The 57,671-nt window shown below is 49.8% G+C and carries 39 protein-coding genes, 1 tRNA gene and 1 pseudogene (2 of these 41 cut by a window edge); 10 read left to right on the top strand and 31 right to left on the bottom strand.

Translation table 11 applies throughout. The features are described 5' to 3' along the window. Nucleotides 1-511, top strand: partial view of an endo-1,4-beta-xylanase gene (locus tag J0A68_RS11255; RefSeq protein WP_206578311.1) — the end only. 602 nt of this gene lie to the left of the window's left edge; the window shows 511 of its 1,113 coding nt (coding positions 603-1,113); the start codon falls outside the window, past its left edge; the stop codon is at nt 509-511. Here the strand turns inward: J0A68_RS11255 and J0A68_RS11250 are convergent. From J0A68_RS11250 to J0A68_RS11240, 3 genes are all read right to left on the bottom strand, one after another. Then, nucleotides 505-789 (bottom strand): hypothetical protein, encoded by a 285-nt coding sequence (locus J0A68_RS11250; protein ID WP_206578310.1) that lies wholly within the window; start codon nt 787-789, stop codon nt 505-507. The genes J0A68_RS11255 and J0A68_RS11250 overlap by 7 nt on opposite strands. Before the next feature lie 175 nt (nt 790-964). Beyond that, nucleotides 965-1,291, bottom strand: a complete 327-nt coding sequence (locus J0A68_RS11245) for a DMT family transporter (protein ID WP_206578309.1) — start codon at nt 1,289-1,291, stop codon at nt 965-967. 816 nt (nt 1,292-2,107) lie between these two features. After that, on the bottom strand, nt 2,108-2,449 hold the full coding sequence (locus tag J0A68_RS11240; RefSeq protein WP_206578308.1) for an MmcQ/YjbR family DNA-binding protein: 342 nt from the start codon (nt 2,447-2,449) through the stop codon (nt 2,108-2,110). Between the two features lie 1,137 nt (nt 2,450-3,586). Between J0A68_RS11240 and J0A68_RS11235 the strand changes: the two genes are divergently transcribed. Then, the gene (locus J0A68_RS11235; RefSeq protein WP_206578307.1) at nt 3,587-4,312 is read left to right on the top strand and encodes a class I SAM-dependent methyltransferase; all 726 of its coding nucleotides are present in this window, start codon (nt 3,587-3,589) and stop codon (nt 4,310-4,312) included. A 141-nt stretch (nt 4,313-4,453) separates the two neighbouring features. Here J0A68_RS11235 and J0A68_RS11230 read toward each other — a convergent pair whose 3' ends face one another. The 3 genes from J0A68_RS11230 to J0A68_RS11220 all read right to left on the bottom strand — a co-directional run bounded on the left by J0A68_RS11230 (nt 4,454) and on the right by J0A68_RS11220 (nt 6,777). Beyond that, entirely contained in the window at nt 4,454-5,521 is a 1,068-nt protein-coding gene (locus J0A68_RS11230; protein WP_206578306.1) for an alkaline phosphatase, read from the bottom strand. A gap of 372 nt (nt 5,522-5,893) precedes the next feature. Continuing rightward, on the bottom strand, nt 5,894-6,382 hold the full coding sequence (locus J0A68_RS11225; protein WP_206578305.1) for a heme-binding domain-containing protein: 489 nt from the start codon (nt 6,380-6,382) through the stop codon (nt 5,894-5,896). Next, nucleotides 6,382-6,777, bottom strand: coding sequence for a heme-binding domain-containing protein (locus J0A68_RS11220; RefSeq protein WP_206578304.1), 396 nt, complete (start codon nt 6,775-6,777; stop codon nt 6,382-6,384). Before J0A68_RS11220 ends, J0A68_RS11225 begins: the two co-directional genes overlap by 1 nt. A 326-nt stretch (nt 6,778-7,103) precedes the next feature. Here J0A68_RS11220 and J0A68_RS11215 point away from each other — a divergent pair, with 326 nt between their 5' ends. Together J0A68_RS11215 and J0A68_RS11210 are read left to right on the top strand one after the other, a co-directional pair. After that, nucleotides 7,104-7,766 (top strand): hypothetical protein, encoded by a 663-nt coding sequence (locus tag J0A68_RS11215; RefSeq protein WP_206578303.1) that lies wholly within the window; start codon nt 7,104-7,106, stop codon nt 7,764-7,766. A gap of 86 nt (nt 7,767-7,852) precedes the next feature. Continuing rightward, a complete protein-coding gene (locus J0A68_RS11210) occupies nt 7,853-8,068 on the top strand; it encodes a hypothetical protein (RefSeq protein WP_206578302.1) in 216 nt (71 codons plus the stop codon). 98 nt (nt 8,069-8,166) lie between these two features. On the opposite strand, the gene J0A68_RS11205 is transcribed toward J0A68_RS11210, so the two are convergent. Both J0A68_RS11205 and J0A68_RS11200 read right to left on the bottom strand, forming a co-directional pair. Further along, nucleotides 8,167-8,463 carry a hypothetical protein gene (locus tag J0A68_RS11205; RefSeq protein WP_206578587.1) on the bottom strand — a complete coding sequence of 99 codons (297 nt, stop codon included), beginning with the start codon at nt 8,461-8,463 and terminating at the stop codon, nt 8,167-8,169. A gap of 457 nt (nt 8,464-8,920) precedes the next feature. Next, nucleotides 8,921-9,301 (bottom strand): hypothetical protein, encoded by a 381-nt coding sequence (locus J0A68_RS11200; RefSeq protein ID WP_206578301.1) that lies wholly within the window; start codon nt 9,299-9,301, stop codon nt 8,921-8,923. A 401-nt stretch (nt 9,302-9,702) separates the two neighbouring features. Between J0A68_RS11200 and mscL the strand changes: the two genes are divergently transcribed. From mscL to J0A68_RS11185, 3 genes are all read left to right on the top strand, one after another. Beyond that, nucleotides 9,703-10,167 (top strand): large conductance mechanosensitive channel protein MscL, encoded by a 465-nt coding sequence (gene mscL, locus J0A68_RS11195; RefSeq protein ID WP_206578300.1) that lies wholly within the window; start codon nt 9,703-9,705, stop codon nt 10,165-10,167. A 211-nt stretch (nt 10,168-10,378) separates the two neighbouring features. Further along, on the top strand, nt 10,379-12,781 hold the full coding sequence (locus tag J0A68_RS11190) for an ABC transporter permease (RefSeq protein ID WP_206578299.1): 2,403 nt from the start codon (nt 10,379-10,381) through the stop codon (nt 12,779-12,781). 123 nt (nt 12,782-12,904) lie between these two features. Continuing rightward, on the top strand, nt 12,905-13,345 hold the full coding sequence (locus tag J0A68_RS11185) for an SRPBCC domain-containing protein (protein WP_206578298.1): 441 nt from the start codon (nt 12,905-12,907) through the stop codon (nt 13,343-13,345). A 16-nt stretch (nt 13,346-13,361) separates the two neighbouring features. Here the strand turns inward: J0A68_RS11185 and J0A68_RS11180 are convergent, their stop codons facing one another. The 5 genes from J0A68_RS11180 to J0A68_RS11145 form a co-directional block, all read right to left on the bottom strand. Then, nucleotides 13,362-14,384 carry a PorP/SprF family type IX secretion system membrane protein gene (locus tag J0A68_RS11180; RefSeq protein WP_206578297.1) on the bottom strand — a complete coding sequence of 341 codons (1,023 nt, stop codon included), beginning with the start codon at nt 14,382-14,384 and terminating at the stop codon, nt 13,362-13,364. Continuing rightward, on the bottom strand, nt 14,381-19,309 hold the full coding sequence (locus J0A68_RS23015; protein WP_317195103.1) for a PKD domain-containing protein: 4,929 nt from the start codon (nt 19,307-19,309) through the stop codon (nt 14,381-14,383). Before J0A68_RS23015 ends, J0A68_RS11180 begins: the two co-directional genes overlap by 4 nt. Nucleotides 19,310-19,332: 23 nt before the next feature. Continuing rightward, on the bottom strand, nt 19,333-19,812 hold the full coding sequence (locus tag J0A68_RS11155; protein ID WP_206578296.1) for a thermonuclease family protein: 480 nt from the start codon (nt 19,810-19,812) through the stop codon (nt 19,333-19,335). Nucleotides 19,813-20,045: 233 nt separating this feature from the next. Then, a complete protein-coding gene (locus J0A68_RS11150; RefSeq protein WP_206578295.1) occupies nt 20,046-21,671 on the bottom strand; it encodes a RagB/SusD family nutrient uptake outer membrane protein in 1,626 nt (541 codons plus the stop codon). A gap of 12 nt (nt 21,672-21,683) precedes the next feature. After that, on the bottom strand, nt 21,684-24,806 hold the full coding sequence (locus J0A68_RS11145) for a SusC/RagA family TonB-linked outer membrane protein (RefSeq protein WP_206578294.1): 3,123 nt from the start codon (nt 24,804-24,806) through the stop codon (nt 21,684-21,686). A 733-nt stretch (nt 24,807-25,539) separates the two neighbouring features. Between J0A68_RS11145 and J0A68_RS11140 the strand changes: the two genes are divergently transcribed. Beyond that, complete coding sequence (locus tag J0A68_RS11140; RefSeq protein WP_236025542.1) at nt 25,540-25,764, top strand: RagB/SusD family nutrient uptake outer membrane protein; 225 nt, start codon at nt 25,540-25,542, stop codon at nt 25,762-25,764. A gap of 76 nt (nt 25,765-25,840) precedes the next feature. Beyond that, the gene (locus tag J0A68_RS11135) at nt 25,841-26,683 is read left to right on the top strand and encodes an endonuclease/exonuclease/phosphatase family protein (protein ID WP_206578293.1); all 843 of its coding nucleotides are present in this window, start codon (nt 25,841-25,843) and stop codon (nt 26,681-26,683) included. A 194-nt stretch (nt 26,684-26,877) separates the two neighbouring features. Here J0A68_RS11135 and J0A68_RS11130 read toward each other — a convergent pair whose 3' ends face one another. From J0A68_RS11130 to mltG, 18 genes and pseudogenes are all read right to left on the bottom strand, one after another. Continuing rightward, nucleotides 26,878-27,285 (bottom strand): response regulator, encoded by a 408-nt coding sequence (locus tag J0A68_RS11130; protein WP_206578292.1) that lies wholly within the window; start codon nt 27,283-27,285, stop codon nt 26,878-26,880. Further along, nucleotides 27,282-29,963 carry a ligand-binding sensor domain-containing protein gene (locus J0A68_RS11125; RefSeq protein WP_206578291.1) on the bottom strand — a complete coding sequence of 894 codons (2,682 nt, stop codon included), beginning with the start codon at nt 29,961-29,963 and terminating at the stop codon, nt 27,282-27,284. The genes J0A68_RS11130 and J0A68_RS11125 overlap by 4 nt, the downstream gene beginning before the upstream one ends. A gap of 508 nt (nt 29,964-30,471) precedes the next feature. After that, nucleotides 30,472-32,574: a UvrD-helicase domain-containing protein gene (locus J0A68_RS11120; protein ID WP_206578290.1), complete on the bottom strand. Its 2,103-nt coding sequence runs from the start codon at nt 32,572-32,574 to the stop codon at nt 30,472-30,474. Beyond that, nucleotides 32,571-38,759 carry a DEAD/DEAH box helicase gene (locus tag J0A68_RS11115; protein WP_236025571.1) on the bottom strand — a complete coding sequence of 2,063 codons (6,189 nt, stop codon included), beginning with the start codon at nt 38,757-38,759 and terminating at the stop codon, nt 32,571-32,573. The genes J0A68_RS11120 and J0A68_RS11115 overlap by 4 nt, the downstream gene beginning before the upstream one ends. 157 nt (nt 38,760-38,916) lie before the next feature. Beyond that, nucleotides 38,917-39,654, bottom strand: a complete 738-nt coding sequence (locus tag J0A68_RS11110) for a nucleotidyl transferase AbiEii/AbiGii toxin family protein (protein ID WP_236025541.1) — start codon at nt 39,652-39,654, stop codon at nt 38,917-38,919. 71 nt (nt 39,655-39,725) lie between these two features. Continuing rightward, nucleotides 39,726-39,797, bottom strand: a pseudogene (locus J0A68_RS23155) (hypothetical protein); the annotation flags it as partial. Between the two features lie 127 nt (nt 39,798-39,924). Further along, nucleotides 39,925-40,539: a DUF6088 family protein gene (locus J0A68_RS11105; protein WP_206578288.1), complete on the bottom strand. Its 615-nt coding sequence runs from the start codon at nt 40,537-40,539 to the stop codon at nt 39,925-39,927. A 232-nt stretch (nt 40,540-40,771) separates the two neighbouring features. Beyond that, a complete protein-coding gene (locus J0A68_RS11100) occupies nt 40,772-41,293 on the bottom strand; it encodes a type II toxin-antitoxin system VapC family toxin (RefSeq protein ID WP_206578287.1) in 522 nt (173 codons plus the stop codon). 3 nt (nt 41,294-41,296) lie between these two features. Continuing rightward, the gene (locus J0A68_RS11095; protein WP_206578286.1) at nt 41,297-41,644 is read right to left on the bottom strand and encodes an STAS-like domain-containing protein; all 348 of its coding nucleotides are present in this window, start codon (nt 41,642-41,644) and stop codon (nt 41,297-41,299) included. Between the two features lie 4 nt (nt 41,645-41,648). Beyond that, the gene (locus J0A68_RS11090; RefSeq protein ID WP_206578285.1) at nt 41,649-42,512 is read right to left on the bottom strand and encodes an ATP-binding protein; all 864 of its coding nucleotides are present in this window, start codon (nt 42,510-42,512) and stop codon (nt 41,649-41,651) included. A gap of 114 nt (nt 42,513-42,626) precedes the next feature. Beyond that, nucleotides 42,627-47,525, bottom strand: a complete 4,899-nt coding sequence (locus J0A68_RS11085; RefSeq protein WP_206578284.1) for an Eco57I restriction-modification methylase domain-containing protein — start codon at nt 47,523-47,525, stop codon at nt 42,627-42,629. A 19-nt stretch (nt 47,526-47,544) separates the two neighbouring features. Further along, nucleotides 47,545-48,558, bottom strand: coding sequence for a Fic family protein (locus J0A68_RS11080; protein WP_236025540.1), 1,014 nt, complete (start codon nt 48,556-48,558; stop codon nt 47,545-47,547). Nucleotides 48,559-48,765: 207 nt separating this feature from the next. After that, nucleotides 48,766-51,648, bottom strand: coding sequence for a helicase-related protein (locus J0A68_RS11075; protein WP_206578282.1), 2,883 nt, complete (start codon nt 51,646-51,648; stop codon nt 48,766-48,768). A 636-nt stretch (nt 51,649-52,284) separates the two neighbouring features. After that, a tRNA-Ser gene (locus J0A68_RS11070) sits at nt 52,285-52,369 on the bottom strand. A 194-nt stretch (nt 52,370-52,563) separates the two neighbouring features. Continuing rightward, entirely contained in the window at nt 52,564-54,399 is a 1,836-nt protein-coding gene (locus tag J0A68_RS11065) for a DUF885 domain-containing protein (protein WP_206578281.1), read from the bottom strand. A 77-nt stretch (nt 54,400-54,476) separates the two neighbouring features. Beyond that, entirely contained in the window at nt 54,477-55,448 is a 972-nt protein-coding gene (locus J0A68_RS11060) for a YihY/virulence factor BrkB family protein (RefSeq protein ID WP_206578280.1), read from the bottom strand. A 12-nt stretch (nt 55,449-55,460) separates the two neighbouring features. Beyond that, complete coding sequence (locus tag J0A68_RS11055) at nt 55,461-55,868, bottom strand: acyl-CoA thioesterase (RefSeq protein WP_206578279.1); 408 nt, start codon at nt 55,866-55,868, stop codon at nt 55,461-55,463. 1 nt (nt 55,869) lies between these two features. After that, nucleotides 55,870-56,913: an endolytic transglycosylase MltG gene (mltG, locus tag J0A68_RS11050; RefSeq protein ID WP_206578278.1), complete on the bottom strand. Its 1,044-nt coding sequence runs from the start codon at nt 56,911-56,913 to the stop codon at nt 55,870-55,872. Between the two features lie 168 nt (nt 56,914-57,081). Between mltG and J0A68_RS11045 the strand changes: the two genes are divergently transcribed. Next, nucleotides 57,082-57,671: the 5' portion of a peroxiredoxin family protein gene (locus J0A68_RS11045; protein WP_206578277.1), read on the top strand. Its footprint extends 514 nt past the window's final position; 590 of the gene's 1,104 nt are visible here — the first part of the coding sequence; the start codon lies at nt 57,082-57,084; its stop codon lies beyond the right edge, outside the window.

Here is a 57,671-nt window from a genome sequence, read left to right as displayed (position 1 = left end):
GATTCCCGCCAAGCGAAAGGCCATCCTGGCCATGGCAAAGGAGCTGCGGGAGGAGGGCATCCGCATCGACGGCATCGGCATGCAGGGACACTACCGCTTGGACTCGCCGGGGATCGACCAGATCGAGCAGGCCATCCTGGACATCCATGCGGCGGGTCTCGAGGTCATGGTCACCGAGCTGGATGTGGATGTGTTGCCCCGGCCGGGAAGGAGTGAGGGCGCAGATCTCAACGTCAACTATGCCGCTTCTCCCGAATGGAACCCCTATGCCGATGGACTTCCCGCTTCCGTCGAGTCCCAACTGGTCGATCGCTACAGTTCCCTCTTTCGGCTTTTTCGCAAGCATTCGGACAAGATCAGCCGGGTGACTTTTTGGGGACTACACGACGGCAGAAGCTGGCTCAACAATTGGCCCGTGCGCGGGCGAACCAATTACCCCCTGCTTTTTGATAGGGAGATGAAGCTGAAAAAGGGCTTTTTCGAAGGACTGGAAGAGACTTCTGGTTATTGACTTAGGGTCATTTCCTTTTTCGTACGGTTTTCCACAAAAGTAATGGGGACAAACTCATCGGTGGGAGCGCCAATGTAGTAGACCGTCCAGTTGGGGTCATGCTTGGCCAGCAGCTCCGCGATGCAGTCCGCGCGATGGCCTTGGGGATTTTTACACTCGTCCCAATAGAAAAGCTCGACCTTATAGTGGAGAGCTTGCTTCTCGTTGTTGATCGTGACTTCGATCTGTATGTCCTGCTTGCCGGACTCGCGGGGTATGGGTATAGCGATGTAGCTCATGGATGTGAAAGTTGATGCACTGAACTAGTCGCAGTTTTCATGCCATCGGAAAACCTTCAGTTTGCCCCAAATCAGTGGTTTTGTGTTGACTGATAAGCTTTTGGGCGAACAAATTTGTGCGCAGAGGGACAAAATCCAATTTTTTGCCTGAGTTCAAGCTGGGCCGGAACGGCGATCAGTGGGAGACGACCTTCAGTCCGATGATGGAGGCGATCAGCGTGGCAATGAAAAATACCCTCCAGAAATCAGCAGGCTCCTTGAAGATAAAAATCCCAACCAACACCGTCCCAACGGCACCGATGCCCGTCCAGACCGCATAGGCAGTACCTATGGGAAGCTCTTTGGTCGCCTTCACCAGTAGGGCCATGCTGATGGTGAGGCAAACGATAAAACCCGCATACCAATAGATGGAATTCATGCCGGTGGCTTCCTTGGCCTTGCCAAGACAGGCGGCAAAGCCCACTTCAAACAAACCTGCGATAATCAGGAGAATCCAGCTCATAGTCGAAATTTTGGGCAAGTTACCATGCTTTTCCCATTTCCACCCCTGTTTTATGCGCTACGCCCCTGGGCGAGGGATTCTCCGAAAGCCTTGAATCTCGTTCAATACAGGCTGCTTGGCTCTCCGGCTTGAGTCGGCTTTTAAGCTTCTCGCGTCCGGAAGCCCGATCTCAGAATTTCAGGAGCATTCGTCTAGGACGGATTTCTTTCGTTCGACGAGAATGGCACAACGACTCTGGGGCAGTTGCTGAGCTGTCCAGGAGCTGATCCCGGTACTTCAGGGAGGCGCCTGGTTCGGGGATTTTCAAAAGGAGCCTTTTTAGAGTTTTCTCGGCGTTTTTCTTGAATTGGGCAGTCTTCCCTTGGCGAAAGGACTAAAGATGGCTCAGGGCCGCTAAAAATGGCTGAGAACAGCTTGGTTCGAACAATGGGGCAGACTTCATCCAGCTAGGCCAAGGCCATACGCCGCTTTCCGCGTGGAAGACAGCCGAAGGGGAGACGGTCGGGGATAGATGCGACTTTGTGCTAGAACCGGCTCTCGGACTAGACTTGGCAGATCCGAAAGCTTACGAGGATGGGAACGAGGTTTCGGACGAAAACCCAAGCTAGGGAAACCGTCCTCGCCTCCCGAAACGTGACCAAAAGATCGAGGTAGTCCTTGGCCGTTATGAGGCCGTAAATGACCCTCTTTCCGAGCCCTGTTCGGAGCGTGGTTTTTTCGGGATTTTTAGCGGCGGTATGCGCAAGTCCGGCTGCCGTTTTTGGAATGAAATTGGGTCGGTTTTGGGTGGTTTGAAACAGCAGCGATTTTCGATTTTTAGGTCCCCGGAGGGGTAGGGGAGGGAGGCAGTTTTTTGGGTGCGACTTGGTGGTAGGCAGAGCGGACTAGGTCGCAAATCAGCGCTTGTTCGAGCTGATCGATTTTGGCCAAAGTCCAGCCATGCTTTCCCCATTTGTTGGGTACCGGAAAGACCGCCGATGGGTCAAAAAGCGAGAAGAGATCTTGGTCTTTTTCGGAGAGCTTCAGGCAGGCCAGTCCGGTGGCGAAATCGTAGGTGGCAAAGATCTTTTTCCGCACCCGAAAAGAGGTCTTCTCGAAGTGCGGTTCCTCGGTCGTCTCGGGGAGGGAAAGGCAAAAACTGCGAAGGAATTCCAGCATCGATGTAGGGAAAAAGTCTCACGAAAACTACGCAAAAAAAGCGACTTCCCCCAGGGCTATTGGCGGTCGGGAAAAGAACTGTCTTACGTAGCCGAGGGCTCTTGGCTTCTACGTAGTCTGGTGACAGGGCGAAATCCCCTTTAGAAGGGCTGATTTCCGGTTTCCTTATTTTTAGCCTTGTCTAAAAAACGGGTTTTCCTTTGCCCTACTGGCCGACGGGACAGGCACCGGGATATTGGCTATGCGGGAGGAGGGTTGGCCGGACGTAATGGGTGAAAGGTTGATTTCAGAATAATATTTTGAGTCTGGGAAAATCAGATTTGAATATAAGTATGAGTTTATTTCATAGATTATATATATCATAAAATCAGATAAATATAAGTATAAATAATAGTCAGTTTAGTCCTAGGTTCGTGGAGCGATGAATGGGCGAGATTTGCGTTTTTTTGGAATTTCCGATGGACTGGTCTGTGGATAAAAGGGGGTGCGTCAGGGCTGGGAATCTGATTGATTTCCTTTATGGAGATAGCTGAAGGGGAGAGATTGCTTCTCTTCCCGAATGCGCGTTCATCGGCTACAGGAGATTGGCGAGGCTTTGATTTTGTCTGTTCGGGCAGTCAGTACGTAGCTTACTTGCCCATTCCAATCTGCGTAGTTTTCTGGCCTGCTGAGGCGCTCGATATGATCGGTTGAAACCCGTTTTCGGCCCCTTCGGCAGGCGGCTGTTTTCCTGTTTTTCGATTGCTCTGGAGTCAGCGGTTTCTCCGGGTTTTCGGAATAACAGGCAGCGGGATTTTTCCAAAAATCCAGTCTCGGAATCGGAGAAAATCAGCCTTGAAAACCTCTTGGTTTTTGGGGTGGATTGGCGTGTTTTTTTGGGCCTGGCCGCGCGGAAAATCTGGCTTTGATTGGATGTTTGTTGGACGAGTTTACCCTTTGGTTTTTGCTTGGAAGAGCTGGGTCAAAGGCGGAGTTTTACCGGTGTTTGTTGCCGGATCAATGGCTTAGTGCAGCCGGTATTTTTTGTGAAGAAAGCGGGAGGTTTTGGATTTCTTTGCCGAACTTGGATAGGCAGTCGGGGTGCCTTTTTTGAAGCCGGTATTTCCCCGGATTTTCCCACCAAAAAAGCCAAGTCCAATGAGCCCTTTCAAGTTGCTTTTTTCGTCCCTGATCGCAGTCCTATTGACCGCCTCCTGCGCGGCGCAAACCTCCGAAAAAGAAGGTCAAAATTACGCCACCAAAACGCCGGCTTCGGGCGGCATCGGCAAGGTGTATATGGGTAGGGAAATCGCCGGGATCATGGACTTTCAGGGCAAGGCCTGGCTGGAGCGAAGCAGTCGCGAGAACGAGGAAAACACCGGCTTGGCCATCACCAATCTTCCCGTGCAGGCCAACAGCGTCGTGGCGGATATCGGGGCTGGCTCCGGTTTTTATACCTTCCGCATCGCGCCAAAGGTGCCGCAGGGAAAGGTCTATGCGGTGGAAATACAGGACGAGGCCATTGCTTTTTTGAAGGATCGTAGCCGGGAGCTGAGCTTCTCCAATGTAGAAACCCTCAGAGGAGGCGTAAAGAGCCCCAATTTGCCCTCCAATGCCATCGACCTGGTGATCATGGTCGATGTCTACCACGAGCTGGAATACCCCGTAGAAATGCTCGCCAGCATCCGCGAGTCGCTCAAGCCAGATGGGAAGCTGCTTTTGATCGAATATCGCGGGGAAGATCCGGCCGTAGCCATACGCCCGCTGCACAAGATGACCGTGGAGCAACTCAAAAAAGAGCTGTCCGCAAATGGATTTAGGCTCGCCCAAAACGGGCAGTTTATGAACATCCAGCATTTCCTGGTCTTCGAGAAAGCTGACTGACCAAAGGTCAAATTCTGTTTTTGCCATTTCAACCTGCCCGCTGGACAAAAAAGAAGGGCGAGATTTTCGTCTCGCCCTGCGGGATTGTATTGTTAAACCTTGGTCAAAACCGCGTTTGCGTTGACCGAGCTATTTTTGTCCTTAGAATTTGTAGGCCTTAAGCATCTTGTGGAAGATCTCATTGTTCTCGTAGATGCCAGCAAAAGCCTCTGATCCGGGGCCGAAAGCAAAAACCGGAATCATCACGCCGGTGTGGCTGCCAGTAGTAAACTTGCCCTCCACCATGCCGGTTTCGGTACTGCCCTTGTTGATGGTGAAGCCACCGGTCTCGTGGTCTGCGGTGATGATGACCAGCGTATTTCCGTCATTCTTGGCAAATTCCAGCACTTTTCCGATCGCGTTGTCAAAGTCTATCATCTCCTCGACGATGTATTGGGTGTTGTTGGCGTGGCCTCCCCAGTCGATCTGGGAGCCCTCGATCATCAGGAACATGCCCTTTTTGTTGGTTTTCAGGAGATCCAAGGCCACTTCCGTGGACTTCACCAGCTCGTCGCCTCTACCTTCAGAGTACCTGGCCTGCTGCTCGTCGGCCAGGAAGGCGGCGAGTTTGCCGCTTTTCACCGCCTGCACTTCCTCGATGCTGTTGGCGATCTGATAGCTTCTGTTTTTGAGGGAATCAAGCAGGTTGGCTTCATCGGTGCGATTTTCAAAGAACTTTCTCCCGCCACCGATAAAAACGTCGATGTCGGTCTTCAGAAAGTCCATGGCGATGTTTTCATCCAAAGAGCGGGAGGACTGGTGGGAAATGAAGCTGGCCGGGGTAGCATGGGTGATGGAGCAGGTGGCTACCAGCCCGGTGGCCAGGCCGTTTTCTTCGGCGATTTCGAGGATGGTCGGAACGGGATTGCCGTCGGCATCCACCCCGATGGCACCGTTGTAGGTCTTGACCCCGCAGGAGAAGGCGGTGGCTCCGGCGGCGGAGTCGGTGACAAAGGCGTTGCTCGCCTGGTTTTTGTGAAAGCCTACTACAGGAAACTGCTCCAGATTCAGATGGCCGTGGTTGCCGGTGAGGCCTGCGTAGATCTGGGCCACGCCCATGCCGTCGCCGACCATGAGGATGATGTTTTTGGGATGTTTGGCTTTTTTCTGGGCAAAAGCTCCGCCCATACTGAGGGCTAGGGAAAGCGCTAAAAGAACTCGGGTTTTCATAAAATTGGAAAATGGTTTTAGTGAATCATGAATATCCGCAATCTTGCCAGTAAGCGAATTCGCTTCTTCAATCGGGCAGGCGATGACCCCGACACGTCGGGCAGGCGAAGACCGAAGTAAGGCAAAGCCTCAATTTTAGCGTTCTTTCGGATTGTAACGGCTGCTTACCGGCATAAAAGCGGATAATCATATGTTGAATACTGGTCATATTGCGGTTTTGGACTAGCGCCCAGCTGGGCAAATCCGCTGCCGATGATGACGAAGAAAGGCTCCTTATCTCAAAAGCCAATCAAAGTGGCCGAAGATAGACCAAAAAAGGGAAGCGACCGAGGCCGCTTCCCTTACGATATTGTTACCAATTTTGCCCAGAGACTAGTCCATTCCCTCGGATTCGTCCTCCTCTTCCTCGGCGATCAGATCCATGGTCGCTTCGGCCCAATCGGTGATCGTCTTGCGCTGTGCTTCGTCGAGCTTGGCTGAGGGGTGCATGAGGGTGTAGATCCCCAGTGGCATTTTTCCCTCCTCCACCTCCATGTAGGTGTCGTCCAGCTTGCCGAGCTGGTCCATCATATCATAGTCCTGCCAAAGCGAAAAGTTGAGCTCTTCCCTTGCCTCCCGGACGTCTTTTGCCACCAGCCAGGAAGCGGGCGCCACGTAGGAATACCAGGGATAGTCAGTCTCGTTGCTATGGCAGGCGTAGCAGGAATTTTTCAGGAGCATGGCCACGTCCTCACCGACCACGCCGCTTTGGATCAGGTCTCCGGGATTGTCGGCGACCACCTCCGGCAGCTCGTTAGGCACCAGCTGTATGGCAAGCAGCAGCAAGGCCGTGCCTCCCAGTATTCCTTGCCATCTCTTCATCAATTCTCGCCTTTCTTTTTGCCCCTGCTCCACTCTAGGAGGGTGGCCAGCTCGGCTTCGGTCAGCTTGCCTTCAGGCTTCATCTCAAGAAACTTTTTTGGAGGCATGTCGCCCTCTTCCAGTGCTTCGGTGATTTTGCCTTTGGTCGCCATCTGCTTGGACTTTTTGGAAGCCTCAAAGGCATCCCAGTCCAGCTTTTCCTTTCCTTTCTCGTTTTTGGACTCAGCATTGTGGCAGCCGTAGCACTTTTGGTCTACGATGGCCTTGATGTTGGCAGGCATGTCCGGAGTCAGTTCGGGATGTATGGGGTAGTTTTCCACTTCAGGTTTGGTAGTCCCCTGAAAGAACAAGAGGCCAACCACAGCGGCCACTGGGAGTAGGGATAATTTTTTCATAGTGTGTTAGTAGGGTTAGGATAGGAATTTCAAAAAGATTTTGCGTAAGAGCAACCCGTTGGTATAAAAATCTGCAATTGAATATCTTCCCGTCCTATTGTATGGTTTTTGGTGTTGTTTGTCACAGGGTCTATGGAAGTGAGAGCGATAGCTGCCCGTGGGTGGTAAGTCTACAGTGTGAGTAGATTTTTTCGCCGGATAGGCATTCGAATGGCTGTTTTTGTGCTGTTTGGGCTATTTTTCTGTTTGGAGAAATTTTTGGTTCAGGAGCCTATGCAAAGCGGAAAGGCTTTGTCAGTCCTTTTTTGGTTCAAACTTTTAATCCGATGAAAGATCAACAAATCAAAGCTGGTCCAGCCTCTGGCAGTATAGCCAAGCGGGAAACCGACATCCGGCGATTCGCCTTTGGAAACAAGGAAGAAGCACTACGCGAGCTCCAAACACTCAAGAAAAGTGGGGCTGTCTCCCTAAGCTTGGGAGTGGACTGCGGCGAGTTTAGTGGGGCTGGTGGAATGGATTGGTATGATTGGCTCGTTCCGATGCTGGGAGATAGTCTTTCGCTTCGGCTCAGTTTCGGGGATTTCGGCAAGGGCAAAAGCAAACCTATGGGCGAGAGGAAGACTTTGTGGGAGATTGTCGAACATTTTGTCCTCAAGCACGGTAACTATTTTAACACCGTAGAGCTCTGCAAAAGGACCGCTGGCGGGGGTAAAGGGGAAGACGCCGACAACATATTCTCGGACGAGGTGGTTTTCGCCGCCACTTGGGCAAAACATTGGGGAAAGCAAGTAAGGCTCCGGGTCTGCCAAACCAAGGACGCTGACTGGCTGGCCAAGCTATCCGCTTCGCAGTTGCTTGCGCAGCTAGAATTGGAAGGTGAAAGCTTGGCACAGCCCGTTCAAGAATCGGGGCTGCCCACGTCTTTGCCAATGAACAGCCTGCTCGCCATTACGCAAATGACCAGTGGTCAAAACAGGTTTGCAAAGTGAAACCTATCTTGGAACTACTAAAAGCAATAGCCATGGAGACGCTCATCCAACGTGTGGAAACCAGAAAACCTAAAATCCGAAACACAATGGCACACGATCGAATCAAAGTAGTACAGGGAGCTGAAAAAGTTGCCAACCTGATGGAGGGCTTTACCTCCCTCGTGGCAGGCTCCTATGTGTTGTCCCTTGCCCTGACTAAGCGCAATCTGGCGCTTCGTGCGGCCTTGGGCATAGCCGGAGGCTATCTGATCCTGAGAAGCGGAGGCAAACTGTGCTCTGGAAGCTTCTCGGAAGAACTCTGATCAGCTAGCTGATTGCGCTGTCAAAACGAAAAAGCTTTCGTCCTGCCGTCGCGCTGACGGCGGGATGAAAGCTTTTTGCGTTGGAGGCCCGTGACGGCTTAGTCTCTTTCGTCATCGGCATTGCTATAGGAATTGTTTTCCTCGTCTTCGGAACCGATCTCTTCTTGCCGATCATCGAGCTCGCTCCCCGGTATGTCCAAGTCTTCGGCGGCAAAGTCCACCTTTCTTTTCCGATCCAGTAGCTGCTCATCATCACCCCCATCGAGGTGCAGGTTGTCGTCTTTCGGGCCTAGGGCCAAAAGATCCTCTTTGGTCAGCTTTGATTCACGGTTTTCGCGGCGGATTTCCTTTTTGATTCCTTCGTTTTGTGGGTTTGGCTTCTTGTTATGTTCCATGATAGATTTGGTTTTGTTTCACCATGCTGTTTGCAAGTGCGATGCCGCCAGGCACAGCTTTTTTGTTTTTCGCCGAAGCTGCCCGCGTAAGTTGCCTGAGGGCGGTTTTAAGGGAAGAACCCAAATTCCTATCGAGTCTGTCTCAGTATAGACTGGGTAGAAAGTTGCCCAGGCTGGGAAGCTGTCGGGATGGGAGAGCGATTTGAGATCTGCCGGGATTTAGCTTCCTTTTCCACCTATGGCACGGAGATTTGTATTAAAAAGTTCCTCTGGTCAATCCAGCTTTGTCCTAAAAAACAAATCCGGCGATGGCGCCTCCTCACGGCTGAGTCCACTTTTTTCCCTTGTTGGGACGTTCGTTTTGGGTCTACTGTCTTATTGTGGCGCTTGCCATATCAGTAGGGTAAAACAATGGATTCAATCCGGTCATCGGAGGCATCATCGTCGGGAAGGCTGCTTAGAGTTTCGGCTTTTGCTTTCCCTTTTCGTCAAAAACTACGGACGTACTGCGTTCCTCATCGAGTTGGAATTTGACCTCGTAGAAGGTTTTGTTGTCCTCTTCGTATGCTCGGGTGCTGAGAATTTCCGTAGATGCCAAGTTAGGATCTTGCGCTATAGTTTCCAAAACCGCTGGTGGCAAGGCTACCGAATCGATGGTGTCCAAGGCTCCGTCCAGCAAGGTGCCGTCCCGCTTGACCAAGGTCGTGTCGCCCTGGTGGAATTCACCCTGCATTTCGTTTTGGGCCTCGATGCTTTCCTCCAACGACTTTTCCCGCTTTTCGCAGGAGGAAAAAAGCATCACCGCAGAGGCCAGACAGATGACAAGTTGCGTTTTCATGGCTTTTTCGTTTGCCGGGGAAAGTCCCCGAATACTACTAGTCCTACTTTCAAAATCCTGCCAAAACTTTAGAAGAGAAGCCTTTGGGGCATTTGGGCGCCAAGAGGGACGTTTTGTGAAGCTGGAGGATGGAACCGTCAGTTTCAAGCTCTATTGCTTTGATCCCCAATCTGGTCATCTTTTTCCACAGTCAAGGCCCGGGAAAAGGTCTGTCGTTTTTTCTGCCTAGACCAGCCTTCGTCAGATTCGCCAGCCCAAAAAGGCGGGATAGTAGTGAGTGTTCCCATTTGATGGTTTGGCAAAAAGTTAAAAGAGCGGAAATCGAAACAAAACGCTTTGGCTTTGGTGCTTGGGTATGTGCTTTGAAAGACTGTGCTTCCACTCAAGAACACATCAGAAGCATGGCTTTCAAATTAATTCAGGAGTTTAAGGAGTTTGCCGTCAAAGGTAACATGATCGACATTGCCATTGGGGTGATCATCGGCGCTGCCTTCAACAAGGTCGTGGACGTGCTGGTCAAGGAGATCTTTTTGCCTCCGCTGTCCTTCCTCACCGACGGGATCAATCTCGAAAACAAGCGGATCATCCTCCGCCACGCTGCCACGGAAAACGGCATCACCAAGCCCGAAGAGATCGCCATAGGCTACGGAAAGCTCATCGAGGCGGGGGTGGACTTCCTGATCATCGGCTTCACGGTTTTTTTGATCGTCAAGCTCATGAACACGATCAGGAAGCGGGCCGAGGACCCCAACGACAAGCGGGAGACGACGCCAAAGGACATCGAGCTGCTCAGCCGGATGACCGCGCTCATGGAGAAGCAGGTGCAGCTTTTGGAAGGAAGAAAGGGGCCAGGGGACGCGCGATAGGGCTGGCAGTGGGCTGTTCGCATTTTCCGGTGAGAGCTTAGACCGAGTTGGTGATCGTTGACCGAGATCGGACAAATCTGTCCGATTATAAATGGCTTGTTTTCAGCGTAAACTGAGTCTGGGGAGGTCTGGGGGAGTTTTTTCTTCGGTACGAAATTGGAGCCCGGCTGGGCAGTTTTTCGTACCGATCCGTCCACAAAAGCCCAATCCCATGCTCAAAAACTATTTCACCTCGCTCTGGAGGCACATTTCCAAAAACAAAGTCTTCACGTTTATCAATGTTGCCGGGCTTGCGATCGGGATGCTGGCGTGTATTCTGATCGCCCAGTTTGTGCTGCATGAGTTGAGCTATGACAGCTTTCTGGAGAAAAGCGACCGCATCTTTCGCCTACAGCTGGACCGGTTTGACAAGGGCGAGCTTTCCACGCAGTGGGCCTCCGGCGCCGCAGGGATAGGGCCGGACTTGAAGTCGAATTTTTCCGAGGTAAAGACCTTCACCCGACTGACCAAGCGGGGGGCGACGCTGTCTACCGGCGATACGTTTTTTCGTGAGGAGGATCTCTATTTTGCCTCCGAGGACTTTTTCGAGGTTTTTTCCATCCAGCTCATCGAGGGTGTGGATTCCCTGGTTTTGAAGGAGCCGTTTAAGGTCGTGCTGTCCGAGTCCATGGCGAAGAAGTACTTTGGCGCGGAAAACCCCATCGGGAAAACACTCAAGGCCAACGGACAAACGGAGTACGAAGTCTCAGGCGTGTTTGAAGACCTGCCGGTCAATACCCACATGAAAATCGATGCCCTCGGCTCTTTCGTCAGTCTGGAGCGGCTTTGGAACGATCCCATCATGGGCTGGAACTGGGACGGCTTCATGACCTACATCGTGCTGGAGGATGGAGTGGATGCCGAGGCTTTCGAAGCCAAGCTGCCTGATTTTGTCGAGACGAAAATGGGTGAGGAGATGAGAAAGTACAACGCCGGGATGACCTTCCACCTGCAGCCGGTGAAGGACATCCACCTCGACTCGGACTTTATCATGGAGTTCAAAGCCAACGGCAACCGGCAGTCGGTGTATTTCCTGTCGGTCGTGGCCATCCTGATCATGATCATCGCCTGGATCAACTACATCAATCTCTCCACCGCCAAGTCAGTCGAGCGGGCCAGGGAGGTCGGAGTCAGAAAGGTAATGGGGGGCTACCAGTCCCAGCTGATCCAGCAGTTTCTGACCGAATCCCTCTTTCTCAATCTCATCGCCGTCCTGCAGGCGGCCGGGCTGGCGACACTGTTGACTCCTTGGTTTAGCGGATTGACGGGACGGGAGCTTGGATATCAGCTTTTCCTGCAGCCTTTGTTTTGGCTGGTGCTGCTGGGCTTGATCATCGCCGGAGCGGTGATGTCGGGGATTTATCCCGCTTTTGTGTTGTCGTCCTTCCGACCGGTGGAGGTGCTGAAGGGGAAGTTCAAAAACACCGACCAGGGGATTTTGCTGAGAAAAGGCATGGTCATCGCCCAGTTTATCGCCTCGATTACCCTGATGGTGGGCACCTTCACGGTCTTTCTCCAGCTCCGCTACATGCAAAACGAGGAGTTGGGAGTCGATATCGAGCAGACGGTGGTGCTGCAATCCCCCAGCGTGACGGACTCTACCTACAAGCAGAAGTATCAGGTCTTCAAGCAGCGCATCTCCGACTATACGGAGGTGCAGTCGGTGACGGCCTCGACGTCGGTCCCAGGGGGGCAGCCGGACTGGAATGCCGGCGGGATTCGCCGGCTCAGCCAGGGAGAGGACGAGCAAAACCAATATCGGGTCATCATGACGGATGGATCTTTTGACGAAAGCTTTGGCCTAGAGATGGTCACGGGTCGGGACTTTTCCGACGACGTCAGCAATGAGCACCAGAATGTCCTGCTCAATGAATCCGCCACCCGTCTGATGGGCTTTGCCTCTCCCGAGGAGGCTATCAACGACCGCATTTTCTTTTGGGGAGATACCTTTAACATCGTCGGAGTGATGAAGGACTACCATCAGGAGTCGCTCAAAAAATCCTATGACGCACTGATCTTCCGCTACAACGACGCCCCCAACGGCTTTTACTCCATCAAAGTGCAGTCCGCCCAGATCCCGGATCTGATGGCGACGCTGGAGGCGGACTGGAAAGACATATTTCCCGGCAACCCCTTCGAGTATTTCTTCCTGGACGAGCACTACAACCAGCAGTACAAGGCAGACCAGCAGTTTGGGTCCATCTTCGGGATTTTCTCCGGCCTGGCGATTTTCATCGCGGCGCTGGGTTTGTTTGGGCTTTCCTCGCTCACCGCCATCCAGCGGACCAAGGAGATCGGGATCAGAAAGGTGCTCGGTGCATCGATGTTTGGACTTTTGCGCCTGATCAGCAAGGATTTCATCCTGCTGGTGGTCATCGCGATCGTTTTGTCTATCCCGCTCTCGGTGTGGATCATGGACTCCTGGCTGCAGGATTTTGCTTCCAGGATTTCGCTGAGCTGGTGGATTTTTGCCGTGCCGAGTGTCTTGGTGGTCGTGATCACCATCCTCACCGTGAGCATCCACACGATCAAAGTGGCCATGATCAATCCGGTCAGTTCGCTGAGCTACGAGTAAGCGGCCTAGGTGTCAGAAGTCGGCCTCAGCGTGCGGAAGCGCGATGGAGCGTTGGAGGAGGAAAGGGCTTCTTTGCGTAGGCTGTTTTCCGTAATTTGTTGGTTACAAAAACTGCAAAATCCGATGAAATTTACCGCCAAAGCCACCCTGCAGATCCAAAAGCCGGCTTCTGAAGTATTTGAGGCCATAGTCGATCCCGTGCACATGACCCAATATTTTATCTCCGCAAGCACCGGAAGGATGGAGGCTGGAAAGGAGTTGGGCTGGAAGTTTCCGGAGTTTTCCGATGAATATCCCGTGTGGGACGTCGCGACGGAGACCGACCGGATGGTGTCTTTTGTTTGGGACAAGGAGACCCAGGTCAGGATCCTGCTGGAACCGCAGGCTGACGGCAGCACGGTGGTCAAGGTCACCGAAGGCGACAAGGAGCTGACTGAAGCCAACCTCCAGTGGCTGATCAGCAATACCGAGGGCTGGGCCAACTTCCTGGCTTGCATGAAGGCTTACCTGGAGTATGGAGTCCAGCTGCGCAGAGGAGCTTATGAGTTTATGGGGAAGGGCTAGGCCCGTATCCGAAAATTCACATCATGAAGTCGAAGCACTTGAGAACTCTGCTCCTTTGGTTTCTGTATCGGGGATCCCCGATCAGGAACTGATACCTGACGGACAGTTCGTGGGCTCCTTTGGTCTGGGTACCGATGTTCGACACCATAAAGTCGTAGCTGTACCCGATCACAAGCCCGGATTCCAGCTTTAGCCCAAGCAAAAAGATGATCGAGTCCTGGTTAGGCATGTTTCGCAAGCCGGGTATGCCTCGGTAGCTGATCCCCGAGATCACGGAGCGATAGAGCAGCTGGGTACCGATGTCAAATTGCTGAAATGCGCCTTGTTTTTTGAAATTGGCCATGACCGAGGCCATGTTGTCGTATTTGGAGCCAAAGTATTGGTTGGCCCCCAAAGGAAAATTCCAACCGCCGTGCACGCTCCACTTGATCGGAAGGTAGCCCAGCTCGTCATCGGGGTAGAAGCTCAGTTGGGGCTCGTTGATATGGTGAAAAGCCGAACCCAGCCAGAAGCTCTCCGAGGTCAGCAGCCCTCCAAAAGCGATGTCTATGTAAGAGTAGGGTTCAAAATCCGGGATGTTGTCCATCGTGTTGGCACTGATGGTCCTGTTGAAGAGGTCGACCTGATCCCCAAAAACCAAATTGTCCAAGGCGGCGCTTCTCCTCACGGCGGAGACCTGGGTGCCGAGTCTGAAGTTCCAGCTCTCCGCAATCTGCAGATTGTAGGCATAGGACAGGGAGATGTCGGAGGTGTTGATATGAAAGTTCGTCTCCTGAAAGCTGTTGACAGCCAGACCAAAGCCGCTCTTGAGGTCATAGCTGTAGTGGTCAAAATAGGCCGAGTAGGCATTGAAGTCTTGGTCTAAGCCTGGCCATTGTTTTCTGTAGTTGACTCCGACTCGGGAGAGTTCGGTACTTCCCGTCAGCGCCGGATTGAGGTAAAGCGGGGCGGCGTAGAATTGGGAATAGTGGAAGTCTTGGGCGCTGACGGAGTAGGCCAGCCCAAACAGAATCCAAAACAAAAGTATCGGCTTTCTCATTTCAGTAGCAAAAATAGGTCGGTCTCGGTCTGCATTCTCCCGTCGGGGGTTTTGAAACGAATCTTATAGACGTAGTTTCCGGGCATAGACACTTCTTTGTTGAGTTTGCCATCCCAGCCTACCGAGTTCATGTCCTTGGTGTAGAATATTGTTTCTCCCCACTTGTTGAGCACCCAAAACTCCAGGGATTCGATGCCTACAAATTTCGGGAAGAAGTAGTCGTTGATGCCGTCGCCATTTGGCGTGAAGGCATTGGGCACGACCAAGTAGTAGTCAAAAACTTCGATTTTCTTTTTCGTCTGGACGGGACAGCCAAAGATGTCGGTGACAGTCAGGGCGATTTCGTATTCCCCTTCGGCGGTATAGGTATGTTTGGGGTTTTCTTCGAAACTCTCCGATCCGTCCCCGAAGTCCCAGTGGTAGGAGAGGATTTTGCCGAAGGACCGGTTCCAAAACTGGACTTCAAAATTGACCAAGAAAGAATTGTATTGGTCAAAGGCCGCCGACTCGATCTCCGATTCCGCAATCGTTTCGGAATTGTCGATGTTGAATGACTGGGTGCTGAGGCAGCCCTTGCCATCCACTACCGTCACTTGGTAGTAGCCGGGGTCTTGGGTCGTCATGGTGCGGCGGTCGGGGGAAATCGTCCCTCCTGACCAGGAGATGCTATAGGGTGCGACCCCGCCGGATATGGCTATGCGGACTTCCTCGGTGACGGATCTCGGATCACATACGGCCGTGCTGCTTTGGAAGGCGGTGATGCTGAGCTGGGCTGGCCTTTTCACCTCAAACACCTGGTCAATAGTGCATCCAGACGCATCGGTGATGGTGGCGGCATATTGCCCAGAAGTAATCGCGAGTAGGTTTTCAGTGGTTTGCCCATTGCTCCATCTGACGGAGTACGGTGGGGTGCCGCCCGAGATTCCGAGACGGATCTCACCGCTCTGCGGGTTGTCGCAGTCTAGGGCATCGGTCACTTTAGGCTCGGATTTGAGGAGGGCAGGTTCGACGATGTTGAATTCACTTCGGATTTCGCAGTCGGTCTGGTCTTTGATCGTCACGGCGTAGTGGCCAGCTTCCAGGTTGTAGAGGTTTTCGAGCTGCTGTCCATGATCCCATCGAATGCTCGTGGCACCGACTCCACCTTGGAACTTGAGCTCGATGAAGCCGTCCCGAGCTCCGTAGCAGGAAATGTTGCCCACTTTGGGCTCGACTTTGAAGAGGGGCGCGTCTTTGATCGTGATGGTCTGAGAGCGGATACAGCCGCTTTGGTCGGAGACAGTCAGGGTGTAGTCGCCTGGGCCCAGATTGTCAAAACCACTCTGGTCGGATCCAAAGGCCCAGCTGATCTGATAGGGAGGCAGGCCGCCACTCACGTCCAAGTCGAGGGAGCCATCGTTGGCGCCGTAGCAGCTGATGTCGGTTTTGGTATAGTTGATCACGATGGCGGCCGCCGGTTCGGTGATCTCGATTCCCTGGATAGTTGCCACGCAGCCGTTGGCATCCTTCACCGTCACCTCATACGATCCGGCTGGAATGTCCACCAGGTTTTGGGAAGTTTTTGGGAAAAGAGTGCCGTTTCTTTTCCATTCGAAAAGATAGGGGCTGGAGTCCACTCCGCCGGCTACGGTCAGTTCGATGGCTCCGGATTCGTCGCCAGCGCAGAGCACCTGGGTGGTGGATAGCAACGAGGCTCGGAGCGCTTGCGGCTCCCGAATCTCGAAAGACTTGGAAACCTCGCAGCCGAACTCGTCTTTCACCAGGACCTGGTAGCTTCCCGGATCTAGTTGACTGAGGGCATTGCTCGAAGATGCGAAGCCGTTTGGCCCCGTCCATGAATAGGAGAAGGTACCGCTGCCCCCGGTGGGGTTTAAGGTGATCTTTCCGTCATTTGCCCCAAAGCAGCTGATCTGGAAACCGTTTTGGTCGGACACCTCATCGGACAGGATGATGGATGGATTTACGGTGATCCGATACGTTTTCGGAACTCCCGAGCAAGTCCCTCCCGAGTTGGTCTGCACGTTGACTTGGTATTCAAGTGTGATGGGCTGGCTGGTCGGGTTGACCAGGTTTTGGCTTGGTATGCTCGGGCCGTTTCCGGAAGTCACCACGCCCAGCAGGCCTTTGGGGTTTGCAGTCCAGGAAAAAGTGGCTCCGGGGACGTCGGAGCTAATGGTGATGGCTTTGGAATCCGAACCCGTACAAAGACTTTGGTCTGGGGAAGAAAACTCAAGGGACGGAGCTGGCTGCACCGTGACCTTCAGGGCAAAGTCCGATCCCGTGCAGGCACCGAGGCTTGGGGTGAGGGTGTAGATCACCTCGAGAGCGGCATTGGTGTCGTTTTTCAGTTGCTGTTTCAGTGATTTGATGGACGGGGCGGAGGAGCTTGAAGCTCCGCTGATACCGCTCGGGGCGCTTACTGTCCAGGTAAAAGAGGTCCCGGCGAGGTTGGCCGGTGGTGTGAAGTCCAGTTCCTCCCCGCTGCATATCGAAAGGACTTGGTCGGTATAGGCGGGCTCGGGATGGACGAGTACTTTGAGGACGGCGGGCACGACCGCACAATTGCCTTGGCTGGGGCTGGCGATGATGGCCGTATAGACCACTTCTATCGGTTTCCCGGTTTTGTTTTCGAGGATTTGCTGAGGGATTTCCGTGTTGCCGGAAGTGGCCACGCCCGTCACGCCATTTGGCTCTGCCGTCCAGGATATGGGCTCTCCCGCAGGAGAGGAAGTGATGGTAATCGGCGGGATGGATTCCCCGGAGCAAATCTCCAAGTCGGAAAGGCTAAACTGGATGGTAGGTGCTGGTAACACGGAGACTTGTATCTGCTCGACAGAGACGCATTTTGTCTCTGTATCGGTGACGGTGAGCAAGTAGGTGGTATTGGCACCTGGCTTGACCCTGATGGCATCCGAGGTGGAGGCGGGGATGGAGGTAGCCGGATTGCTGGTCCATTTGTAGCTGTATTTTCCGCTTCCCTCCGTGACGGCGGATTTGAGCTCTAGCTCTTCTCCTTTGCAGATTTCCTGATCCGGGCCGAGGTCGATTTTGGGAGGATTGGCGACGGCAAATGTTTTTTCGACCTTGGTCACCCCGCAGGCCGAGGTGACTTCCAGCGTGATCTTTTTAGGCCCAGGACTGTCAAAAGCAACCGGCCCGGGATCCAAAGCAGTGGAGCTGGCCGGCGTACCGCCTTCAAAGGTCCATAGATAGGTGGGGGCACCACTTCCACAGGATGTCACGGTCGCCTTTGGTGTGAAAGTGGTAGGACCGCAGGTAAGTGGGATAGCTGCCAGGGAAACGGTAGGTGGAGCCGTGACCGTTACTTTTTCCTCTTTTTTGAAGGTGCCACAGCTGGCCACTATCGAAAGGGAAATCGTGTAGATTCCCGGGTTTTTGAAAAGGAAAGTGGGGCTTTCCGAGTTCTTGTCCGAGCCCGCGGCATAGTCCCAACTGGAAACTGTGCCGCAAGTGCCTTTGGAATAGGTGACCGACCAGGAGTAGGTGCCGGCTCCTGCCAGCCCAACGATATTGGATGTGTTGGTGGCCTGTACCGTCGCAGGTCCGCATACCTCTGACGATGCCAAGGTGAAGGAAGGCTCGGGTCTGGGAATTACCACGATCGTCTTTGTTTCCTCTTTGATCCCGCAGCGGTTGCCGGTGATGAGTTTCACGGTGTAGGTTCCTGGTGTGGTAAATTTCGGGCTGAGTGTTTCTTTGCCGGAGCTCCAGGAGTTGGGTGAAGTGGGATTGGGACGAGTACCCAGATCCGCTGCCGGGACGGTCCAGCCGGCGGCGGGGGAGATTTCCCAGACGAACCGTTTGTTTTCATTGCAGGATCCGGTGGTGCTCACCTCGGACTTGAAGTCCGTGACATTTTGGATTTGCACCGTCTCGTCTACGCATACCGTTTCCGACTTGACTTGGATTTTCGGTATGGGAGGTTCGGACACATAGATGGGAACCACCGAGGCCTGGGATGCAGAGCATGGGTTGAGGGCGACGATTTTGACCGAAAAGGAATTGGGAAATCCGTCGGCGGTTTTTCCGCAGGACCCCAAGCTGAACGTGTGGGACACGGTAGGGGGTGGGGGATGGGTGAAGACTTGGGGCGTGGAGCCGTCCGAAAACGTCACCGTATAGATTGTGCCAGCAGGATTGTTTGCGGTGCCGGTGATGGGGAAGGTAAGTTGCTCACCGATACAGACGTTGGTATTGCCTGGGTTGCCGAGTCCTACGGCGGGATTTGAGCCGATGAAGACTCCGAATTTTCTGCTTACCGTACACCCGTTTGCCGGAGTCACGGTGTAGGTGAGGTTGTAGATCCCGATGGCATAGGTGTGCTTCAGCTCGGTCCAGTTGGCTCCGCTAAAGGCTGGACTGCCGTCTCCCCAATCGATTTGGTAGTTGAGGTTGTTTTCGTTTGGATCTTTGGCATTGTAGAAGGTGAACTCAGAGCCCTGGTTTTCGCAGACGATGAAGTATTGGAGGTTTTCGAAGGTAGTGGTCTCCTGGTCGCTGTTGACTTTGAGGGAGGGGATTTCCTTTACGGTGACTGTCTGGGAGGTAGTGACCGGGGGATTGGTTCCTTCGGTTACCGAAAGCTTCACCGTGAAATTCCTCGTTCCGTTGCCAGTGGCTGAGGTAAAGGTGTGGGTAGGGTTCTTTTCGGTGGAGGTTTGGCCGTCACCAAAGTTCCATAGGTAGGTCAGATCGGTGCCGGTAGAGGTATTGGTGAAGACGATGGGGGTATTGGCACATTGCCCGTTTGGAGTGAAGGTGAAGCTGGCTTCGGCAACGCGAAACATCTTTCCCCAAAGCGCCCCGGGACTGGGATAGGATGCCCCCAACATGGAAAGTGAAACCACCATCAGGCCCAAGAGGACCAAAACCGCAAAAAACAAACGCGTGTGTCTATACTCCATAAAAAAGTGTTCTCGTACTGTTACTAATGACTAGCCCATAGTCCTTTTTTGTTTCTTCTTGCTTCTCTTTCCAGTTGCAGAAAAAGATCCGCATACTTTACGTTGGGAGGGAATGTCGCGACGGTCGCATAGCCTTCCGAGACTAGGTGGGCGTTCAAAAAAGTCCCATCCTCCAAGTAGACGTATGCCAATGTCCTTTTGTAGCGGTCGTAGAGCTGGACATCAGCTACAAGCCGGACTTTTTTGCCACTGAGGAAGCACTTGACGTAGTCTGCTGCTTCCTTTCCAAAATGCTCGATCTTCGTTCTGCCCGTATTTCTCGATTCCGGAGTATCGATCCCTATCAGCCGGATTTTTTCCTCCCGTCCGTCGGAATGCCTGACCCAAAAGGTGTCTCCGTCTACAAATTTTGAAATCTCAAGCAACTCGCCTTTTTCGGAGAAAAGGCCAGAAGCCACAAGGAAAAAGCAGGTGAAAAATAAACAGATTGATTTGATATACATCACTTTATTAGGTGTAAAACGGAAAATTCCTGTCACAAAGTAAAAATTTATTCGATTACGAGAGCGAAGTTTGGAGAGGGGGGATGAAATCCGACAGGAATTGCCAGACAAGAAAGGCCGTCGGCCAATGTCCCGAGTGCGAGGATGGGCCTGAGGAAGTAAAAAAAATCCGCACCCAAGCGAGTGCGGATTTTCCAATTAATAACCCAATTTACTGTTTAAAAACTTACTCATTAGTCGTATGCTGGATTTTGCGGGAAGTTCTTGTTTTGGTTCAAGTCCAAAGCTTCCTGCGGGATTGGTCTGAGTATTTTCAGGTTTCCGCCCGCGCCCACAAAGTTTTCCGGGCTGATCCAGCTGTTGTGCGCCGAGGCGCGCTCCACCAGCTTTCCGGTACGCTTCAGGTCAAACCAGCGATGGTACTCGCCCAAGAGTTCCCTTGCGCGCTCATCCAGGATGTAGTCTATGTCAAATTCCGCCAGGGTCGCATTGGCAACCTTGGCACGTGCCCTGACCGCGTTGAGCCTTTCCAGTCCTTGGGCGGCATTGCCCAGCTGGAGGTACGCCTCGGCAGCGACGAGGTAGGTGTCTGCCAGTCGATGCACGATGAAGTCCCGGGTGCTAGTCCCGCTCGTTCCCCCTGCAAAGAGCGATTTAGGATCGTCAAACTTCTTCACGATCATAGTCGCACGGTCGGCAGTGGTGATCGCGCTCACCGGATCGGTGGTGCCGTAGGAGTGGTACACCACGCCTGGGTGCGCCGCCACATAGGCGATGCTGTCTTGGGCGGTAAACCATCTTGGCTCGTAAAAGTCCCGTACTGTCAGGCTTTTGTGGTCTGCTACGTCATAGTAGTCGTAGTAGCGGGTAAACATCTCCGTCATAAAGGTGGAGTACCACCTCTCGTCGCCTTTTTCGAAGAGATCCAGCGCAAAGCGGGTTGGCAATAGGTTGTAGGTCTTGTAGGGAGCATTGCCGGCGACTTCAGAGCCGCCTAGATAGGGGCCAAAGAAGTTTTGTTGCTGGTTGCCGATGCGGGAGGGGTCGGCGCTGATGGAGCCTGCGCTGTATTGTACGGAGAAAATCACCTCCGCATTCATGTCGTTGCCGGGCTTCCAGAGCTGTTCGGAGCTGATGGTCAGGCCCTGTCCCCCTATGACTTTGTCAGCGTAGGAGGCAGCTTTGGCAAAATCATCGCTGGCGGCGAAGTCTTCGTAGGCTCTGGTCAGGTGGACTTTTGCCAAGAGATTTTCCACCGCACGCTTGTTGACCCGGCCGCTGTAGCTGCCGCTGGATACCTGTGTGAGTGCTCCCTCGAGCTCGGAAATGATAAAGGCGTACACTTCCTCCGCCGTGGCTCTGTCAAAAGCCAAGATGGGCTCCTGGATAAATTCTGTGATCAAGGGAACCCCACCGTAGCTCTGCACCAGCAGGAAGTAGGCATTGGCTCGGAGGAACCTCACCTCGCCCAGGTACTGCGTGTTGACGGCTGCCTGCTCGGTCTTGTCTGCGTAGAAAATAGCCGAGTTGGCCAGCTGGATGGATTTGTAGCCATTGACGTACAGGAAGTTCACGTTGCTGGACGCAGAGTTCAGCTCGGTGTATTTGCTCAATCCCTGGGGCTCAAGGCCCCTTCCCTCCTGGTAGAGGTCTGTCCCCGCCTCAAACATCCAAGGCTGGTTGCCATAGATGTTTCGGAGGGCGGCGTAGTTGGAGTTGACCAGGGCGCTGTAGCCTTCCTTGGTGGCGTAAAACTCCTCTGCGGTGACGTTGGATTTGTTTTCTTCTTCCAGAAAGTCGGCACAGCTGGAGCCGAATAGGAGAAGGGCTATCGCTAGTATTGATGCTATCTTTTTCATGTCTCTCTCTAATTAAAACTTCAGGTTCAAACCAAACTGGGTCGTGATCGTGCTGACTCGGCCGATGCCTAGGCTGGCCTCAGCCCACTCCGGATCCCATCCGTCGTAATCGGTGAAGGTGAAGGGATTGAGGACGTTCACATACAGTCTCAGGCTCTGGATATTGGCCCGCTGCAGGAGACGCTGGGGTAGTTGGTAACCCAGGGAGATGTTGTTGACTTTGACAAAAGAGGCGTCCCGGTAGTAGGCCATGCCGGTACCCCAATACTGGCCTTCGTTTCTCGGCTGGGGGTATTCGTTGGAGACCTGTGCCGGTACGCCCACGCTGTTTTCGGGGACATAGTAGCCGCTGATGGCTGCCTTTTGGCGTCCCCGGTCGTTGACGTTGGTGAAGTTGGCGTGGAAGTCGCTGCTCACCAAGACTCCTTGCTGGGTGGCCAGGGCGAAGTTCATGTCAAAGTCGCCGACTTTCAGGGTGGAGATCAGGCCGCCAGACCAGGTGGGATTGGACGATCCAAGGATCACCCGGTCGTTGTTGGGGTCGATTTTGCCGTCACCGTTGATGTCTTTGGCCTTGGCCTGGCCTTCTTTTTGGTTGTAGGCAGCGGCATCCTCGCCTTTTTGCCACACACCGTCATACACGTAGTTGTAGTGGGAGTTGATCGACTCGCCGATAAACCAGTTGTTGCCCACGTCATCCACCTCGGACTGGCCATAGAGGGACTCAATGGCGTTGTTGTTTTTGGTGAAAGTAAGGGTGGTGTTCCAGGTAATGAGGCTGGTCTCCACGTTTACGGTGTTGACGGAGAGCTCGACGCCCTTGTTTCTCACGGAGGCGGCATTGGAGGTGATGCTGGAGAATCCTATCTCCAGGGGCAGCTTCTGGGTCACGAGCAGCTGATCAGACAGTCGGTCGTAGATGTCTATGCTACCGGTGATGCGGTTGGTGAAAAAGCCGAAGTCCAGTCCGAAGTTGAGCTCGGTGGTTTTTTCCCAAGTCAGGGCTTTGTTGGCGATGGAGCTTTGTACCCAGCCGTTTGCCGTAGCGCCGTTGAAGTCGTAGTAGGTCTGGGTAGTCAGCGCGCTGAGGGTCGTATAGGGGGAGACGTTGTTGTTGCCCACGGTGCCATAGCCAAAGCGGAGTTTCAGGTCAGAGAGGACGTTGGAATTGGCCAAAAAAGCCTCTTTGTTCAGTCTCCAGCCCAGTGCCACGGAGGGGAAGGATTGCCATTTGTTGCCTTCGGAAAGGAGGGAAGAGCCATCCCAACGGTTGGAGACGGTCACCAGGTAGCGATCCAGGTAGGAATAGTTCAGACGCAGGGCGAAAGACGCCAGCTGGCTTTTTCTGAACGCATTGCCCAGGCTGTAGGTGCTTTGCGGTCCGGAACCGACATTGTAAAACTCGGTCTCAAACGGCTGCTTGGTGGAGGAGAGGTTGGCTGATTCCACCCGATCGACGAAGATACTTTGCAGGGCCAGGAAGTTGAAGGCGTGCTCGTTGACCGATTTGGTGATGTTGAGCTGGTTGTCCCAAGTGGTGTTCATGTTGTCGTAGTAGGCCACGCTGGAGGAAGGAAGGTTGCCATTGCTGATGCCGGTATTCGTTTTGGCACCGTAAAACTGCCCCCTGCGGTTGTTGTTGACACCCACAGAGAAGGTGGATTTCAGGCTCAGCCATTCCAGGGGATCGTATTGCAAAAAGGCATTTCCCACGCCTCTGAGGGACCGGGTCTCATCGCTGGAGTTGGCGATTTCGAGGAAGGGGTTGTAGGTACTGGTCTTGTCCGCGGCGGACTTCCCGTTGGGATAGGTGAGCTTTCCGGGCTGGGGCCAGAGTTCGCCGACCAGTTCATCCCCGTTTTCGTCTATTGCCCAAGGGGTCAAGAAGGGATTCAGTCGGAAGGCTTCCTGCATCGCGATGCTACTTCCCCTTTGGTTGTTGCCAAAGGACAGGGACATGTTGGCCCCCGTTCTGAATTTGCCATTGATCTGCTGGTTGATGTTCATACTGAAGGTGTACTTGTCCAGCGACTCATTTGCGATGTTGCCGGTTTCCTTTTGGTAGCCCAGGCCGATGTTGTAGGAGGAGGGGCCGTTTCTGTGCGAGATCGTGAGGTGGTTGTTGGTCTGCATGCCGTTTTGGAGGATGCCATCATACCAGTCGTAGCCTTGGAGGTTTTCGAAGCGCTCTTTCAAGACAGGGTTGTTGTTGCCCAGCACCACATTTTCATAGGCCTGGGGAGTCATGCCTGCCCCATTGTTGGTGGTGCCCAGATAGGCCGCCATGTGGTAGTCTCTCCACTGCTCTAGGCTCATCATCTCAGGAAGCCTGGCCGGGTTTTTTACCCCATAGAAGGTCTCAAAGGAGAAGGTGGTGGACTCTGGCATGCGCGTGCCGCTCTTGGTCTGTACGATCACCACGCCACCCGCAGCCCGCGAACCGTAGATCGCTGCCGAGGAAGCGTCTTTCAGCACTTCGATTTTTTCGATGTCGTTGGGGTTGAGGAAGTCGATGTTGCTCGTGACCACTCCGTCCACCACATACAGCGGGTTGGAGTTGGACAGGGAGTTGTTGCCTCGGATCGTCATGCTAAACCCGTCGCCGAGTCGCCCGGTGCTGTTTCGGACCTGCACCCCGGCTACGGTTCCCTGGAGGGACTGGATGGCCGAGGTAGTGCCTCGCTCGGTGATGATGTTGCTGTCAACCCCGGCAATGGCACCCGTCACGTCGGATTTCTTCAGCGTACCGTATCCTACCACGACCACGGACTCGAGGTCGGTGATGTTGACACCGAGTTGGACGTCGATGATGGACCGAGCGCCGACGGTCTCCTCTACTGTGTTGAACCCGATGAAAGAAAAAACCAAGACTGCGCGATCGTCCGCCACGGAGAGGGAATACTTCCCGTCCACGTCCGTGGTGGTGCCGTTGGTGGTACCCTTGACGACGATGGTCACCCCGGGCATGCCGAGGCCATCATCCGAAGAGGTGACAGTTCCAGTGATTGTCTGCTGGGCAAAGCCAGCGACCGAAAAGCAAAGCCCCAGCAAAAAAGCGAGACTCCAAGCCTTCTTGTTGGGTCTCCTGGACGGAGCCGCTGCAGAAGGTGGGATTTTGGGTAGATTTTTGGGCATAACGTTATTTTGGTTTGTTCAAAAACAGATTGTGCAATCGATTGGACGCGCAATCGATTGCATTTTAGTGACTAAATTCTTTTGTTCCAAAATTTTCCAGGAATTTGTTGTAGGATGCATTTGAAAAATCGCTTCATAGAGAAGTTTGTCGATATGATATTCTTACAAATAGCCAATCCAAAGTATAACTAGGAAATAGGATTGGTGTGGCTGAGGGAAGGTTGAAGAAGTTTGCGCCTTGCTGAGACCAAAATCAGGTAATAGAGGTTTCACTCCTCTATTTTTTCGATTGAATTGAAATGCAAACGATAGCGCACATTGTGATGTGAAATGAGCTGGAGGTGAATTTTGGTGTTTTTAGGCATCCAGGGCTTTTGCCCGAAGTATGTTCTTGTGCCTTGCTGGCTGCTGATGGAGCTTGTTTAGTTGGAAATCCGAAAATGCCGCGGAACACACCAGGAAAAATACCGTATGCGCGTACCAGTAACCGGCAAAAATCCATCGTCACGCATTCTTGAATTTATTGTTAAAAGTACTGCTGATACTTAACGGATCGTTGAACTGCTTTTCGGTGATTTTGCCCGCGGAGCGCAGCACCTTTGCGGCAAGAAGGCGACCCTGGACTTCCAAGCGGGCTGGGTTTCTTTGTTGTTTTGTGGTCAAGCAGTTGATTGTCATTTGTTTGAAGACAAGGCGATAGGGGACAAAGAGCTTTTTCGCGGGGCTTTGGGGAATGGGTAACGAGAGCAGCAAGCCCAGCTCCTCCAATCCCGCAATCGCCTTTGTGGACGTGAGTCCCTCCGCCGCCGCAGGGAGAATCCAGCTTTCCAACGGGACGTCTGGAGAGGTGATCTTCAATCCCGGTGTTCGCGAGTGGCTGGATAAAAAGTACCTTTACCCCATCCCAGAGACCGACCGGATCATCAATCCCAACTTGGGACAAAACCCGGGCTGGTAAGTTCAGTTTGACATTTTCAACTAATTGCAGAAGTTTCCCGCCGGGAAACTTCTGTTTCGTTAAACAACCAAAATTCATGAAAACATACCTGATCGCCATTTTGGCCACTTTGCTGTCCCTGTCGGCCTTTGCGCAGCAAAATCCCGAGATCAAAGTCTCCAGCTACAACCTCCGCATGGACACGCCCAAAGACAGCCTCAATGCCTGGCCACTTCGCAAAGACAAGGTCAAGGCGCTGATCCAGTACCATGATTTCGACATTGTGGGCACACAGGAAGGATTCATCCATCAGATCAAGGATCTACTGGAAATGCCCGGATTTGCCTACGTGGGCGCGGGTCGTGACGACGGCAAGACTGCCGGGGAACACTCCGCCATCCTGTACAAGACCGGCCTGTTCAAACTCTTGGACTCCGGCAACTTCTGGCTGAGGGAAAATCCGGACGAACCGGGACTGGGCTGGGACGCTACCTGCTGCAACCGGATCGCCTCTTGGGCGCTGTTTGAGGACAAGCGAAACAAGCGGCAGTTCTATGTCTTCAATGCGCACTTTGACCACCAAGGCGTGGTGGCGAGAAGGGAGTCCGGCAAGCTGATGGTGGAAAAGATCCAGGAGATCGCCAAGGGCAAGCCGGTGATCTGCACCGGAGACTTCAATTCCACGCCGGAGACGGAGCAGATCGTGAGCCTTTCGGCCTTATTGGGCGATGCTTACGCGGTGAGCAAGATGCCGCCTTACGGGCCGGTGGGAACGAGCAACGGATTCAGGTTTGACGCGGCGTTGAAAAACCGCATCGACTATATCTTCGTCAGCGGGGATTTCGAAGTGTCCAAATACGCTGTGCTGACCGACGCGCAGGACCAGCGCTATCCGTCCGACCACCTGCCGGTGGTGGCGACGCTTCATTTTGCCAAGTGATCCTCACGGAAAGAAACGAAAAACCGTCCATTTGGGCGGTTTTTCGTTTTTATGAGATTCAAATATGTCGCGTTGCGATCGGCGGAAAGGGGTCTCGGTATTGGCAGTCCAATGGACTTTGCGCTAGAGTGGGGGAGGCCAGCGGATTTTCCAAAGTGTGCGAGACCAAAGAAAGCCCAGGGCGTTTTTTGTGGTTAGTCCCTCAGCCAGTCGCCCAACTCCTCTTTGAGCCCGGCTACCTGCTCCTCGTCGAGCGGTTTTTCCCAAAAATCAATCACGGCCTCAAACTCCCTGGATTTTTCCCTGTCGGCGAGGCTCAGGGAGGACGTGACCATCACCACCTTGATGTCGGCGTGCTTGACGTTTTCTTCCAACATTCTCAAAAAGTCCCATCCGTCGATTCTGGGCATGTTGATGTCCAGGAAAACCAGTATGCGGGTATTGTGCTCGTCAAGGGGAAGAATGGACTCAAAGGCGTCTCCGGCATCAGAGTAGGCACTCGGGCTGTCGCTCAGCTTGCCCTCTCTGACCATGATTTTGTGCAGGAACAACACCCCCGGATCGTCGTCGATGATATAGATCTTGGCTGCGTTGTCTATCATTGTTTTTTTAGGTTTTCGGACTTCGAGTGGGTTTCCTTCACGATTCTGTCCAATTGCTTCAGTGTTTCCAGCAACTCGATCTCCAGTTGCTCCTTGCTTTTTCCCACGTCCGTGTAGCGAGGATACTTGATCAGGAGTTGGTTGATTCCCATTGCCTTGGTCAGGGGAGCCCTGACCAGATGCGACTGGCTCCAGGTGATGTCCATCAGGATGCTGTTTTTGCTTTCGATTTCGCTGAGGGCGTCTTTCAGCTGCCCGTTGGCTTGGCTGAGCTCCGAGGTCCGCAGGCTTACCATCCTTTCCAGTTTCCTTTTCAACTTGATGTTAAAGTAGTATTTGACCATAAAGATGGCCAAAAGAAACAAAGCGGCAGCAACAAATACTTTGAAGCCCGTAGTTTCCACCAGGGAGGCGGAGACTACGATGGGCAGGGTCCTGGTCTCTTCCAGCTTGCCATGGCGGAGGATTTTCACCTCCAGGTCGTAGCAGCCGGGCTTTAGCCCGCTGAAGGTTAGTTGCCGCTGCTCCTTGATGGGGTGCCAAAGTTCTGTCTTGGGGTCTATCCGGTAAAAGAGCGAGTATTGCGCTTGGTTGTCAAAATCCACTAGGCTGAACGAGATCTGGAAGGTGCCTATCCCCTGGGGGATTTCCACGGCGTCGCCGATGGCTGTTTTCCGGTCCGCAACCTGAAGCTCATCCCAGATGAAGTGGGAATTGTTTGGTTTCACGTCCACGGAGGGGTCGGCTTCTACGATGCCGATGCCTTCCACGGTAGGTATCCATATTTTCCCGCTAAAATCCCTGAGGGCGGATGGGAAAATCAAGCCGTTGGCCTCAGAGTTGGGCATGCCTTGGCTTTCGTTGTAGAGCGTGTTGGCGATGAAAAAATCCCCCTCCGGATGGTTCTTGAACCGGTCAAGCTCGGAATTGGCGAAGTATTGGATGCCAAAATTGTTGCTGATCCAGACGCCGTCCCTCCCGTCGGATATGATGCTGTACACGCTGCGGGATTTCAGTCCGTGCCGTTTCCTCAAGACCTGGAATTCCCCGTCTTCCAAAACTACGATCCCGCCGTGGGTGCCGAGCCACAGGGCTTCGTCCTTGTCCTCGTAGATGCAGTAGATCACATCTTCTCCAGGGGTGAGCGGCAGGATTTGGTTTTGTACAAACCTCCCGTTCTCAAACCTGAACAACCCTTGGTTCATCGAGCCAATGACCACCTGTCCGTTTTTCAGCTCAAGGATACTCACGAAACTGGTCCCGGAGTAGGCTTCCGGGATGGGGACTTTGTGCAATACTCCGTCTTGGTCAAAATAGTGTATCCCCCCATATCGGGTCAGCACCCATAGCCAACCCTTGGAATCCCGGTAGACGGCATAGACGTAGTTGCTGGTGAGGCCTTCGTCTTGGGTGATTTTGTCCACTACCTTGCCGCTGTCCATGTCTATGACCGAGATCCCCGAGGTGCTGCCTGCATAGATCAGCCCTTCGGACGCGCCAATGGTGTTTACGGCATTTTGCAGGAGTCCGTCCGCGGTGGTCAGGGTGCTCAGCTGGCCCCCTTCGATGCGGTGCAGGCCCTCGGACTTGGTGCCTATCCAGATGCTGCTGTCGGAGGACTGAAAGACGGCCTTGATGTTTTTTTGCCTCAGGTCCCGGTAGTTGAGCTGGTGGACTTTGGCGGGTTTCACGAGGGCGAGTCCCCGGCCCAGGGTGCCGAGATAGAGGTTGTCGTCCTCCTTGATGATCTTTCTGACGGTATAGTTTTTCAGTTCGGGATAGGAAAACCCGTGGACCTTTCCGTCTTCGATCAAGATCAGTCCTTTTTCCAGCGAGCCTGCCAAAATCCTGTCTTCCGAGTCGACGATGAGGCTGCTGGGGTTGATGTCCTTGCATTCCTCAGCCTTGAGCATCCGCTCCATTTTGTAATCGGGCCCGAGGCGAAACATTCCCTGCTCGGGCGAAAACACGTAGAGGCTCTTTCCGTTTCCAAAGACTTTTTGCACCCAGAGATCATCTGGGCTCACGAGCACTGCCTCTCTGGACTTCAGGTCAAACTCGTAGAGTCCTCGGCTGGTGCCGACCAGAAGTTTGGAGTTTTCCAGAGGAAGAAAGCCCAAGATCTCCAGCCGCTGCTGGGGTTTCCAAAATTCCAATGGCCGGAAGGTGCCGTTGTCCCAGGAAAAGATTTCGCCCCTTTGGTTGCCGATCAAAAGGCCCCCGTTGCCGTTTTCGGCGATTGCCCGTATCCAGGTGTTTTTTGCGATTTCGGAGCAGTCGATGACCTTCTTGATGTTCTTTTCCAAAAGGGCAATGCTGCGGTCTCCGGTCGCCCAAATGCCGCCCTCGGTCTTGAAGAAGGTGTAGTAGGTCACCTCCAGCATTTCGGGGTAGGCATCCTGGTCGAAGATCTTGGTAGAGCCTCCGTCAAATCTGACCAGCCCCTCCTCGGTGGCTATCCAGAGGTATCCCAGGTTGTCCTTTTCGAGCGCAAAAACCGCGTTTTGAGGCAGTCCGTTGGAATTGTCCCAGATCTCAAGCACATAGTCCTTGACCATCCCGGATGAATCCGGGACGAAGACTCCAGACTGGGCTAGTCCCTCCTGTCCTGTGGAAAATAGGAGAAGGGCCGGCAGCAGCATGGCAAGGAAAAAAATCACTGGAGACTTGGTACTCAAAGTATCTAAAATTGGGCAACTTTCGGTTAAACACGCCAAGCCCGGATGGGTTTTCGGTCGGCGACGAAGTGTTGGTTCTTCCATCGTCGTAGGGAAGGGGCAGCTGGATGCATGGGCCGCCGTATTCCGGGATGACTGCTAAAACTAAAAACAATATGCCAATATTATACCCTTTTGGCTTTTCGTTTTCCTTCCGATTTCGCGATTGGCTTCGCGATAATTTTACAGGTGGCAATAAGTGTGGATGAATATCGGGTAAAAAGGCTGGGCGGCGGGTGATTTGAAAATGTGGTAAGGGATAGTGGTTTTTCTGGCATGGCAGCGGGTGAATTTCCCCTACTCAAGAATGTTTTGTTTGTCTTTTAGAGAGGAAAAGATTTTACGTCATGCAAGCTTACCTCAGATTTGTACCAAAAAAAACTTTGGCCAACTGGGATGCCAGGCACTGATTGCAGCCCCAGGGTTGTCCAGAGCATTTTTCACGGAATTGCTGATTTGACTGGTAGTGTTAAATGTTGACAAAATTGGATTTTGTCCCTATTCCAGTAACTTCCAATCTCTGTATAGCTCTTGAAACGGCAACATATAGCAACGATTTTTCACTTTTTATGTAAGCCTGTTTTTGTGTATCTGGCAAACTGCCAAGAGTCTCAAAATGTCGGGGGGAGGTTCTGTCGTTTACGTCTACCAAAAACACCTGTTTGAATTCAAGGCCTTTAATATTGTGGAAAGTCAATAAGTTAACCCCGTTTTGATGGCCTACTTTGCTCCCTTGCTCATATTCAGTATAGGGAATTCCCTTTAAATGAAGAGCAGATTTAAAATCTTTTAAGCCATTTTTTATCCTTGAGCTAATGGCGATTTCCTCTGGTTTGTAACCACCTTCAAGTAAAGATGCTATTTCTCCTATGACATAGTCAGTTTCTTGGTTCTTCGAGTGAAATATGGTGTACTGAGGTTTTTTTCCATGAAACAATGAAACATAACCACCGGTTTCTTCTTTTTCCCCTTCAAAGTCATCATAGTGCTCATTGCTGATGATGGAAAATGCAAGCTTTTTAATCTCTTCAGTAGTTCGGTAGTTAATTCGTAATCTCTTGCTCCTTTTACCCCTGACGTTTATTCCCGCTTGAGAAAAATTAATTCGTTTGTCATAGATCTTTTGGAGAGGATCGCCGACCAAGAAGAGATCATTTGCTTTTTCAGGAACCAAGGATCTAATTACTCGAAGCTCAACATTCGAGAAGTCCTGCAACTCGTCTACCAGAACATAATCGAAGGCTTTGGTCTCGTGTGCTTCCAAAAAGTTGACAAGAAGGTTATAGAGTTCTTCTTTGTGGTAGAAACGGTAAGTGGCTTTGGTGTTATTGTACTTCTGAACCAAATTCCAAACATCCTTCCGCTGAGTTCTACTTATAGCTCTACCTCTGCCAATTCTGGGAGCCTTTAAGTACTCCTCGATATTTTTAACGTCATGATAAAGAATGACTTGTTCGTATTCCTGAAATAAAAAATCCTGATCAAAAGGTGATAGTTCAGTGCTCAGGACTTCTTCCCAGATTTCTTTGGAGTCTTTGATGCTGTGGAGTCCAAAGACTTTATAGTCGTGTTTGATTAGAGCGAAATTTTTGACCAAATCAAAGGCTAAAGCATCGATATTCGAAATTGTCAACCCTTTTGAGTCAATCTCCAAGTCAGCAGCCAATTTCCGTAGATTTTCGGTCAAAGCTTTGGTGTAAGTAGTGAAGAGGATTTTTTCACCTGAAGACTTGTTTTCCGAAAGAAATTTCATTCGATGTAATGCTGCTACGGTTTTACCAGTTCCGGCTCCTCCTGACACTTTTACAGCTCCCGCAAACGACCCATCAACCAATTTTCTTTGGGAAGGATGAAGGTAATATTTCCACTTTCTAAGGTTCCCTTCCAATATTTCATTGAAGAGGTCGTCGTCAGTGAGTTCAATAAAGCTTCTTTGATTGTTGATACTTGCCAGTTGTTCATCTGCTGAGACCGCTTCCGTTTTGCCTTCCTCTATTTCAAAAACCAATTGTTCGATTGATGCTCCGTCAGCCAGGTAAAACAGATTTTCGAATGTGTCTTGTGGAAGAAATTTTTCAATCTTTTCCAGCCCATCCAGATTATCAATGATTCTGATTGATGGCAGGAGAACATCGGGAACTCCTATTCTCAGGAGTTCGTCATTTGAATATTCGCTGAAAAGCTTCTGTACTTCTTTTAGTCCGTCCTCTTGGGTGGATTCAAACTCCTTTTCAAGTACCTCAGGAGCTGCGAATACCTGCATGCTTTGGGTATTTTCATTCCATTGAAAGACCTTATTAGTGGCCCACTCATAAGCCTTGTCATGATGATCAACCCAAAGGAGAAAGTAGGTCTCACCTGATTCTGGTACTTTAATAATAGCACGATAGGTTTGGTCTACCCGAGCAGATCGCAGTGAGCTGTCCTTGAAACTTTGAATCGGTTCCAAATGAATTCCAGACGACTTTGAGTTTTCCCGAAATTTGCGCTGGAAATCCACCACCTTCTTTTGTATCCCTTTTGGCAAATTAATTAATGACTCAAAAAACTTGTCATAAAACAACAACTTCATAGTTCTAAATTTTTTAACTGCTCTAAACTGCTAACCTGGTACCCGTGATTTTCGAAATATATCAGACTTTGTGAATCAATGGGCTCAAACACTATCTTCAAATGCTCGATGATCAATCCTGCTTCCGCGAGAATGTTTTCCTCGTCATCGATTGCTGTGTAGAGTTTTATTTCGTCTTTCTGGTTTTTTATAACCCCTTTTTCAAAGAGTTTGGTCAATAGGACGTGATAGGCATCGTCAGGGAAATTGCCCAAGAGTTCTCCGAGGCTGTATTCGTTTTCGATAGCTTCGATGCCCTCGTTTGGCTTTTTAACTTCCTCAAAAAACTGGATGGCATTAAATAAAGTCCAAAAACAATTCCACTCGCCTTTGTCGATTTTTTCAGCCGACCTTATTCTGAACCTGTAGTATGGTTGCCATTTCTTTAGATGGACCAGCACTCCCATTTCAAAGAGGTCGTTTTTTGGCACTCCGCCAAATGGAATCAATGCGTTTTGGGTCTTTTGATCGAGCGCATATTGATCAAGATATTCTTTTTCAAAAAAAGCTTCTTGGATTTTCTCCGGACGATAGCTGGGGTTTAACCATTTTTGCTGAAAGGAAATAAAGAAAAGGCCCCAAGAAAAGTTGAAAACATTGGTATTGGGAATTGGGAACCGAAGAAGAGCAAGGAGTCTCTCAAAATTGTTTTTGGTCTCATAAACTTTGATCGGATCTTGTGTTCCAAATTTTTGAGTGACTATCCTCTTACTGCCTTTGAAGCCGTCGGCCTTGGAGAGCTCAAAAAGAAAGTCTTCAGAAAGTTGCTTCTCTCTGTCTGGAATAAACCCTGAGTCGAATTTTTCTACATCGTCCCAAGTCAACGTCCAGGAAACATACTGATTGCTGGCTAATATGGCCTGCCGCTTCTCCAAGTCGTTTAGAAATCTGTTGTTCTCTTCCGAAGCGTGGAATTGATAACCATCCAAATAGACAGCTATTCTTGGAATCGATTCCAGGTCTTCAAATTCTTTTCCGTTGAACGAGGCTGCCGTGCAAACAAGAAGAAAGTCAGTTCTGGTGATGAACTGGATCCCATGAGAAGGCCCCAACACTACTTGAGGTCTGATATGATAAGTTAGGTCTGAGGAACTGTTTTTGAATTTCAGAATGTAATTCACTCGCCCATCCTCTTTTATTTCTTGGAGCTCCCATTCTGGCGTTTGCTCAGCCAATATTTTTAGGCTCCTCACAAATCTTTCTTCCAGTTCGGACTCTTCTATCTGGCCACTTGCTGCAATTTTCCCAAGCCCGTGTGGTACAGACTCCCAACTTTCTGATTTGTTGACAATCTCGGCAAATCGTTTTTCCGCTCTTTCCCGACTTAGATCTTGCTGGTAATACTGGTTTTGGTAGGAATAGATGCAGCGGTAGCATCCGTCTTTTCCATGATGCTGGCAAGAGCAGTCCTTGATTTCATTGTAGGCTAACTTCAGCAGTTCACTGAAGTTTAGACGGTCAAAAAGTTTCTCCAGGTATCCGGTTCCGCCAGGGACGGTGTCAAAAAGAATTAAGTATCGATCTATTTTTCCGGTATGATGGTTGTACTCCCGGTAATCTGAAACGGAAATGTGTTGGGGGTTGCCATTAAAGTACTTTTTCAGCCCAAGTTCCATTCCTGCCTGGAACATTTTTATTTCGGCTTCAGTGTTAAAATCCTGAACAGGCAGTAGGATTTTTAATGCCTCGGTTTGGATTTCCCGAAACAAAAAAGCTTCGGCAAATACATCGTCGGATCCTCCCCTATAGTCCCGATCTTTGTGCTTGCAGTATCCATAATGGAATTTGTAATCCCCTTCCCGAATGTTTGAAGAGGATTTGCCGCAGTACATACAGGTCACAAAGCCATGGGCGGGAACTTCTGAACTGTTGATGGTAATCCTTCGGGCATCTACCTGTCCTTGTTTGCCCAAGTTTACATCAGTAATCGTAGTATTTTTCACAAACTCAATTCCAAAGGGAATTTCTTTCATCGCCCAAGCTCCTTGGGACAGATTTGCCTTAAACTCGAAGTGCCGGCTAATTTCATAGACATTACTTTCCCGGTCTTCCTGATCATCTTTCAAATAGACATCCGACTCATTGTTAAAGGATTTGACGTTGGTGAGCTTTACGAAATGGTGGTTGTTGGAAGCTGCTCCCCAAGAAGAGTCACCACATTTAGGGCAAGTAGCCTGGCTGGGCTGGAAAGTTCCGATTTCCAAATGGTCGCAGTTTGAACAAAAACGTTTGGTGTGGGAATTGTTCGAATCAGTCCAGTCAAATGTATTTAACCCCGTGACTTTGAATTTATAAGTTTGGGAATAGAAAAAATTGTCGGGAGCAAGCTCCTTAATAGCCTGACTGGCACCCCTAACGATTTCAAAGTCTTTGCTTAGAGGGGCTTTGGTGCTTGCCTCTGCCTGGTTTCCCAACACTTTAGCCAAAAGGGTTACTCCTGTTTCGGGAAATGCGTAATTGGGCAAGGCACCGATGTTAGTCAAATACTCAAGTGTGTTTCTCTTTTTTATACTGTAGACAATCCCACTCAGATTTTTTGCTTCCGTCTCCAGTTCCTTTCGGTCAGGATCTTCGGTTCCCAAGTTCAAAGTCTTGATTCGCTTGAGGACTTCTTCTCGCTTTTTTTGGATATCGGCAATTTCTTTTCGGAGTTGATCAAAGATGTTTTTATGGGAGAAGTAAAAATGGTCGCTGTCCAAACTTTGTCTGAGCTCATCAAAGATTGACTGTGACACATGAAATTCATACTGTTCTTTGAAGCGATCAAAGAGTATTGTCTCATTGCTTTTGACAAAGTTCAAAATTCGATTCATGAAAAAATCAGCGCTTTCAAGGCTTTCCAGACTTAGCTTCAGGAATTTGATGTTTGGAGGGATATTGTTTGCCTTACTGTCCTTCGAAGTCCAAGAATCGATGCAATAGGCAAAAAAGTGTCTTTTGAGGATTTCTTTTGCTTCCAGATAGCAGCCGGGAGTATGGACCTCACCAGCCATCATATCCAAAGGCGCCTGATAGTAGAAAAGGTCATGCGACTTGCTCTGCGCAAAATTGACCAATAGCGCCGAACCTGATTTACGTCCAGCCCGACCTACTCGCTGCAGGAAGTTGGAGGGAAGCGGAGGGATGGAGTTGTTGATGGCGGTGTTTAGCGTGCCGATGTCGATCCCCATTTCCAAGGTACTGGTGGCGACCATGACATTTTTTGAGTTGAACCTCGGTCTCTCCTTGAAATCTTTCTCAAGCAGTTCCCTGTTTTTTCGCTCCAAAAGCCCGGTATGTTCTGCGGCATAGATCCTTGGTGATCTGTTCCTGTTATAGACCAGTTGATAGTAGTTGCTTTCTTGAAAAATACCCGCCTCACTCAGAAAGCTGTAAGAGCCCGGACACTTATACATGAGGCATTTTCCTCCCTCGATCCCCAGGTAATTATCCGCAGTTTGTATTTCATGCTCGCACTTGTCACAGCTTAGACGCTTGACATTTTTGCTGATTCGCAGGCTGGCTGGATTGATTGCAAAGTTTACTTGCTGGCCGGCCACTTTCCTGTCCAATATTTCAGCCGCTTCCAAGGCCAAAATCACTTCGCTGAACAACTCATTTACAAAGTCGGGATGATTTCCCGCCAGTTGGAAAGACTTCTTGAAATAGCTATGAAACCAATTGGCATGTAGCGAAAATGTGCTGTCAAGCAGACCTCTGGTTTCCTTTTCATAGGTGATGAGCTTGGGGAGTCGCTGGGAGGGATGGAAACGCTTGTTCAGGAAGTGCCGCTTATCTTTCATCCAGTTTAAGTCCCATAGACTTAAGTCCTTCTCTCTAAACTTATCCAGAAAAACATGACTGATTGCCCCTCTGCTTCTAATCCTGTGCAATAGGAGAGTGACAAAACGATTAAAATCATCCCGCTGAATAGTCTGGGATGCGTCGTTCGTGGATATCCAAGACTCCAGCCGGGGCCATAGGGCGGCAATCTTGGACTTGTCAAAAAACACCCCTGATGATCCGGTCTTTTCCAGAGTCCGACCGATGAGGGAGTTGTATCCAAATTCCGCAAAAATCTCCCATCGGACTCGATGGTCAAATTCCTTTTGGAAGGCCTGCGTATATTTTCCGTTTTCGTGATAGTCGCTGGGAGAGGCTTTTCCCAGGTAATCGGTGGGGAAAAAGCGATAGAAGTAGGCATCCAGCGGCTTTTCACCGCTTTCATCAGCATTGGCTTTCCAGTAGTCTATGAAGTTATCGGCAAGCTCAGCCAAGGAGAGGGCTTGGTCTGCTTGGTTGATTACCTTTTGCAAGGAAGACCTGAAGGTGAATCGATAGTTTCGGGCTTCTACAAAACTTGCTTGGTGGGCGGCATCCTGAACGGCATTGGTGAAGGCCAATACCTTTCTTTGCTTTTCAGTTTGTCCGTCCAGATCAGTGGAGAGGGTCTGTCCTACCGCTATAGAACTTAGGGTTGCTACCCGTGTACCGATGATTGCGACGGTATTTTTTGTGTTGCATTCAGGGCAGTAATGTTCTGCATATCCTTTCGCATTTACTTTTTTGAATGCGGTGATTCCCACCCTCCCTTCTTGATATTCGGTATTGAACTCCAGGTTAGAGGGGCTTAGGTAAGTCTTAAACTGATCCGTTGGCTCATAGCCCACCATCGCGGCATCTGTTTGGGAAAACCGCGACGTTTCATTGACAAAGTAAATGTGCTTGTGGTTGTCAAAAAACTTGGAGTAAACATCATTGATGTCCCTTTCAAACCGTTCCTTATTGTCGTGCTTGACACCGAGCCATCCGGAGGCGCCGCACTCTCTGCAAAACCAAGGTGGTAAAGCCAAGGCATTGTCTTCAGGATTGATGTGGTCTTTCCAGGTAAACCGCGGTTTGTTTTCAATTGCGCGGAGCACTCCGCTCAATTCTCTGATCCATAGATGAGTTTGTGCAAAGAGAAAAGGAGAAGCAGCTGGGCTCGCGAGATCCATCTCCTTGGCAATGGTAATGATGGAAATCAGAGAATGAATGGCCGCCTCCTTGGGGTTAAATCGGTAGGTTTCGTTCCACTGGGGATAATTGTCCCGGAATGCCGGGTTTTTAGAGGAAAGAAGGTTGGATACTTGCTCCACCGTGTAGATTCCCTGTCTTTCATTCAGCACCTCTACCAAATCTCTTACAATCCGAAGCTCCCTCAACTGGGTAGATAATTTGTCCAGCCGCAGTCCCCAGATATCCAGTTGTTTCCGTACATAGGAGTCGAAACCCTCGTTGGCGACAGGCAGGCTCTCACGCAAGGACTTGATGCTCGGAGATGAGTCTCTCAATAGATCTCTGTCTTCGAAGAAGTCATCTATTTTTTGCCGGTTCTCTGTAATTACGGCATCTTCAGTCAGCTCTTCCCCAAATATTTTTGAGGCATACTCCGAGAGGAGTCTGGGAGCGTCCACTCCCGAACCAATGGTAGCTGAAGTTCCTACCGGGCAAAGGTGATTTTTGGGAATGTTGATTTTCAGTTTTAATCTTCGAATCAGGTTAGCCACATCCGTCCCCTGTGCACCGTCATAGGTGTGCAGTTCGTCCAATACCAAAAACTGAAGGAGGGTAGGATCTTGGAGGTTTCCCGCCCAGAGATCATGATAGTTGGACTTCATCAGGGCATAGTCCAGCATCTTGAAGTTGGTCAGGAGAATATCCGGAGGGGAGCCGAGAATGGTCTCCCGGTTTTCGATGATGTTCTTTGGCCCCATGCTCGTAGGAAAGTTTTTATTGTCCTTTCCCTCTCCGATAAAAAGTCCTGCAGTCAAAATCCCCTTTAGCCGATCATCTTGATGGATGATATCCGCCATCCGCTCGGCCTGGTCCGTGGCCAAGGCATTCATGGGGTATAGGATGATCACCTTGATGCCAAAGCGCCTCCGCTGCTCGTAGCAATAGTCCAAAATCGGATATAAAAAGGACTCGGTTTTTCCTGAGCCGGTTCCGGTCGTAATCAGGGTTGATTGCGGATTTTTATCTCTGGTACTTAATCGGTGCCATGCTTTTACCTGATGATCATAGGGAGGCCAAGTCGGTTTAATGGTCAGAGGAATGTTTGCCGCCTCCTCTGCATTGGCTTTGACGAAAGGCAGTCTTAGCGAGACAAAGGGGCCTTTGAACATGCCGTCCTGGGGATCGGTGATGAAGTCATAGAAAGCCTGATGAACCTTCTTGTCCTGGAAGGTGAAAGTGGCCTTGAGGTAGGCCAAAATGGATTCTTTGATTTCTACGGCTTGCTGTAGGCTGAGCATGTTGAAAATGACTTGTTTGAAACTTGGATTACCCTAAATCTATCTCCCAATCCAATCGGTTGATTTTACTTTGAAGTTGGGTTAGTTTTTCGATCAGTTCATTGTAAGAAAGCGATTTTCCGTAGATCATCTGTTCCTGCATGATTTTATAATCTTCTCCCCAGACTTTCAAGATGGAGGTGGGCGGGATGATGTTCATGTGTTTGGGAGCGTGCAGGCTGTAATCCAATCCATTGATTCGGGTGAGTTTACTTCTGTGCTTCACAATCTCTTTGTAGAGTTCTGCAGAACCGAGGGCTTTCTCGGAGTACTCGCTTCCCATGATTTTTTCGATGTCATAGAGGTGCCTGCTCAGTCTATGTGTCCGGATGGAGGGATGGGGCTTTTGAAACTCCTCATGCAGTAAAAAGAGCTTCTCCAAAAAGGTGCGCTCTACATTGACGCAGGGAATCGATGAAGCGCTATCCGCAAAAGGCCTCCCCTCAAAATATTCTCCCACAAAGCTTCTGATCGACCTGCGTGTGAATGGCTCATGAAGGGATCGACTGCCGATTTCGATCAATATTCTGGGGTGGATATAATCCGAAGCCTGGGACAAGACGGATGGGTAGCTGATCTCAATAGTCTGAGGATCTTTGTCCGATGAAGTGCTGACTGGTAGGTGGAAAGACACTTCTTGCAAACCTGCCTCTTCAAACTTCGCTCGGAGCGCTGGAAAAAACTGCTCTCTGATAAACTGGTGAGAGGCCCTTCTAAGTTTATCCACCTGGTTTTGCCCATATCGCCCGTAAAACCAAGAAATCTTCTGTCCAAAGCCAGATCAATGTCTTCCGAAAAGCGCTCAATAATATCCCATCCCTTGCTTAGCGAGGTACCTCCTTTGAATACCAAAGCGCTCGCGACATCCATTTCGAAGATCAATCGAAGGGTCTGTACTACCCACCAGTCTTTCTCGATGGCAAGGGGGCTGATGTTTTTTTGACGAAAGATCTCATTGAAAATCTCCTGCCGATCTTCTTTGGCTAATTGGAAAAAATCAACGGACATATTGCTTCTTTTTCAAGGCTTGATCAAAGATTTTTGAAATCCACGCAGGAGCCAAACTTTTGTCATGCTCCAGATTAGAACTGTCTTCTTTTTGCAAAATGAAAAGAATCTTTTCGATTTCGGTGTCGATGACCTGATCTTTACCGATTGACTTCAAGGCCTGAATTGCAAGACCGCTCAGGCTTCCTTTTACAGAAAGGTTCTTGGGGCTTGTCCTTTTGAACAGGATAGTGCGGTTACCCACTTTTACCAGCCTTGCGGCTCCATCTGTCAGATAGACCGCTTTGGTAGGTACTTGGGTAGAAAGCCCCAGCGCATTCAGGGCATAGACACCGGTGGGTATGATCCGGGCCCGGTCACGTTTGGCAATGGCCTGCGCTACCTCCTCTATGGAAGGATATACTTTGCCGATCAGGTCGGAATGTTTGGGCAGGGTATAAATCCCCTGCGCGATGCGGTCAAGCGCTCCATTTTTCACCATTCGATGTAGGGCTACCCGTACAGCCTCGTCACTTCCGCAGGACTTAAAGTCCTCCGGGAAAAACAAGCTGCCCCTTGGCTTAGCCTTGATTTGATGCGAAATCTTCTCTTCTGTAGCTTCCATTTCAATCGGTCTGTAACAAATTTATCAAATATTTGTTACAGACCTAATTTGATGGGTAACTTTAAAGGCTATTTTGAAAAAGTGATAGAGCGGATTTACTCAATCCTGTCGAAATTCTGATTGCGGATATCCTTTCGCAACTAGAGCATCCGCAAATTGCTATTTAGCAGTTGATTAAAATACTTTTTAAGGGGTCAAAAATTAATTCAATATCAGCTCAATAAAAGTCTTTTCAATTCAAGATGCTTGGGTTACCGGTCAAAATATCTATTTCTGAATTTTTAAAGTCCTTGTCGTTTGTCACTAGGATGAGATTATGCTCTTGGCATAGATGAACTATGGCCTTGTCCGCGAAATCAAGGTCATTGACTATCAAATAATCCAGTATTTCTGATTTTGAGAAAGATTTGCCTATTATTTCAAATCGATTTAATATGTCAGTTTTGAGAAGGAGATGGATGTCTTCCAGCGCTTCCTTGCCCGTCGGGCTATCCCGAAACTCTTTGAACTTTTGTTCTGGCTTTAGTTTTTGGTGTTCCACCCGCAGCACTCGATTAATGACTTCGGATACAGTCAGGAAATCGACAAAAAGTGGATTAGACTTGCGTAGTAGGGTGGCGAAAGCCCGCGAATATTTCTCTTCCCAATAATGTGAGCCCGTAGGCCAGAAAAGGTATATCAGGACGTTGGCGTCAAAAAAAACTCCTTGTCCTTCCAAACGGTCGGTCTCATTCAGTTTGAATCTTTTGGCCATTTGTCAGTCTCCCAAGATGTTATCGATGCTTCTCTGCATGGCTTCCGGGTCTTTATAGTAAAGTTTCGCGGTATCAACTACCCTTTTTAGGGCAACTTTCCCCGAATCAGACATGTCCGAAGCTTTCAAATGCCTTTTTATGTCCGATTCGTTGAAATCCTTGTAAAGTTGGCCAATAGCGGTGTTCAAAAATGCCGTGGTCAGCATCTCTACGTTTTGGAAAGATACGACGACGTTTTTATGGTCCCTTAAGGCCTTGGAAATCAGTTCAAACACTTTTTGTCCATCTTCTGCTTCTACGGCAAAGACATCTCCAATTGAGTTTACTATGTTTATCGTTATGTTTTCCATGGTCTTAAAATATATCATCTAAGTTCACCTCGCCCTTCAAGGTGTAATTGCTTTTGTCGTCCGTGCTGAACTGCAAATTTACAATTGTCCCAGGAAACTCCCCTCTAAAGGCTTTCGTTACTTCACTCGACGCATCAAATTGATAGTAGCCTTCATTACTCACAATCTGCATCTTACCCCGGTTTCTCTGAATAAATTCCTTTAGTATCGCCAAACCTAGGCCACCCGTGATCCCTTCTTTGGTGGTGTTTTTGTCTCTCACGGCCCACAGAATGGCTTTTTCGGCACTTACTTTCGTGTTAAACCTCTTGTTTATCCGATTCTTAAATCCTATCCCCGTATCTACAATAGTGAATTCGATTTTGTTTTTATTGGGAAAGAATTGGCCGCAGGTGTAGATGAATTCCGTTTCACTATGGATCTGGGCATTTACAAAAATTTCGTAGATGGCCTCAATGATTTTTTCTTTAACGCCGCTTGACATTTTGGGGAGATCAGAACGATGACCCTCTATTAGCTCATCCATCACATAGTTTTTGAAAAACTTGCCGTCGGTCTTCTTCAGTTTCTGAAATTTGATAGTAGTGTTGTGTGTGTCTAGGGCCCTATTTCGGCCGTAGTAGGTCAAGAAGTCATTTTTGAGCAAGATTCGCTCAATCTCAGGATTGATTTGGACAAAATGGATATCATTCAGATTGGATTTGAATCTGTCCAATATCGCTCCAAGTGCGGCGCACATATTGGCGGAAAAAAAGTAGCTTAGCTCAATGGAGATGTCATCAAACATTTTTTCTTTATGTTCTTGATAAAGAGCTATTAACTTTTGATAGCTGTCGAAGGTGTTGTTGATCGAACTTAGTCTTGTCATGTTTTCTGTCTATCCAGATCTTTGCCCAAATCGATATACTTTTGCCGCCTTAGTTATAGTTGTTTCTTAGCAGTAGCGCTTGTTTGGTTTCTACGCCTTACTGAGGGCTGAGAGTTACCCAAACCTCCCCTCAAACATCCCCCACGCTCTTTTATAATCTTCCACACGATCACATTTATCAAAAGGTGCATAATACACCACCTTTTTACCCTGATATAATTCTGACTTGGTGATGGTATGCTCGTAAGTTTCCCCGGCTTTCATATCCTTGATTTCATCCCATTCCTTGCGATCGAGGCCAACGCCGGTGAGACCTTTGCTGCAGGTGAAGACGATATTTCCTCGCTGATCATACCAGGTGTCGTCCTCGTTCTGCTGGAGGACGGGGAACTGTACATTGTAGATCAGGATCAATTCTTCCAAGGTAAGCCCGAGGGCCATGGCGGTAATCACATCGATCTCTACCAGTGCCTGTCGGCGCTCGAACCAGTTTCGTAGCGGCGTATGCCAGTTCCAGTCCGGAGTCAGGGAAGCAAAGGGCTTCAAGCGCGCATCTTCCTTGGTCCAGGTATCTTGGGTAAACTCCTCCTTGAAATGCCGCTCCCAAAGTGGAGCGTAATATTTGTTCAAACAGTTTAGTAAGAGCGTCCGATCATAGAGAGTGGTTTTGAATTTTTCGGATATTCCGGTTTTTAATGAACTTAATGTGTCGTCGTATATATTGGTTTTTCCTTGTACTTTAATTTGGAAATCATAAACAATTGACGATAAAAGCCCAGTAAACTGAATCAATTCCTCATTTTCCTTAAATACCACAGAAATTACACCGTCTATATGTGATGTTTTTGGTAGTAAAATTGATGGTTGAAGTGTTCTTTCAGTTGCAGGATTTACCATCTTGCTTAAGCCTAATTTGAATTGATCAATCCATGGACTTCCTTCAAATAATCCTGTTTTCTTTATCAATTCATCTTTGTCAATTAAACTTTGATAGTTAAATCTTGGTGTAAATTCTTCAGAAATAAGGTCCAAAAATATAGAATCGTAATGTGATTGATTGGAATAGTGTTCGTGAGGAGATTTGGAAATTGGATTACTTACATAAAAATGTGGTCCACTATATATTGCTTTATAAGAATCGATCTCAACATAATCAGTTTGTTTTTTAATGAAATTATCTTGAACTGAATTGGTTTCATTCCAGCACATAGTTACATAACAATTGACTTTCCTGATTTCATGGCCGAATACAGTGATTTTTTCAATTGCATTTATTAACTCAATAGAGAATGGTGTGGTTAATTTTGTTCTTTCCCAGTCATTTTCATCATCAGAAAATTTATTTATGATTTTTAAAACGCTTTCGTTAATTGGGATAAGTCTATTTTTATGTGGACTAATATTCCAATCAAATGAATTGGTTGAATTATCTTTAATTTTAAGTCCAGAACTTACTCCTTCTCCATTATGAACTTCGCTTGCTTGTATCGTTATAGGGTGGAACAGGTTTCCTATTGAAATAAAATTTATTTTGTTTTTTATGTGCCCATAAATATTCAGATCAAAGGAGATCCAATGTAAAATTTCTGAAAATAGCTTTAAAGTATTTAAAAATTGAAAATTATAATTTAACCTATAATAACATTCCCTTCTCAATTCCCCGGCTTTAGGATCTTCAAAATGTCCGGATGGATGGATTAGTCCTGTAAGTCCTGATTTAGAGTTAATTATGAATGAGTTACACAGTATGCATTTATAGAGGTTGTTTCTTTGTCCAGCCAATAATGGATAATTTTGATAAGAACCAATAAATTCTTTTAAAGAGTTTATGGATATTATTTCATCAAAATATAAAGTCTTAAATTCTTCATCTTTATATAATATTTGTTTTGCTTCCTCTTTTGTTTGAGGAGCGGAATAATTCCTTAATAATACTTCTGGTTTTTTTTCAGATGTGATACCGGTTTCATCTACTTCAACGCTGATCCAAGGTGGATTTCCAACAATTACATCAAATCCTTCTCTTTCCTTAAACACTTCGATAAACTCCAGTTGGTAATGGAAAAAGCGGAACTGATCTGCCACTTGCTGCACGATCTGGGAACGGGAATTGGTAAAGAGGCTGACGCGCTCTTTGTCCAGTTGCTTGGAGAGCTTCGTCAGGGATTCAGTTTTGGTCTTACCGTAGTTTTGCAAGGTAAGCTGCTGGGGTACGGCGGTACCGAAGATGTTGGTTTGGACAGGTTCGGTTGGGAAAAGTGCCGTAGGTTCGGATTTGGTCTGCTCCAAGGCATCCAGATCCATATTGAGAATCGCTTCGATATCGTCGAGCCATTCCCTGCGGGTAGGGAGTTGTCGGGCTTGCCTCATATCCCAAAACCACAGACTACACCAGTAGTCCATGATCATCTTAAGTTTGTAGTAGGGTGCATTGCTTTCTCCCCGCTGCTTGGCCAGCTTTTCTTTTTCGCTATAGCTTTTGTCTTTGATAGCGACTTGGTCTCCTTCATCATAGGCACCAAAGAAGATATCACGAACCTTGGTCTCGGCATTGATGGAGGCTTGGAATTGGTAATGCTCTTCCAGCAGTCGGTCGATGGCTACGGAGAAATACTGCAGCCGTCGAAATTCCGACTCGGAGATCGGTTCACAGAAACGCTTTTTCCATTCGGAGACGAATTTGGCTTCCTCAGGATGGGCTTCCTTGAGCAGTTTGATCCCTGCGGAGGGAACCATGTTTTTGTCCGGAAGCAGAAAGTGATAGATATGTTCTTTGTTTCGCTTGCCTATTTTGATGTGTTCGGGTGCCTTATCCCACCACTCCTTCTTGAGTGGTTTGGACATTTTGGAGGGATACTGTGCGATGATTTCCTTTTTCGGAAATACCTTCAGCCAGGCACCGACCACGGCATTGCCCACCCCAAGCCGATAGCCGAAAAAGGGCGTCTGCATGTCCTGATGGATCACGTTGAGCCAGAGGGAGAGCTTGCCGAGCTCTACGGCGGTGGGGTTTAGGTCCACCCCATAGACATTGTTGAGCGCGATGTAGGCCTTGATCTTTTGGAGTTCCTCCCGGTATTTGTCCGGAGCGACTTTTTTCTTGAGTTCCTCCTGCCGATAGCTGAGGTAGGCCTCGGCAAGCTGGTTGATCACCTCGTTGTGGAAGGCCGCCGCACCCATGGCCGGTTCGAGGATTTTCAGGTCGAGCAGGTCGAGGGCTTTCATTTCCCCCTGATCCAGTCGCTCCAGGATGGGCTTTAGCGTGTACTTGACGGTACACTCGGTTAGCACCTCGGGGGTATAGTAGGATGCGGACTTTTGTCGATCCCGACCAGAGAGCCGGTAGATGAAGGTGCCCTGGGGGATAATCTTTACCCGATCGTCCTTGCCCCGGTAGACTTCATCCCGATCAAAGTCATCGATGCGATGCCGGGGTACGAGGTAGGAGCCATCCATGCGGGCGACCTTTTCGGAGGTTTCTTTGTCTTTGCGCTTGCGGTGCACCTCGATAGTATCGGTCTCGGCAAAGAAGCCCCGGAAGGCGAGTAGGCTTTCATAGACCGAGCCGAGTTGGTTGATGCCCAGATTGGCATAGGAGATCCGTCCGCGGGCTTTGCCTTTTTGCTTGCGCGAAAGGGAAAGCTGACAGATCACGTCCTGCCAGATGAGGTTTCGGATTTTGACATGGGGGAGGATTTCCAGCTTGCTGTCATCGAAGAGCGGGGAATCCAAGTGTCGAACCCGGAAACTGCGGTTTCGCTCCGGATCGGCTTTTTCCCGGTACCCCGTGCTCATCAGCTCGAAAAGGCGGGTGAGTGACTCATGGAAGAAGAAGCCGTTTTGCGAGCTGGCTGTGTTGAGCGGCACCTGCTCCAGGTCGCGCAGCATCTCCAGGGAGTAGCCATGCTGGTACACGGCATCATCCGCCGGTAGGATATCGAGGTCGTTTCTCGACTCGGCATAAAACAGAAAAAGGAGTCGATAGACGTAATTCAGACACTCGTTTTTGAGTATGTCTGCATTGATGGGGATGGCGTTATCGGTTATTGAGTTAGTAGTGGATTCGTCCTCAGTCCCCAGTTCACCTTCTTGATACTTGATACCAGATACTTGATACTCTTTCTGCGTCTTCAAAAAATATACAGCTTCGTTGGCCAAAGCTTCCACCGCATGAATCACCCCTTCCTTCAGGTCTTGGGTAACTTCGTAGGCAGACTTGTGCGAATCCTCGTCCAGCTGATCCATCAGGACGATTTCGGACTGCGGAGCTAAAGCTTCCTTAGCCAGGAGGAAATAGAAGAGGGCATAGTACTCCCTGGTGACCGAGCCTTCGGAGAAGAGCTCTTCCAGATCGAAGCTTAGGTAGGAGCCGCGGAACCATTTTTCCTGCTCCAGCAGGTAATAGACATTGCCGGCGCAAAGCAGGATATAGCTGGGTCTGCGGTGCTGATCCAAAAGGAAGAGTTCCGAGACAGCCTTGTTGATGATCATCGGGGAGATGGCCAAGCCCTCGGGTACCTTAAAGACATTTTCCCACTGGGAGCGGTGGTATTTTTGGGCAGGATTGCTGTTGGCTTGTTCCTCACTATGATACTGCTGCTCGAAGAGTCCATCCGGTTCTTCTTCCCCTTCTTTGATGAGGGCACGCATTTCCATAATCATCAGGAAGGGTTTATCTCCCCGATAGAGCGTATGTCGGACAGGAAGCACCGTCTTTTCATCCACGGGGAAAAGTTCCTGATACTCGGGTTGGCTACCCGAATATCCGAGTGCATTGAGTACATCCGTATGAAAGCGGTGGGTTTCCGTGATCTTATCCTTGGTTCTCCAGTTTTCCTCCAGATAAGCCTGCTTGAATTTGAAATAGCGGTCTTTCAGGGCAGTGATTCGCTTGATAAACTCCTTGATGTCCTCTGGGGCATAGCCGGTCTTTTCGAGCACCTTTTTGGTAAAGTCCTCGTCAAAGTAGTTGGCGGCAAAAAAGTCTCCGGTATTTTGGATGAATTTGATCATTGGATAGGCGTTCGTTTGGTTATTCGAGCGTGCTGTTTTCGAGAATGGCCATCAAGGCTATATTGAGGTAGAGCTTCTCCTTACCGACTTTCTTGGAGGTCAGAAACCCCGCCTCTTCCAACCCATTCAGGTAATTGCCAACCGTCTTTGGTGTACCGAGTCCTGCGTCCATCAGGGATTGTCTTTTGGTATAGGGGAGGCGGAAAATGAGTTCCACCAGGTCTTTTGAGTATATTTTAGGGAGGGACTCTCGAATGCTTTCCGCGGTGCTTTCGAGTAGACGAGTGACCTGTTCCAATCTTTTGAGCCCATGTTTGGCGGTTTTCTCGACCATTTCCAGCATGTAGAGGACAAAGGCCTCCCAGTCGTCCTGCTCGGTGACGTTTCGGATGAGGCGGTAATAGTCATTTTTGTGCTGGATTATGTACTCACTGAGGTAGATAGCGGGAATTTCAAGCAGCCCGGATTGTCTAAGAAAGAGCAAAAGCAATATTCGTCCCGTACGGCCATTACCATCCGCAAAAGGGTGAATTGCCTCAAACTGATAGTGCATCAAAGCCATCTTGATCAATGGGTCGAGTGACTCGTCTTCGTTGACGAATTTTTCCCAGTTGGCCAGTTTCCCCCTGATCACGGCCTCTCCTGTGGGCGGAGTGTAGATGACTTGCCCAGAAGGACTGGACAAAGTCGTCCCAGTGACATTGCGGATTCCTGCCGTATTTCCTTTGATCGTCTGAACCAATTCTATGCAGAGATTGGTCGTGATGAAAGGTTTGGACTTCATGCGATCCAAGCCAAGCCAAAGTGCTTCCTTGTATCTGAGGACTTCTTTGGTTTCGGGATTTCCGAAGCTTTTCTCCGCGATTATTGCTTGGTATAGGTCATCATTGGTCGTGATAATGTTCTCTATTGCCGAGCTCGCTTTGGCTTCCTGTAGATGGATGGTGTCAATGAAAAGTGTCGGATTGGGTAAATTTCGGATAGCACCGTTCAATTGGGCCAAAGCCCTGCTCGCCGATATGGTTTTCAGCAAAATCGGCTTGGTTTCCAAATTCGCTTTTGGGGGAAGAAGAGGGAGATCGTCGTAAGGGATGGTTCGATCAAACATGGTCAGTTATAGGGGTAAATTTTACACTCGTAATACGAACGAGGGTAAATTTATCGATTTTTTACCCTCGTTAAGGTTACGAAGGTAAAGTTTACTCTTGTTGTCAAAAACTATCAGTCTTAAACTTGTGGCTCAGTTATAAAACACAGCAATCACTTTCAAGTGCGCTTCATTGTTCAGGGAATTGAGATCCTTGTAGTATTGGCTGGATTTACTCATGATGGTTTCCACGTAGCGCTCTTCGTCCTCCATTCGACGTTTGATAAAACCTGTTATTGGCCTGTCAGCGAAAGCAATTTGGAATTGTTCCTTGGCTGATTTCTCCCAGTTTTTGAGTTTTTCTTGGTACACAGCCAATTCCTTTTCCATCTCGATTTGCTTAATCTGCTGTTTTTGATCCATGTGCATCGATGTCGCGAAATCGACGACGTCTATCAGCATTTCGGAAAGCGTTTCCAGATCTTCACTTTCGATTTGTTGGGTAAGTAAGGTTTTGTTGATGTCAAATTGACGGATGAAATCCTGGAGCGGAACCGGTTGCTTGTGCAGGCCGCCGCTGAGCTTCATCGGTACGACGAAGAAGTCAGAGATGACTGACTGTCCCAGGTTGTTACTCGCCTGTCCGTGGATGACAAACCAGGCGGTTCCAGTTGGGATTTTCCCATGTCGAGCTACCAGTGCTACCTCCTTGTCTACGGAGGCCTCCAGTTTGGTCATCAGAAATCGTATGACCGGATGCAGATCGTAGAGCATTTGGAATTTGGCCCAGTCTCCTTTTTTCTTCCTCGCCTCAGCGATGGAGTTTTGCACCGTGGTCTTGTCCAGTGAAAGCCGATAGATCCCTTCTTTGACCTCAGGTTTTGACTCCTTGGGAAGATCAAAAAGAACCCGATCAAGTTCCTTGGTATTTTTGATTTCGAGATAGGTAGGATCTACAAATTCCGCATCGTCATAGCCCATCAGTTTCTCTGCTTTCAGCTGCTCGATCAGTTCCCGGTAGTAGTCTCCGTCGTTGGCGTAGAGGGAGAGCTCCGCTGCAATGGGCTCTGGTTCTACAAAGCTCTCCGTGATGTCGTCTTCTCCACCGAAGAGGTCTTCATCCGAAATATCGGGGATCGAGAACCCGAAAAAATCCTCGTTCTGCTGTATGATCGCTTCTTCTACCTTGGTTTCTTCGGCCTTACTGTCGTAGAGCTTGAAAACAGAGGCCACATCTCCCAGGCTTTTATAGACTTCCTCCTCTTTTTTGGTCAGGTTCTCCAAAATATGGAAATCCGTCTTGAGTCCTTCTGTGTCAGACTTGGCGACCAAGTAGTGGATTTTTGGAGTTTGAGTTTGCCCATATCGATCTATTCGACCATTCCTTTGCTCCAGAGTGATCAGAGACCAGGGAATGTCATAGTTGAACATGAGGTGGCAGAAGAAATGCAAGTTGACCCCTTGCGAGCCTGCGTCGGAGGTCAATAGGATACGAATCTGCGAGTCTTTTTTGCCGAAGTCTTCGACCAAGGCCTGCTGCTCGATATCAGTAAGACCACCATGGAACGTTTTTAGCGTATCGTCGCCGAGGTCAAAATCTTCCATCAGGTTTTCCCGCAGATAGGCCAGCGTGTCTATTCGCTCCGCGAAAACCACAATCCGCTCATCCTTGGGCCTGCCTGACCAACCTAAGTCGATCAGCTTTTCCTTGAAAGTTTGATACTTTGAGTCTCGTTTGTTTTTGATGATCAACTCAAGGTCGGTTTTCAGCTCTTTAAGTAGAGAGATATTGTCCTCCGCATTGTTGGAGGTTTTTCCACTTTCTCTGATTCGTTCTATCCTCCTTGAAATACTTTGGTCAGCCGCCAGTGGGGAGGACATGTAGGCCTTGAAAAGTCCGATCGAAAAGAGGAGATCCCGCTTTTCTTTTCGGGTGCTGTCATCAAAAAGGTTTTTCTCTGTTTCCAGATCCAGAGTCTGAAGTGCCTCAAATTTGATCTTCTGCTGCTTGGAGAGAAATACTTCCTCTTCCAGGGTGATGGGACAATGAATAGGGATGATTTGTCTCTCCTGGAAGTTGGACCTCACCTGATCGTCCAAAATGTGTTGCTTAAATCTTCGTACGTAATAGGGGGCCACATCCGATTTGTCATAGTCGCCGGTTCTGGGTATCGCCGTCGGCTCGATCATCTGGATCAGGTTGGCAAAAGTTTCCTTCTTACCGTTGTGGGGTGTGGCCGAGGTGAGAACCAAAGATTCACATCGGGTCGCAAGAAATTGAGCCAAATCCCCTCGTTGACTATTGCTGTTGGCTACGGTATGGCATTCGTCTATGACGATAATATCCCATCGCGACTTCTCTATGTAGTGCCTGAATTTGGCGTTGTTTTTCAGGGTGTCAATGGAGATGATGGTTTTGTCGTAATATTCGAAAGGGTTCTTGTTGGCCGGAAGCTCAGTCCTAATCTGGGCGATGCCGTGGGAGTCCAGTCGAACCAGAGGAATGGCAAAGCGATTCCAGATTTCCTGTTGGAACTGCCCCAAGATCGACTTTAGGGCAAGAACCATGATGCGTTTTCCTTTGCCTCTTTTGATCATCTCCGCAAGAAAAATTCCCACTTCGATGGTCTTTCCCAATCCTACGCCATCGGCAATCAACAGCCTCGGTCTCGGGAGCTTGAATGCTTTCAGCGTTGGGTCAAGTTGATAGTCGGAAAGATTGAACGCGGCTTTGTGGGCCACATGTATTTTGCTTCCGTAGTGGGTATTGTTTCTTAATTGTGTCTCAAGAAAAAGCTTGGTTCTCCGATATCCGAAATCAGTATCGGCTACAAGCTTGGTGTTTGCTGGGTCGAGTATCTGAATGTCCTTCTCCAGTTTGGTGTCAAACTTAAACCGTTTGCCTTTGACCAACTCACTGATTCCCTCTGCGTCTAAAAGAATTGATCCGTCAAAATTTTCGGTAATTCCGGTAATCAAAAAGTCTTCCCCTCGCGAAGAGATTCTCGCACCCGGTGCAAATACAGTGTTGTTCATTTCGGATATTCTATGGTTTGGTAGTTTTGCTGGCGAGAAAGTGACGACTGATGTCTTTATCCTGTTGAAAATCAGTGGCGAGATTGGGTGGGTTACACCTCACTTCTTTTTACTAATAGTCGAGTGCATGATCTTACTGAATTCAAAAGGTGTTTATAGTTGGGAATATAGCGAAAACCTCCCTTTAAAAAATTAGCTGACCCATCAAATTGTCTTATTTGACAGATTCAATTCTACGAGCTGAAGGTGTAGTCTACTTGAACCCTTGGACTTTAAGTGTGTCGGGTGCTTTTCATATGTTGATGTCAACACGTTTTTTTATCAAGCTCTCCATTCAATGCGAGCGTAGGTTTTTGGCGTCTACTGGAAGCCCTTTGGATAAGATGCTATCGATGGCTTGGAACACACGGTCATTTCATTCAGAGCGTTGTTGTGGTTGATTGTAAGCGGTTCTTTTCCTTTGATCCGAGCATTCCCCGATCTTTAGAACTGATCCATAAAAGTAACCATCGGAATAGGTCTCGATTTTTCCTTAGGAAATCCGAATATTCTGAAGGAATTCGAAGCGGGCTAAAAACAAAAAAGCCCCAAATCGCTAAAATTTGGGGCTTTTCGAAAGATTTGATTGACTAAAAGCAGAGGAGGAGGGATTCGAACCCCCGGAACCTCACGGTTCAACGGTTTTCAAGACCGCCGCGATCGACCACTCTGCCACTCCTCTAGTAAGTTGAGTCGTTTCAAGAATGCCCTCCCGATCGCTATCGGGAAGCACGCTGACACGCCTCTGTGCTGTGATCTCTCTTTTCGAGTGTGCAAAAGTAATCGGAAACTGGTCTTTTACAAAGTGTCTGAAGCCTTTTTGTGTTAACTATCTGATTTATCAGTGTTTATTTTTCTTGCTCAGGTTGTCGGCGTTTATGCAGACTTTTGGCTTTCTTTTGTTTCGGCGATCCAGCGCTTCACTTCCTTTTCCAGGATGTCCAGCGGCAGTGCACCACTGCCCAATACCGTGTCATGGAATCCTTTGAGATCAAACTGGTCGCCCAGCTCGGTCTCCGCCAGTTTTCGGAGTTCCTGGATTTTGAGCATGCCTATTTTATAGCCTGTAGCCTGGCCTGGAATCACCATATAGCGGCGCACTTCGGCCTGGATCGCTCCGGGGGCAATGGAAGAGTTTTCCGAAAAATAAGCGATCGCATCGGCCTCAGTCCAGCCCTTGGAGTGGAGGCCGGTGTCAGTTACCAGACGGATCGCTCTCCAGATTTCATTGACCAAGCGACCGAAATCGTAATAGGGGTTTTTGTACTGTCCCATCTCTTTGGCCAATGCCTCGGAATACAGGGCCCAGCCTTCTACATAGGCATTGAAGCCCATTTGGGTTCTGAACTTGGGGACGGTTTTCAGCTCCTGAGCGATCGAAATCTGCATATGGTGGCCTGGATTGCCTTCATGGTAGGCGACCCCTTCCATGGTGGACTTGGGCATCGCGGTCATGTCGGAGAGGTGTACGTAGTAAGTGCCAGGTCGGGATCCGTCCGGAGTGCCTTGGCTGTAGTGCTGTGGCGCGCCCGGCTGCTCGCGAAAGGCCTCCACACGCTTCACGACAAGGTCCGCCTTCGGCAGTATGCCAAAGTAGTCGGGGAGTTTTTCCTTGATCGAATCCAAGAAGGCCGTGGACTCGTCCAAGTAGGCCTGTCTGCCCTCGTCGGTGTTTGGAAAAAAGAACTGGGGATCGGAGTTGACAAATTGGAAGAAAGCCTTTAGGTCGCCTTCGAAGCCGACTTTGTCCTTGATGGCCAGCATCTCTTGCTGGATTCTGGCCACTTCGCTAAGTCCGATTTCGTGGATTTCTTCGGCACTCAGGCTTGTGGTAGTGGAGGACTTCAGCCTATGGGCATAGAGTTCTGCTCCTCTCTCATGGCGGCTGACACCCGTTGGTTTTTCTTCCAGATTGGGCAATTCTGCTTCCAGCCAAGCGATGAGCTCCACGTAGGCGGGTTTGAATCCGTTGACCAAAGCCTCTTTTGCTTTTGTCCTGAACTCTTCGGCTTCGTCAGCTGTGATTTTGCCGTCCTTTTCCAGTTTTCCGATCTTGGCCTGCGCATCTGTCCAGAGCGGGGCGTCGAGGGGGCCGTCAGTAAAGGGCCTTCCGGAGATCAGTGCGTTGGACTGCTGGATCACGTATTCGTAGGCAAATTTCGGTGGGCGGACACCGGTCTCGGTTTGCAGTTTTGCGCGCTCAAGTAATTGGTTGATTGCCCTTCCGACCTCCATGTATCTCGATACCAGTGCGGTCATGTCGGCGGCACTGTCGACTTTATGGTAGTTGATCAGCATGTTGGGAAGCTGGGTATGTACGCCCCCCATTTGGTTGAATACGTAGTTCATCCTGCGAAACTCCACGTCTCCTTTTTCCATCTCATATTGATACTCCCACAGGTCATAGGACACTTTTGACTCAGGGCTGAGCTGGTCATAGGCAAACTTTTCCTTCAGTTCTTTGACACTGGCCTCCATCCAAGCGAGTCGCTGGTCTTCCGCTGCTTCGCTCATGTCGTCAATCTCTCCATAGCGATCCTTTCGGCCCTGGGTAGTCATCTGTAGGGGGCTCATTTGGAGAAATTCTTCGTATTTGGCGTCAAACCAGGCGTTGACTTCAGAGTCTGATATCAGGGTTGGTTCCGGCTCGCTGCAGGCAAAAAAGCCTAAGAGGCCCAATAGAAATAGGGATCTGCGTAAGGGGTAAAACATGATCTGGGGTTTAATGATGGGATGGACTAAAATAGCGAATTAGCCAGTCCGAAAAAACAGGGGCTCGGACCGTAACATTACACCTCGGCGGGTCTGCCCAGTACTTTTCTCCTCCTCTCACGCTCCTTCTGCTTGTCTTCGGCCAAGTCCAGGCTCACGTTGACTTCAAAGCAGACCAGGATGATCAGGGAGGTGATCCAGAGCCACAGCATCAGTGCAAGCAGGGTGCCGATGGAGCCGTAGAGCTTGTTATAGCTGGCGAAGTTTTCCAGATAGAAAATAAACCCATAAAAGGCCAACGTGATCAGCAATCCCGACAGATGGGCTCCGGTAGAAAAAAAATGCCACTTGTCGTGTACTGCCGGCGCAAAGCGGAAGATGAATGCAGAGGTGATGTAGAATACAAAGAGCAGGATCAAAAACTTCAGCGTATTGAAGAGGAAGATCATGAAATTGCTGTTGAACAGGTGCATCTCGTCCAGCGCGTTGATCAGGATGCTGCCGACGATCATGACCGAGCTGGCCGTGATGACGGTCAGAACCAAGGCGAAAACAATGGAAAAGGCGATCAGGCGAGACATGAGGTAGCCCCGGTTTTCCTTTGTTTTGTACACCGAGTTGAACGACGTCATCATGGACATCACCCCCTGTGTGGAGGCAAAGAGCGCAAAAAAGAAACCGAAGGAAAGCAGGCTTTGCCTAGGCTTGGACACAATGTCCATGAGGGTGGTTTCGATGTTTTGGTAGAGATCGGCCGGGATGATGTTTTGGACGAAGTCCAGGATGTTTTCAGTCGTCACCACCGGGAAAAAATCCTGTAGGTAGGGGACGAGGTTGAGCAGAAAGAGGAGCAGGGGGAAAAGGGCGATCGTGTAGCTGAAGGCCATGGAGCCCGCCCGCTCGCCGATGTCGTCCTTTTTGAGCTGCTGGATGAAAATCCGGATGACGTCGTATAGATTTTTGTCCGGATGACCGAAATAGATCTTTTTCAAATGCCGAGCCTTCAGCTGCAAGCGTAAGCGCCACTTGAAAATTTCCTTTTTGATCACAGTATCATGGGTTTACCCGAAAAAGGGTTTCAATAAATCTAACAAATTCTTCGGCGGGCGGGTAGGACTATGGCTTTCTTTTTTCAGAAAGGCCAGCGTAGTCCAGCCCTCGGTGATCAGCTCCCCAGCCTCGTTGGAGACTTGATATTCGAAGCGGATCCTGACGCCCGGAAGCTCGGGAATGGTGGTCTTGATGGTGAGCAGCTCGTCGTATTTCCCCGGCTTGAGGTAGCGAAAGTGGCTCTCGAGCACGGGCATCATCACTCCCTCTTCTTCCATTTGCCTGTAGGAAAAGCCCGCCGAGCGCATCGCCTCTACCCGCGCCACCTCAAAGTACATGGCGTAGTTGCCATAGTACACGTAGCCCATCTGGTCGGTTTCTGCATAGCGAACGCGGATTTGGGTTTCGGCTTGGAACATGTCAATAGATTTTGGCGGCGTTCAGCGCGTTTTGATACCTCCGGGCATTGGCCATGTGCTCGCTGTAGGTGCTGGCAAAGGCATGGTAGCCGGAAAAATCCTCCTTGGCGCAAAAATAGAGGTAGTCGTGCGTTTCGGTATTCAGCACCGCATTGAGGGAGTTGATGTCGGGGAGGTTGATCGGGCCGGGAGGGAGGCCGGCGTACTTATAGGTGTTGTAGGGACTTTCGATTTCCTTGTGGACATTGAGGATGCGCTTCAGGGTAAAGTCGCCCGTGGCATAGACCAGTGTCGGATCGGCCTGTAGGGGCATGCCGATTTTCATGCGGTTGAGATAGACTCCGGCGATCTTGGGACGCTCGTCGGATTTTTGGCTTTCGGCCTGCACGATGGAGGCGAGGGTGCTGACTTCCTTTTGCGTCAGCCCGATTGCCTGGGCTTTTTGCTTTCTCTCGGCTGTCCAAAAGGCCTCGTATTCCTTGTACATGCGGTCAAAAAGCGCCTCGGGGCTGGTGTTCCACCAAAACTCGTAGGTATTCGGAATAAACATCCCCATGACGGTCTCTTCCTCAAAGTCAAACTTGCGGATATACACCGAGTCCTGGATCAGGTCAAGAAACTGCTCCTGGCTGAGCTCCAGGTTGGCGGTGATCTTTTCAGCCAGGTCTTCCTTGGTTCGGACGTTGTTGAAGGTCACCTTGACCGGTACCTGCCTTCCAGCGCGGAGCATGCGCACGAGTTCGAGGTTGCTCATTTTGGGTTCGACACGGTAGAGGCCGGGTTTGACGGCTTCCTGATAGCCGAGGGCTTTGGCCACAAAGCCAAAACTCAACGCGTCGTTGATCACCTTGTCTTTGTAGAGCTGGTCGGAGACCTGCTTGTAGACCGCATTGCTGGGGATCTTGAGTATATAGGGCTGCTCGGATTCCACCAGGGTATTGGGGCTGAAAAAGACCTGGTAGAAGTAGAAGGTCAGCGAGATCAGCAGCACGGAGGAGGCGATCAGTGTGACCAGCAGAAATTTTTTACGCTTTTCGCTTTGCATGGGGCAAAAATAGGAAAGCTTGGGCAAATGGTGTCGGTAAATGTTCAGGCAGGGACGTGTATTGCCTGAATAGATACGCGATATAACGATTTGAAGATTCTCATAACGGCATTTATGGGTTTGTGCTGGTTTTTCCGTAACCTTAGCTTTTATACCAAACAGACTGCTATGAAAACGCGCTATTCTCAGATCGCCTTGCTTGCCCTGCTATCCTGCGCCAAGCCCCAGAGCCCGGAGGAGATTTTTGCGGAAGCCAAAAAGAAAATGAAGGAGGCGGAAAGGGTGCAGCTGCGTATGGATATGGTCTGGGAAAATCCCGAAATGGGCGAATTTGAGACGATTGGCTATTCCGCGGATTTTCGCAAGAATCCAGAGGCTTTCTTCGGATATGATTTCCACGGGAAAAGAGTCGGTGCTGGGTCAGAATCGGCGTATGTCCAGGGTGTGGAATATCAAATCAACCATCGCGACAGTACGGTGAGGACGGAAGACGTGCTTGACTCTTCGATGGTTCAGCACAGCATGCTCCGAACGTTCAATCCCCTTGTTTTACTCGAAAAAGAGCCATGGAGCTACCTTGGCGACACCAGCATCCAAGAAAAGCAGTTGTTGGAATATAGCTGGGTGGAGATGGACACGGTGATTGATGGGAGAGAAGTCTATCTGGAAAACCACCTCTGGATCAATCCGGCAAACCTGCTTCCCGCGTTTTACTCCAGACGGCTTTTTCACGACGGGAAAAGAAACCAATTCATCGA

The organism is Algoriphagus oliviformis (assembly GCF_017254915.1).
GTDB lineage: Bacteria > Bacteroidota > Bacteroidia > Cytophagales > Cyclobacteriaceae > Algoriphagus > Algoriphagus oliviformis.
Note: the sequence above shows the minus strand (reverse complement) of the source record. Positions and strands in the feature narration are given on the sequence as shown.

What these genes read in the sequence shown, in the direction of transcription:
- J0A68_RS11250 (WP_206578310.1), bottom strand. Translation starts at nt 789, where the DNA reads ATGAGCTACATCGCTATACCCATACCCCGCGAGTCCGGCAAGCAGGAC.
- J0A68_RS11245 (WP_206578309.1), bottom strand. Translation starts at nt 1,291, where the DNA reads ATGAGCTGGATTCTCCTGATTATCGCAGGTTTGTTTGAAGTGGGCTTT.
- J0A68_RS11240 (WP_206578308.1), bottom strand. Translation starts at nt 2,449, where the DNA reads ATGCTGGAATTCCTTCGCAGTTTTTGCCTTTCCCTCCCCGAGACGACC.
- J0A68_RS11235 (WP_206578307.1), top strand. Translation starts at nt 3,587, where the DNA reads ATGAGCCCTTTCAAGTTGCTTTTTTCGTCCCTGATCGCAGTCCTATTG.
- J0A68_RS11230 (WP_206578306.1), bottom strand. Translation starts at nt 5,521, where the DNA reads ATGAAAACCCGAGTTCTTTTAGCGCTTTCCCTAGCCCTCAGTATGGGC.
- J0A68_RS11225 (WP_206578305.1), bottom strand. Translation starts at nt 6,382, where the DNA reads ATGAAGAGATGGCAAGGAATACTGGGAGGCACGGCCTTGCTGCTGCTT.
- J0A68_RS11220 (WP_206578304.1), bottom strand. Translation starts at nt 6,777, where the DNA reads ATGAAAAAATTATCCCTACTCCCAGTGGCCGCTGTGGTTGGCCTCTTG.
- J0A68_RS11215 (WP_206578303.1), top strand. Translation starts at nt 7,104, where the DNA reads ATGAAAGATCAACAAATCAAAGCTGGTCCAGCCTCTGGCAGTATAGCC.
- J0A68_RS11210 (WP_206578302.1), top strand. Translation starts at nt 7,853, where the DNA reads ATGGCACACGATCGAATCAAAGTAGTACAGGGAGCTGAAAAAGTTGCC.
- J0A68_RS11205 (WP_206578587.1), bottom strand. Translation starts at nt 8,463, where the DNA reads ATGGAACATAACAAGAAGCCAAACCCACAAAACGAAGGAATCAAAAAG.
- J0A68_RS11200 (WP_206578301.1), bottom strand. Translation starts at nt 9,301, where the DNA reads ATGAAAACGCAACTTGTCATCTGTCTGGCCTCTGCGGTGATGCTTTTT.
- mscL (WP_206578300.1), top strand. Translation starts at nt 9,703, where the DNA reads ATGGCTTTCAAATTAATTCAGGAGTTTAAGGAGTTTGCCGTCAAAGGT.
- J0A68_RS11190 (WP_206578299.1), top strand. Translation starts at nt 10,379, where the DNA reads ATGCTCAAAAACTATTTCACCTCGCTCTGGAGGCACATTTCCAAAAAC.
- J0A68_RS11185 (WP_206578298.1), top strand. Translation starts at nt 12,905, where the DNA reads ATGAAATTTACCGCCAAAGCCACCCTGCAGATCCAAAAGCCGGCTTCT.
- J0A68_RS11180 (WP_206578297.1), bottom strand. Translation starts at nt 14,384, where the DNA reads ATGAGAAAGCCGATACTTTTGTTTTGGATTCTGTTTGGGCTGGCCTAC.
- J0A68_RS23015 (WP_317195103.1), bottom strand. Translation starts at nt 19,309, where the DNA reads ATGGAGTATAGACACACGCGTTTGTTTTTTGCGGTTTTGGTCCTCTTG.
- J0A68_RS11155 (WP_206578296.1), bottom strand. Translation starts at nt 19,812, where the DNA reads ATGTATATCAAATCAATCTGTTTATTTTTCACCTGCTTTTTCCTTGTG.
- J0A68_RS11150 (WP_206578295.1), bottom strand. Translation starts at nt 21,671, where the DNA reads ATGAAAAAGATAGCATCAATACTAGCGATAGCCCTTCTCCTATTCGGC.
- J0A68_RS11145 (WP_206578294.1), bottom strand. Translation starts at nt 24,806, where the DNA reads ATGCCCAAAAATCTACCCAAAATCCCACCTTCTGCAGCGGCTCCGTCC.
- J0A68_RS11140 (WP_236025542.1), top strand. Translation starts at nt 25,540, where the DNA reads ATGGGTAACGAGAGCAGCAAGCCCAGCTCCTCCAATCCCGCAATCGCC.
- J0A68_RS11135 (WP_206578293.1), top strand. Translation starts at nt 25,841, where the DNA reads ATGAAAACATACCTGATCGCCATTTTGGCCACTTTGCTGTCCCTGTCG.
- J0A68_RS11130 (WP_206578292.1), bottom strand. Translation starts at nt 27,285, where the DNA reads ATGATAGACAACGCAGCCAAGATCTATATCATCGACGACGATCCGGGG.
- J0A68_RS11120 (WP_206578290.1), bottom strand. Translation starts at nt 32,574, where the DNA reads ATGAAGTTGTTGTTTTATGACAAGTTTTTTGAGTCATTAATTAATTTG.
- J0A68_RS11115 (WP_236025571.1), bottom strand. Translation starts at nt 38,759, where the DNA reads ATGTTCAAAGGCCCCTTTGTCTCGCTAAGACTGCCTTTCGTCAAAGCC.
- J0A68_RS11105 (WP_206578288.1), bottom strand. Translation starts at nt 40,539, where the DNA reads ATGGAAGCTACAGAAGAGAAGATTTCGCATCAAATCAAGGCTAAGCCA.
- J0A68_RS11100 (WP_206578287.1), bottom strand. Translation starts at nt 41,293, where the DNA reads ATGGCCAAAAGATTCAAACTGAATGAGACCGACCGTTTGGAAGGACAA.
- J0A68_RS11095 (WP_206578286.1), bottom strand. Translation starts at nt 41,644, where the DNA reads ATGGAAAACATAACGATAAACATAGTAAACTCAATTGGAGATGTCTTT.
- J0A68_RS11090 (WP_206578285.1), bottom strand. Translation starts at nt 42,512, where the DNA reads ATGACAAGACTAAGTTCGATCAACAACACCTTCGACAGCTATCAAAAG.
- J0A68_RS11085 (WP_206578284.1), bottom strand. Translation starts at nt 47,525, where the DNA reads ATGATCAAATTCATCCAAAATACCGGAGACTTTTTTGCCGCCAACTAC.
- J0A68_RS11075 (WP_206578282.1), bottom strand. Translation starts at nt 51,648, where the DNA reads ATGAACAACACTGTATTTGCACCGGGTGCGAGAATCTCTTCGCGAGGG.
- J0A68_RS11065 (WP_206578281.1), bottom strand. Translation starts at nt 54,399, where the DNA reads ATGTTTTACCCCTTACGCAGATCCCTATTTCTATTGGGCCTCTTAGGC.
- J0A68_RS11055 (WP_206578279.1), bottom strand. Translation starts at nt 55,868, where the DNA reads ATGTTCCAAGCCGAAACCCAAATCCGCGTTCGCTATGCAGAAACCGAC.
- mltG (WP_206578278.1), bottom strand. Translation starts at nt 56,913, where the DNA reads ATGCAAAGCGAAAAGCGTAAAAAATTTCTGCTGGTCACACTGATCGCC.